The sequence below is a fragment of the Bradyrhizobium sp. USDA 4532 genome, from assembly GCF_024171315.1.
Classification (GTDB): Bacteria; Pseudomonadota; Alphaproteobacteria; order Rhizobiales; family Xanthobacteraceae; genus Bradyrhizobium; species Bradyrhizobium australafricanum.
Map to the genome: position 1 here is coordinate 6,993,398 of NZ_JALJZN010000001.1, position 55,815 is coordinate 7,049,212.

Here is a 55,815-nt window from a genome sequence, read left to right on the forward strand (position 1 = left end):
CGAATTTGAAGATCGCCTCGATCGCATGGGTACCAGCGCGCGTCACCCGTCGGGGCGGGGCGCGATCGGCATCGATGCGGAAGTCATGCGGCGCGCTGTGACGCGCATGCGCCGGCAGCTCCTCGATGATTGCGAAGGCCCGGTTGACGGTCTGGATGTTCCAGCTCAGCGCCAGCACGTCGCGCCAGTAGCTGTCGGGATGGAACAGTGGCTTCAGCAGCACATCGTCCGGGCTCGCCAGCGCATCTTCGAACTGCACAAGCCAATTGTCGGCGGCGACCGAAATATCGTCCGTCTTGTCGAGCATTGAGCGTTTCTCGCCATCGGCCGCCTTGCTGATATTTTCTTGGCGGCGTTCCCTTTCCGCGAAGCCTATACCCATTCGAAGGCGTGCAGAAAGGGCGCGACGAGATAGCGCCTATTCGGCCAGCGACAGGATCAGGCCTTGATCCGGTGGAACGCGGCCTTGCAGGGTATCGAGATAGGCCTCGCGCACCGCGGCCGGGCCCCGCCGCTCGACCACGTCAAGCCAATTCGGCAGATGCGGCACGAGCTCCGCCCATGCGGCGCCAAAACGCTGGTCGATGCCGCCGGGACCCCATTCCTTGGCGCGCTTGCGGATCTGGTCCGGGGCGAAGAACCAGACCGGCTTGGCGCCTGGCAGCGTCGGCTCCTCCGCCTCGCTCGCACGGTGCGTCAGCCCGACCCGGCCGGAATAGACCATCTGCGCGCCGAAGTGCCGGTGCAGACTTTCGCGCAGCGCACTGTTGCCGGCCATGTCGACATAGGCTGTCGGCTCGGCCGCCGGGATCGCGGCGACCTGGTCATAGGTGACGACCTCGTCATAGCAACCGAGCGAGCTGACGAAATCGACATTGCCCTTGGAGGTCAGCCCGATCACGGGGATACCCCGCTTGTGCACGAGATGGGCGAGGCCGAACGCGGTCTTGCTCGAGGCCGACGACAGGATGACGCGGCGTGCGCCGTAGAACGCATTCTCGGCGAGGGCGTCGTCGACCAGGAACGACAGCATGAACAAGGGCAGCAGCAGTGCGCGGAAATCGCCCTGCTGACCGGCATAGGTCGGATCGCCGGAGACGCGGGCATAGGCGTTGTAGACCGGCGAGACCTCCTGCCGGTGTGCCGCGCCATCGCGCAGGCCGCGCTTGTTGACGTCGGCCGCCTCGATCACCAGATGGGCCGCCATCGGGAGATAGCCGAACAGCGTTTCGCCGACGGCGATCATCGGATGTTTCGAGATCAGCACCTCGCCAAAGCCCCACACCGGGATGATGCCGTAGCCCTCGGGCGCCGGGAACAGATGCCAGTATTTCAGCTGCTCGCCGATCACGGCGTAGGTGATGTTGTTGGCGGTGAAGGCGAAGCGGGTCACCTTCACCAGCAGCGCATCGGCCGGCAGCGCCGCGGCATCGGGCAACTGCGTCTCGATCACCTTGCACTGTTGCAGGTCGTTGCGGATGACGATGAAGTCGGTCGAGTTCATGGCGATGATCCCAGCTTCCGATGCGCCGGCATCGTTGCGTCGATTGCCGGCCTTTTGCAACAGCAACTAAGTTTCAAACGCCGTTCGCTTCGCCGTCACATCGTTCAGCGAAGCTGTCCTTCGCGGTAGAGGTCGCGCAGCTTGCGCTTGAAGATCTTGCCGGTGGCTTCCCGCGGCAGCGCGTCCATGAAGCGGATATCCTTGGGCACCTTAAAGTTGGCGAGCTTGCCGCGGAGAAAATCCTGGATCGCGCTGATCGACAGGGTCGCGCCGGCTTCCGGCTCGACGCAGGCGAACAGCCGCTCGCCGTATTCGTCGTCGGGAACGCCGAACACCGCGCAGTCGCGGACGCCTGCCATGCCGATAAGGGCATTCTCGATCTCGGCGGGATAGATGTTGACGCCGCCCGAGATCACCATGTCGCGCTTGCGGTCGCACAGGAACAGATAGCCGTCCGCGTCGAGATAGCCGACATCGCCGACGCTGATCAGTCCGTCGTGATCGGCCTCGGCGCGCGCCTTGGCGTTGCCGTGATAGTCGAAGTCCGAGATCAACGTCTGACGCATGAAGATCTCGCCGGGCTCGCCGACGTCGCATTGCGTCCCGTCGGGCCGGAAGATCTTGACGATGCCGCCTTCGATCGCGCGGCCGACGGTGCCGGGCTTGGCCAGCGCTTCGGCTGACGAATGCCAGACCGGGATGCCGGTCTCGGTCGAGCCGAGATATTCGTTGATGACCGGTCCCCACCACTCGATCATCGCGCGCTTGACGTCGACAGGGCAGGGCGCCGCGCCGTGGACGATGAAGCGCAGCGACGACAGGTCGTGGCGGCGCCGCGTCTCCTCGGGCAGGCGCAGCAGCCGCACGAACATGGTCGGCACCATATGCATGTGGGTGACATGGTGGCGCTCGATCAGTTGCAGCAGATCTTCCGGATCGAAGCGCGGCTCAAGCACGATCTTGCAGCCGTTGCGGAACGCGAGCATTCCGTAGGAGTGCGGCGCCGAATGATACATCGGGCCGTTCATCAGGATCACCTGATCCTCGTTCGGCTTGACGCCGTAGGTGATGGCGCCGACGCGCGCGGCCGCCGCCTGCTGCTCGGGCCGCATCGGCTTGCGCTTGACGCCCTTCGGCAGCCCTGTTGTGCCCGAGGTGTAGAACATCGGCGCCGCGCCGATCGGCGCGTCGGTCAGCGGTTGATGCGTCTCGCGCCAGACGTCCCAGTCGGTCATGCCGTCGGGCACGGGGGTGATCGCCGGCGCCACGCCGTAGGCCGCGGCGATTTCCGGCGGCGTCGTCACCACGAGCAGCTTGATTGCCGGCGGCAGCCCGTCGCGGATCTGCGGCAGCAGATCGGCGTGGCAGACCAGCGTGTCGGCGCCGCTGTCGGACAGGATGTAGGCGACCTCGTCGGCCTTCAGATGCCAGTTGATCGGCACCACCGGGCTGCCGAGCGCGGCCGAAGCCGCGACCACCTCGAACAGCGCGAAATCGTTGCGCAGCATCATGCCGACCGGCTTGCCGCCCTGCACGCCGAGCGCCCGGAAGCCGCTGGCCGCCCGCGCGATGCGGGCGTGAATGTCGCCGTAGCTGATCTGTCTTTCGCCGCTGATGACCATGTCGCGCCTCGTCTTCTAGCGATCGTCCAGGATCTCGCCGAAGCTGATCCAGCTCTTGCCGTTGAACCGGCGCAGCCGCAACTGCTGGAACGGCAGGTAGTCGTCCGGCCCGGTCGATACCGTCATGCCCGGCAACAATAGCGGCAGCGGAACGTCGCGCAATGACGCCGCCTGGCGCATGATGTTTTCGCGGCTGAAATCGTTCTTGCAGGCCTTCAGCACGGCCATCAGCAGTGTCGCATAATGATAGCCCGCCGAGTAGTTCGAGTTGCTGAGGTCCGCATTGGGCAGGTACTGCTTCATGAAGGCAAGATAGTCCTTCACGGCGGGATCATCGGCCCATTGCGCATCCATCGTGTCCTTCTGGTTGCTGGACGAGATCAGGCCGACCGCGTTCTCGAGCCCGGCGGGCTCCAGGAACGAGATCGACGACGCGGAGGTCGGCACGAAGAACAGGTCCGGCTTCCAGCCGATCTCGGCCACGCCCTTGATCATCTGCGGCGTGAACTTGCCGAGCACGACACCGAACAGCACATCGGCACCGGACGCCTTCAGGGTCGCGAGCTGCGAGCTGATGGTGGGCGCTGAGGTCTCGTAGCTCGCTTCCGCGACGATCATGCTCGCGGCCTTGCCGCCGAGCGCACGCTTGAAGCCGGCGACATAGTCGCGGCCGAAATCGTCGTTCTGCGCAAGGATCGCGACCTTTGCGTCGGGCTTGGCCTGCAGCACATATTTGGCATAGACCACGCCCTCAGATTCGTAGGACGCCATGCCTGGCATGGTCCACGGATAGGTCTTCGGGTCGGCCCATTTGGTCGCGCCGCTCAGCACGAACAATTGCGGGATCTTCTTGCTGTTGAGATAGCGGTGCACGGCGTTGTTGGTGGCGGTTCCGAGCGAGCCGAACATCATCAGCACCTCCTCCTGCTCCACCAGCTTGCGGGTCTGCTCGACGGTCTTCGGCGGCGAATAGGCGTCGTCCAGCGTGATGAATTTCACCTGCCGGCCGTTGATGCCGCCCTCCGCGTTGACCCTCGCGAAAAACGCTTCTTGGGCGCGGCCGATGGTGCCGAAGCCGGAGACCGGTCCGCTATAGGGCAGCGTCTGGCCGATCCGGATCGCTTCGTTGCCGTTGTCGGCGGCGGCCGTGCTGGCTATCGCGCAGACCGCAAGCGCGGCTGCCAGCGCGTGTTGCGCTCGTTTCATGGTTCGCTCCCGGACTTTGTGAAACAGCGTCAGGCGCTGGCGCGCAGGAAGTCGCCGCGCGCCGCGGCGAACTCGGACTTGAGCCGCGCCACCAGTTCGGCGACCGGCGGGGCGTCGGTGATCTGGCCGATGCCCTGGCCCGAGCCCCAGATGTCGCGCCAGGCCTTGGCCTTCATGTTGCCGCCGGAGCCGAAGTTCATGCTGGATTTGTCGGCGGCCGGCAGATTGCCCGGATCGAGGCCTGCCGCCGCGATCGACGGTCCGAGATAGTTGCCGTGCACGCCGGTGAACAGGTTCGAATAGATGATGTCGTGCGCGGCGTATTCGGTCAGCGCCTGCTTGTACCTGATATCGGCGTTGGCTTCCTCGGTCGCGATGAAGCGGGTGCCGATATAGGCGAGGTCGGCGCCGAGCGCGAGCGCGGATGCGATGCTCCAGCCGTCGGAGATCGCGCCTGACAGCAGGATCGTGCCGTTGAACCATTGCTTGACCTCGCGCACCAGTGCGAACGGCGACAGCGTGCCGGCATGGCCGCCGGCGCCGGCGCAGACCAGGATCAGGCCGTCGACGCCCTGCTCGGCGGCCTTGCGCGCGTGCTTCACGTTGATGACGTCGTGGAACACCACGCCGCCATAGGAGTGCGCGGCCTCGACGATCTCGGACGGCGGGCGCAGCGAGGTGATGATCACGGGTACCTTGTGCTTCACGCAGGTTTCCATGTCGCGCATCAGCCGGTCGTTGGAGGCGTGGCAGATCTGGTTGACGGCGTAGGGTGCGACCTTCTTTTCCGGATGCAGCGCCTGGTACTCGCCGAGCTCGTTCTCGATCTGGGTCAGCCATTCGTCGAGCTTTTCGGCCGGGCGGGCGTTCAGCGCCGGGAACGAGCCGACGATGCCGGCCTTGCACTGCGCGATCACGAGTTCGGGCCCCGAGACGATGAACAGCGGGGAGCCGACGACCGGCAGTTCAAGCCTGTTGGCGAGCGAAACGGGCAGCGTCATTTTCGGATCCTCCATGCGCGTCGCCCGGCCGGCAGCCGGGGCGGATCGCGATTTATTGTGATGGCTGGAGCGGTGGCGCTCTTGGCGCGGCAATATAAGGCTGGACGGCTCGGTCATGACGTTCAATATTGAACATCGGATCGACCAGAAATGAACGATGTCGCAAGAAGGGGAGCGGCATGGACTGGGAGCTTTGCAAGACATTCGTCGCGGTGGCGGAGACACGCAGCCTTGCCGGGGCGGCACGGCGGCTGCGCATCAGCCATCCCACCGTCGGCCGCAACGTCGCGGCGCTCGAGCAGCAACTCGGCACCCGCCTGTTCGCGCGTTCCAATGACGGCCTGTCGCTGACGTCGCATGGCCGCAAATTCCGCGAGCACGCCGAAGCGATGGCCGCGGCGGCCTTGCGCGCGGAGGCGGCCGCGTCCGCCACCGGTGGGCAGGCGCGCGGTGTCGTGAAGCTGTCGATCGGCGCGACGCTGGCCGCGCACTGGCTGATGCCGCGCCTCGGCCCGTTCCTGCGCGATCACGCCAACATCCAGCTCGAGATCATCACCCATCCGTTCCCGGCCAGCGTGCGCCGCCGCGAGGCCGACGTGGTGCTACGGCCGGTCGATGCGGGCGAGGAGAACCTGATCGGGCGCAAGATCGGGCGGCTCGGCACCGGCTTCTACGCTTCCCGCGACTATGCGGCAGGCCGCAAGCTGCCGGAGCGGCGGGACGAGTGGCGGGGCCACCATGTGATCGGCTTTGCCGACCAAGCCTCGAACGCGCATCTGGCGCGCTGGAGCGATGTCATCACCCGGCAGGGCACGCTGGTGATGCGCTGTTCCTCGCAAGGCGACATGCTGGCAGCGGCGCGGGCTGGGCTCGGGATTTGCGCGCTGTCCTGCCTGGTCGGGGCCGACTACCCCGATCTGGTGCGGGTCGCGCCGCAAAAGCTCTCGAGCCTCTCCGATCTCTGGCTGCTCGCCCATCCCGATCTGGTCGAGCTTCCCGCGGTGCGCGCCGTCATCGGCTTCGTCACCGACTGCGCGCGCGAGGATCGCGTCAGGCTGCGCGGCTAGAGCGTTTTCGAGCGAAGTGGATACCGGTTCGCGTGAAGAAAACGCGTCAAAACAAGAATCTAGAGCGCCGTTCCGATTCCATCGGAACGGGAAACGCTCTAGGTCGCGTTGTCAAGCACGCGCCCGCAACAGCGTCACCGCGAGCAGGACAAAGGCCGCGCAGGTCCACAGCGACTGCCAGTTCTCCGCCCCTTCGTTGAATCCTGTGTAGATCGCCGTTGCAATGAAAATGCCGGCAAAGATCGACTCCGCCAGTGGGCGGATTCCCTTCGTGGGAGGATTGAGCAGCGTCACGGCCGCAAAGGGCACCGCCGCCATGGTGAGAGGCGCGAAAGGGAAATCAATGAAGCGCGGGTCGAACACGAGACCGATTGCGGTCGCCGTGCCGATCACGACGGTGATCATCAAGGCCAGTCCGTGCAGGGTTGCCAGCACCGATTCAGTGTGGTGACCCTTCGGACCCAACACTTCGAAAAAGCTGGGCGGTGCGCGGCCCGACATCAGGGCGTTGGCGCTCAACACCGGCGAAGCCGTGGCCGCCACCAGCAGCGAGCCCCACACAAGCCAGCCTCCCGTTCCGTAGCTTTCATAGACCAATCTTTGCTCGGCGACGCCAAACAGGATTCCAGCCGTGGTCGCCGATAGCGCGACCGCAAGCCATGACGCGAATGCGGGCTTTCTCGGCTTGCGGCGCAAGGTCAGCCATGCCGCGCCGAAGACGAGGATCGCCAGGCCCATTCCGCTGACCATTTGCAGCTTCCAGAGCGGAAAATTGCTGACCGGTTGGCCCGGCGGATATTTCGGCATGCGCTGCTCGGAATCGAACAGGCCCCAGGAGCCGCCGACCGTGCCCTCGATCTCCCGCTTCCAGCCTTCATCATAGGCCTCGAACAGGTTGACGCGGAAATGCTGGCGCCGGGCAAGGTCGAGGACCTCCGAAACCACTCGCGCCTGATTGATGCGGGACGGCAGCGCGGACTCGCGCATGCGCCCCTCGCTGGGCCAGCCGATTTCTCCGATAAAGATTTCCTTGCCTGGAAAAGCCGCGGCGATCTGCCGGCGCATCTCGTCGGCGTGAGCGGCGGCATCTTCCGCCCGGATTGGAACATTTTCCCAATAGGGCAGGATGTGAACCGTGACGAAGTCGACGGCGTCGGAAAGCTCGCGATTGCTCAGCCAGAATTCCCAGACGTCGGCATAGGTGACGGGCACGGAGACCTGCGCCTTGATCGAGCGGATCGTGGCGGCAAGGTCGGAAGCCGACATTTCCTTGCGTAGCAAGACTTCGTTGCCGACCACGAGCGCGATGATGGTTTCCGGATATTCCTGGGCGAGGCGGATCGCGGTGGCGACCTGCGTTGCATTCTTCTTGCGGTCTCGATCGAGGAAGATGCCCTGGATGACCTTCAGCCCCGCCTTGGCCGCGAGTGCGGGAATCTGATCGAGACCAAGATCGGTCGCATAGGTGCGGATGCAGTCGGATATCTTCGCGAGTTGCGCGAGGTCTTCCGCGATCTGTTCCGGCGAGACCTGCGTCGCCGGCGAAAGCGATGTCTGATTGTTACGGAACGGCGCGTACGAGATGCATTGCACCTTGTCGTTCGGATCGATCGGCGCGCGCGGCAGGTCGACCGGGATGCCGAGCCACCACCACGCCGCGGCGATCGCGCCCAGGGATAACGAGAGAAGCGTCAGCGGGATACGGAAAGAAATCAGGTCCGTCTCCTTGCAATAAGGACGTGCTGCGCGTGCAAAATGGGCGAGGCCGGCAAATTGAAAAACTATATGTCTGCTGATTCTATATCACGCGATCACGCAGTTGGTGTGTTTTTCTCCACGACTACTTTGCACCGGCGATCACGCCCTCGCGATTTCTGAGCACGCGATAATATGCCCACCACAGATGCGCTGCGGCGCCGCGCAGCGGACGCCACGGCTCCGCAAGCGGCGCCATCTGCTTCGGCGTCGGCCGATCCTTCAAGCCGAGCCCGACCTTGACCGCTTCCTGCACGGCGAGGTCGCCCGCGGGCCAGGCATCGCCATGGCCGAGGCAGAACAGCAGATAGACATCGGCGGTCCACGGGCCGATCCCGGGCAGCGCCGTCAGCGTGTTGTGCGCCGCATCGGCCTCCTCATTGGCAAGGACGTCGAGGTTCAGCCGCTCCTCGGCGAGCTCGCGCGCGATGTGCTTCAGCGTCTTGATCTTGGCCGCCGACAGCCCGAGCCGGCCGAGCCGGTCGGCCCGCGCCTTGCGGATCGCGTCATGGTGGAACGGGTCGAACGCCGTGCTGACGCGCCCCCAGATCGCCGCCGCACTCGCGGTCGAGAGCTGCTGGCCGCAGATGATCGCGGCAAGCCCGGCAAATCCGGGCTCGCGCTGCCGGATCGCCGGCATGCCGGTCAGCTCCAGGATCGGGCGCAGGCGGCGGTCCTGCTCGACAAGTTTATGGATCGCGTCGTCGAGGTCGGCCTGGGTTTCGAGATGAATCAGCATTTGCGGGGTCTGCATCGGCTTGTCAGGCGCGGGCTTGACCCGCGCATCGATCTCCTATCGTAACAGAGTCTTGTCCGGGCGCATGAACCAGAGTCGCCGGGGCAAGCCCGGCAATGACGCGTGACCGATGACCATGCCACCCGCTTTCCGCTTCGCGCCGAGTCCGAACGGCTACCTGCATCTCGGCCACGCCTATTCGGCGCTGCTCAACCACGACCTCGCGCGGCAGTCGGGCGGACGCTTGCTGCTGCGGATCGAGGACATCGACGCGACGCGCTGCCGGCCGGAATTCGAGCAGGCGATTTATGAGGATCTGGCCTGGCTCGGCATCGCCTGGGAGACCCCGGTGCGGCGGCAGTCCGAGCATTTCGGCGCCTATGGCGCGGCGCTCGACCGCCTGTCGGCCCAGCGGCTGGTCTATCCGAGCTTCGAAAGCCGGGCCGAGATCGCGCGGCTGGTCGCGGAGCGCGAGGCCGGCGGCGCGTGGCCGCGCGATCCGGACGGCGTGCCGCTTTATCCGGGGCTGGCCAAATCGCTGTCGGCCGCGGCGCGCGACCGGCTGATCGGGCAGGGTGTGCCGTTCGCGTTGCGGCTCGACATGGCCTCAGCCCGCGCGCGCGCCGGCGACCTGCGTTGGCTGGAAGCGGGCGAGGGGCCGGCTGGCGAGAGCGGAGACGTCGTGGCCCGGCCTGAGGCCTGGGGCGACGTGATCCTGGCGCGCAAGGAGACCCCAACCAGCTACCATCTCTCGGTCGTGATCGATGACGCCCTGCAGGGCGTTACCGATGTCGTCAGGGGCGTTGACCTGTTCTGGTCGACCAGCGTGCATCGGCTGTTGCAGGAACTGCTCGGCCTGCCCGCGCCAAACTACCGGCACCACCGGCTGATCCGAGACGCGGCCGGCCAAAAGCTGTCGAAATCGACCCAGGCGACCGGACTGCGCGAATTGCGGGCGGCTGGGGCGAGCCCGGCCGATATCCGCCGCCTGGTCGGTTTGCAGTAGATTTTGGCCATTTGATCGCATCATGGCGTTTTGCGCAGGCGCGCCGTAAACGTCGCCGTGACTCCGGCCCGCCTGGCATGCCATGTTGTTGACCGGGGCGGGGATCACGGAGACCATGGCGTCAAAATCGCGCGCACGGCGCAGCAAGCGGCCATCCAAAAGGACGCCGCCGAAGGCGCGCGCCGCCAAACCGCGTGCTGCCAAGACACGAACTGCCAAAACACGAACTGCCAAGACACGAACGGCCAAGGCCCGCGCCGCCAAGGTGGCCGCCAGGCCGCGCCGCAAGCGGCCCGTGCCCAAGCCGGCCCCGAAGGCCGGTCCCGGCATGGTCGATGCCGCGCTTGCCGCCTTTGCCCATGAGGTGCGGACGCCGCTCACCGGAATCCTTGCGATCAGCAATCTGCTCGCGACATCCGATCTCGGCGAGCGCGAGCGGCGCTGGGTCGACACCATCAAGGCCGGCGCCGAACATCTGGCGAGCCTTGCGACCCTGTTCGTCGACGCCGCCCGGAGCGAGGGGCCGGGGCTCGAGATCCGGCAGGATTTCTTCGACTTGCGCACGCTGGCGCGTCACGCAGCGGATTCGTTGGCCGGCCGCGCGGCGGCCAAGGGGCTGCAGGCTTCCGTCGAGGTCTCCGACCAGTTGCCTGCCTTCGCGGTCGGCGATCCCGTCCGCCTGCGCGCGGCGCTGGAAAATCTGATCGACAACGCGGTGAAGTTCACCGAGCAGGGCAGCATTGAGCTGCGTATCGTGCCGGTGGGCGCGGTGAAGGGAAGGTCCGGCGACAAGATCGGCGTCGCGTTCGCGATCTCCGACAGCGGGATCGGCCTGACGCTATCGGAGGTCAAGCGCCTGTTCCGGCCGTTCTCGCAGGCCAACGTCTCGATCGCCGCGCGGTTCGGCGGTGCCGGGCTCGGCCTGTCGTCCGTCAGGCAGCTCGCGCGCGCCATGGGCGGCGACATCGTCGCGGACCGGCGCGCCGGCGGGGGCACCACCTTCACGCTCAAGGTGGAACTGGCGCCCGCCGAAGGGCCAGCCGGCACCGCCTCCGGCGAGAGCGCGGCGGCGCTGCTATCGCAAGGGCTGCGGCTGCTCAGTGTCGAGGACAATCCGTTCGGCCGCGTCGTGCTCAACACGATCCTGACCGAGCTCGGCCACCACGCCGAATTCGTCGGTCAGGGCGAGGCCGCGCCCGACCGGCTCGTGCAGGGCGCCTTCGACGCCGTGCTGATGGACATGGTGCTGCCCGGCATCGGCGGCATCGAGGCGATCAAGCGCATCCGCGCGCTGCCGCCACCGCACGGTCGCATCATGATTGTCGGGATTTCCGGCCGGGCCGAGGACGAAGCCACGGCGCGCGCTGCAGGTGCAGACGGCTTCCTGGTCAAGCCTGTGTCCCCGCGGGCGCTCGCGACTGCGCTGCATGAAGCGACACGCCGTGCGGCAACCGCGACTTGATGATCGCCGCATTCAACTCGCCGCCGAACACGAAAATCGCGGCGATGAAATACAGGAACACCAGTGCGATCACCACCGAGGCCAGCCCCGCATACATCGTGACGTAGTTGTTGGCGAAGCGTGCCAGGTACATGCCGAAGCCGATGCCCGAGAGCAGCGAGGCCACCATGGTGAAGATGATGCCGGGCAGGATTTGCGTGAAGCTGCGACGGCCCGCCGGCAGCCAGGCGTGCAGGATGAAGAGCGCGACGACCAGCGCCAGGATCGTGACGCCGTAGCGGGCGGTGTTGAGCAGGCTCTCGTTTGATTCGACGAAGAACGGGATATAGCGCCGCGCCGCCTCGATGATCAGCGGTCCGAGCACGATCAGGAAAGCCATCGCGAGCGAGGTGAACGCCGCGACCAGCGTGTAGCCGATCGACTCCAGCCGCAGCCAGTACCAGCGCCGCGGCTCGATCACGGCGTAGGCGCGGTTCAGCGCCACCCGCAGCGCCTCGACGCCGTTGGAGGCGAAGTAGACCGCGAGCACCGCGCCGATGGTCAGGATATCGCCGCGGGTGTTGGTCAGCACGTCGTGGATCTGGCCGGACAGCGCCTCGGCGACCTGCTGCGGCCAGACCTGCAGCATCAGCCCGACCGCCTGGTCGGCGAGTTGCTTGGAGCCGAAGAAGCCGGCCACCGAGGTCAGCACGATCAGGAACGGAAACAGCGCCATCAGCGTCGACAGCGCGATGTGGCTCGCGATCGCCCAGCCGTCGTCGGCGAGGAACGTGTAAAAGGCATCCATCACGACGTGGGTGACGTAACGAAGCTGCTTCACATTCCACCCGGCATTGTCGAAAACCGCTCGGCCCGAGAACCGACCCAGCATCTGATATTACGCGCTGAAAAGCCAGTTGGTTGCATGGCCGGGCTGTGTGGAAGTCCGCGTCCTGCGGTGTTATGTACCGCAAATGACATCTCTCCTCAGCACGATCATTCTTCCCATCGCCGTCGGCGCCGTCGCGCTGGTGCTCCTGCTCGGCCTCATCAACATGATGAAGGGGGGCTCGCCGAACACGTCGCAGAAGCTGATGCGGCTGCGCGTGCTGCTGCAGTTCGTCGCCATCGTCATCGCAATGCTCGCGGTCTGGGCGATGGGGCGTTAGGTGAGGTAGATTTGTCGGGCTATTCTCCACCTCTCCCGATCGGAGTGGTGGACTCGAACATCGAACACCGGAGCCTGCCATGGTCGTTCTCAATCGGATCTACACGCGCACCGGCGATGACGGCACCACCGCGCTCGGCTCCGGCGAGCGGCGGCCGAAATACGATCTGCGCATTGCCGCCTATGGCACGGTCGACGAGACCAATGCCGCGATCGGCGTGGTGCGGCTGCATCTTGCCGGCAGCCCCGCGGTCGATGCGATGCTCGGCCGGATCCAGAACGATCTGTTCGATCTCGGCGCCGACCTCGCGGTGCCCGAACGCGAGGGCAAGGCCGAACGTCTGCGGATGCTGGCAAGCCAGGTCGAGCGGCTCGAGCGCGATATCGACAGCCTGAACGACCAGCTCGCGCCGCTGACCTCGTTCGTGCTGCCCGGCGGCACGCCTGCCTCTGCCTATCTGCATCTCGCCCGGACGATATGTCGCCGCGCGGAACGGATGATGGTGGAACTCGCCGCCCAACCCGACGAGCCGGTCAATCGGGCTGGCATCCAGTATATGAACCGGCTGTCGGATTTCCTGTTCGTTGCCAGCCGCTTCCAGAACAGTAAGGGAGCGGGAGACGTGTTGTGGGTGCCGGGCCAGAACCGCTAAACTGGTTCAAAACCGGGGGACGGTTTTTTGGCTTTGGCGCGTTGACCGGGAGAAACGGGACCTTTAGGTTCCGCGCCAGCCAACCGAAACCCATAAAATCAAAGCGAAAGAGGATCGATGAAGGTTCTTGTGCCGGTAAAGCGGGTCGTCGACTACAACGTCAAGGTCCGCGTCAAGAGTGACGGGACGGGCGTGGAGCTCGCCAACGTCAAGATGTCGATGAACCCGTTCGACGAAATCGCCGTCGAGGAAGCGCTGCGGCTGAAGGAAGCCGGCAAGGCGACCGAAGTGGTGGTGGTGTCGATCGGACCCGCGCAGGCCTCCGAGACCATTCGCACCGGACTTGCGATGGGTGCCGACCGCGGCATCCTGGTCAAGGCCGAAGGCAATGTCGAACCGCTCGCTGTTGCCAAGATCCTGAAGGCGGTGGTCGAGGCGGAGCAGCCCGGCCTCGTCATTCTCGGCAAGCAGGCGATCGACGACGACTCGAACCAGACCGGCCAGATGCTGGCCGCGCTGCTCGGCTGGTCGCAGGCGACCTTCGCCTCCAAGCTCGAGGTCGAAGGATCCGACTTCAAGGTCACCCGCGAAGTCGACGGCGGCCTGCAGACCATCAAGCTCAAGGGCCCGGCGATCGTCACCACCGACCTGCGCCTGAACGAGCCGCGCTATGCGTCGCTGCCCAACATCATGAAGGCGAAGAAGAAGCCGATCGACGACAAGAGCGTCGCTGACTACGGCGTCGATGTGACGCCGCGTCTGGAAGTGCTGAAGACCGCGGAACCGGCAGGCCGCAAGGCGGGCGTCAAGGTCAAGGACGTCGCCGAACTCGTGAACAAGCTCAAGACCGAAGCCGGGGTTCTCTGATGACGACGCTGTTGATTGCTGAACACGACCACGAGACGCTGAAGGACGCGACCAACAAGGCGCTGACCGCGGCGAGCCAGCTCGGCGGCGATGTCCATGTGCTGGTTGCCGGTGGCGGCCAGGGCACCAAGGCGGCGGCGGAAGCAGCCGCCAAGCTTGCCGGCGTCACCAAGGTGCTGGTGGCCGAAGGCCCGGCCTATGAACACGACCTTGCCGAGCCGCTGGCCGCGCTGATCGTCGCGCTGGCTCCTGGCTATGACGCGTTCGTCGCGCCCGCGACCTCGCGCTTCAAGAATGTGATGCCGCGCGTCGCGGCCTTGCTCGACGTCATGCAGGTCTCCGAGATCATCAAGGTCGTCGCCCCCGACACCTTCGAGCGGCCGATCTATGCCGGCAACGCGATCCAGACCGTGAAGTCGAAGGACGCCAAGAAGGTGATTACGGTGCGCACCTCGACCTTCGCCGCCGCCGGCGAAGGCGGCAGCGCTGCGATCGATAACGCCGCTGCGGCCGCCGATCCCGGCCTGTCGACGTTCGTCGGCGAGGAAGTCGCCAAGAGCGACCGTCCCGAGCTGACCTCGGCCAAGATCATCGTCTCGGGCGGCCGCGCCATGCAGAGCCGCGAGAACTTCGCCAAGTACATCGAGCCGCTCGCCGACAAGCTCGGCGCCGGCGTCGGCGCCTCGCGCGCCGCGGTCGATGCCGGCTATGCGCCGAACGACTGGCAGGTCGGCCAGACCGGCAAGGTGGTGGCTCCGGAACTTTATGTCGCGGTCGGCATCTCCGGCGCGATCCAGCATCTGGCCGGCATGAAGGACTCCAAGGTGATCGTCGCCATCAACAAGGATGAGGACGCGCCGATCTTCCAGGTCGCCGATTACGGCCTGGTCGCCGACCTCTACCAGGCGGTTCCGGAGCTCACCGAAGCGCTCGGCAAGCTCGGAAAGTAAGCGACAAGACACCGGCCGGGTGGGTAAGCTCCGGCCGGTGTTATTATTTTCGAGGCAATGATCCGGAAACGTTTTTCCGAAAGGATCATGATCGACGGGGGAAAATGGGACCCGGGTATGATGACCTGTCATCACATCATGGTCCCGGGAAACGTTTTCCGGCGGATTGGGCAACCCGGAAGGCTTTACTTCGGGTATCGTTGGAATTGGGCAGGCGCGATGTGCGCGCCGTTCCGGTGGATGACAAGATGACGGTGGCAATCAAAAAGGTCGGCGTGATCGGTTCGGGCCAGATGGGCAATGGCATTGCCCATGTGGCGGCGCTGGCCGGCTTCGACGTGGTGCTCAATGACGTGTCCGGCGACCGGCTGAAGTCGGCGCTGGCGACCATCAACGGCAATCTGACCCGGCAGGTCGCGAAGAAGGCGATCAGCGAGAGCGACCGCAAGCAGGCGCTCGACCGCATCGCCTCCGCCGAGTCGCTCGACGCGCTCGCCGATTGCGATCTCGTGATCGAGACCGCGATCGAGAAGGAAGAGACCAAGCGCAAGATCTTCCACGAGGTCTGTGCGGTACTGAAGCCGGAGGCGATCGTCGCGACCAACTCGTCGTCGATCTCGATCACAAGGCTCGCCGCCTCGACCGACCGCCCGGAGAAGTTCATCGGCATTCATTTCATGAATCCGGTGCCGGCGATGGAACTGGTCGAGTTGATCCGCGGCATCGCCACCGACGACATGACCTTCGACACCGCCAAGGCGTTCGTCGCCAAGCTCGGCAAGCAGGTCGCGGTGTCGGAGGATTTCCCCGCCTTCATCGTCAACCGCATCCTGTTGCCGATGATCAACGAGGCGATCTACACGCTGTATGAAGGCGTCGGTAACGTCGAGGCGATCGATGCCGCGATGAAGCTCGGCGCGCACCATCCGATGGGCCCGCTCGAGCTCGCCGATTTCATCGGCCTCGACACCTGCCTGTCGATCATGCAGGTGCTGCACGAGGGGCTGGCCGACTCCAAGTACCGGCCGTGTCCGCTGCTGGTGAAGTATGTCGAGGCCGGCTGGCTCGGACGCAAGAGCCAGCGCGGCTTCTACGACTATCGCGGCGACAAGCCGATCCCGACGCGGTAATCGTCGCGTCTTCAGGTCAGTGCCCGCAGCAGCGCCAGCGCCGCGGGCACCAGGCCGATAATCATCGTCACACCTGTTCCAAGTCCGAGCAGATGCGCCGCCAGTGCGAGGCGCTGGCTCTGTGCGTGAGACGTCATTGCAGCGCCGCGCAGGCGCGCTTCAGCCGCCTTGCGGCCTCCTCGATGGTCGATGACGGGTTGGCGAAGCTGAGGCGGATATAGGGCGACAGCCCGAGATCCTCGCCGGGAAACACCACCACATCGGCCGCCTCGAGGAGATAGGCCGAGAAATCACGGTCGGTCCGGATCACTCTGCCGTCGGGCGCGCGCTTTCCGATCACGCCGGCGCAGCTGACCAGCAGATAGAACGTGCCCTCAGGCGGCGTGCAGGACAGCCCGGCGCATTCGTTCAGCAGGTCGGCAAAGCGGTCACGCTTGGCGCGCAGGATGGCGGCGCGCGCAAGCAGCACATCCTGCGCGCCGTCGAGCGCGGCAATTGCCGCGGCCTGGCTGATCGACGATGCGCCGGACGTGGTCTGCGACTGGATCGTGATCATCGCGCGGATCAACGCCGATGGTCCGGCGGCATAGCCGATGCGCCATCCCATCATGGCGTAGCTCTTGGCGAGGCCGCTGACGGTCAGCGCCCGCGGCTTCAGGCGCGGCTCGATTTCCGCAAGCGTCGGCGCGGGCGCGCCGTTGAACACGATGTGCTCGTAGAGTCCGTCGGCCAGCACCCAGATGTCGGGATGCCGCAGCAGGACCGCGGCGATCTCGGACAGATCCTCACGCGAATACAGCGCGCCGGATGGGTTGACCGGATTGTTGACGATGATCCAGCGGGTTCGCGCCGAGATCGCCGCCTGCAGATCCTCCGCGCGCAGCTTGAAGCCGTCGTTCTGCGCGCACGGCACCACCACCGGCGCCGCACCGGCGAGCCGTACCTGATCGAGATAGGGCGCCCAATAGGGCGCGGGGATGATGACCTCGTCGTCGGGCGCCAGGGTCGCCAGCAGCGCGTTGAACAGCGCCTGCGTCGAGCCGTTGGTGATGACGATCTCGTCCGGGCCGTAGTCGAGATGATGGTCGCGCAGCAGCGCGGCCTGCACCGCCCGCTTCAGTTCCGGTGTGCCGTCGACATCGGTGTAACGGGTTTCGCCGCGCAATGCGGCTGCATGCGCCGCTGCGATCACATGGTCCGGTGTCGGGAAGTCCAGATTGCCCGACGACAGCTCGATGATGTCGCGCCCGGCAGCTCGCAGTTCGCGGGCGCGGCGGCGCAGCACCGATGCGGGCGATGCCGTGATGCCGCTCATGCGCGGTGAGAGAAGCGGTGCAGCGGTCATCGGACGTATTGCGCCTCACCGTTGCCGAACGACCAGTTCTCGGGGAGCACCTCGACAAGGTTGATGAAGATGTCCTCGGCGCGCAGGCCGGGGCTTTCGGTCAGCCGTTCCGCGATCCGTCGATAGAGCTTCTGCTTCTGCGCCACCGGGCGGGTATTGCTGACAGTAATCTGGATGATGATCAGATCATCGCGGCGCCTGATGCCGAGATAGTCGGCACCATAGAGGAAATCATCGTCATCGTGCTCGGAGATTGTCATGAAGCGATCGCCTTCCGGCACGTCGAAGGTCTCGCGCATGGCGCGATAAAGGCTTTCGAGAACGGCCTTGCGGTAGGCGGCGGGCTTGCCCCGTCGCAATGAAACGCGGGTCAGCGGCATGATGGTGGCTCTCCTGGTGGCGTGACGTGCCGCCGATCCTAGAGGCTCCTTGTTCATTGAAAAACGGTATGATAAAGCATTTCAATGATTTCATATTTAAATGAATGACCATGAAGGCGCTCGACCTCGAGGCGGTCCAGGCGTTCGTCCTGGTGGCCGATCTCAGCAGCTTCACGCGCGCGGCGCAGGCGATGGAGACCACGCAGTCCGCGGTCAGCCTGAAGATCAGGCGTCTGGAAGACGGCCTCGGCCGACGGTTGCTGGAGCGAACGCCGCGGCTGGTTCGGCTGTCAGCTGAAGGTGCCGCCTTCCTCGGCGCCGCGCGCAATCTGGTGGCCGCGCATCAATCGGCGATCAACTCGTTTGCCGTCGAGCATCGGCGGCTGGTCGTCGGCATCAGCCACCACATCGTCGGCTCGGAGCTCGCCTCGCTGCTGAAGCGGATGAACAGCACCGATCCCGGGCTGGTGATCCAGCTGCACGTCGACACGTCGCGTTCGGTGCTTAGCGCATTCGACGACGGCAGGCTCGATGCTGCGATCGTGCTCCGCCACGACGCCAAGCGCCGCGATGGCGACGTGCTGTTCGAAGAGCCGTTCGGCTGGATGGCCGCACCCGATTTTCACCATCGACCGGGCGAGCCGTTGCGCCTCGCGACGCAAGCCGAGCCGTGCAGCGTGCGTGCCATGGCGGTCGAAGCGCTCGACGCCGCCGGCATCGCCTGGACCGAGGCATTCGTCGGCGGCGGGTTGTCGACGATCGGAGCTGCGATCTCCGCAGGCCTTGCGGTCGCGGCGCTGGCGCGCCGGGTGGCGCCGGCGGACACCGTCGATCTCGGGCCGCGGCTTGGCCTGCCGCCATTGCCGTCCCGCGACGTCATGCTTCACTCAAAACTGTCCGATGCGCGGACACGGCAGGCGCTGCGCACCCTCGGCGCCGCCTTCGCGGCGAACGCGGCCTGAGACGCGGATCATCGCGCTAGCGGGAATTTCGAGGCCGATGCGTCAGCCTGACGCGGCCATCGATTACCCAAGCATTAACTTTCGCGCGTTACCTCAAACCCCAGTTTTGGGAGTGCCGCGTATGGACATGATGAGCATGGTCACCAGCATCCTGTCGATGCAGCAGGGTAGTCTGCAGGGTGAGATCGCAACCCGCGTGACCAAGCAGAACCTCGACGCCGAGAAGTTCGCGGTTCAGACCCTGCTCGGCACGCCTTCCACCGCGAATTTGTCGCCCGGCATCGGCGACAACCTCGACACCGTCGCCTGATCAGAACCCGGCTGCGGCTGGCTGCAGCGCGGCCTTCACCAGCTTGATCGCGTCGTCGCTCGCCCATTCGGCGGGACCGGCGATATTGGCGATTTCGCAGCCCTTGCCGTCGACCAGCACCGAGGTCGGCATGCCCAGCGCCTTGCCTATGTTCTTAAGATCCTGAAAAACCTTGGCTTTCTGATCCGAAAAATAGCCGAGACTGGTCAGATTGGCCTCTTTCAGGAAGTTTTTCGGCTTGTCCGGGTCGCGGGTGTCGATGTTGATCGCGACCACCTCGAAATCCTTGCCGCCGAGCTTGGTCTGCAGGCTGTCGAGCGCCGGCATTTCCTTGCGGCAGGGCACGCACCAGGTCGCCCACAAATTGACCAGCACGGTCTTGCCGCGCCAGTCCGAGAGCTTCTTCGGCTGGCCGTTGGCGTCCTCGAAGGTGAGGTCGGGCAGCATCAAGGGGGTGGTCGCCATGGTCAGCGCCGCGACCTCGCCGTGGGCAAGCGGGGCGATCTTCTTCGCAAGAGCCACCGCGCTGTTGCAGGCGATATCGCCGCCCGCGGGATGCTTGAGGCTGGAGACCCCCGCATAGCCGATCACAGCCCCGGCCAGCACGGCGCCGATCACCAGCGGGATGCGCCACTTGGCGGTCGGCCTGGCGGTCGGGTTGGGTTGGGTCGTCTCGGGCATATCGTTTGTCATCCTGGGTCGATGTGGCTAAGCAGTGCCGGGAATACGACCGGAACTGCGGTGCTGTTTCGCCGCCTCCGGCCATGAAACCGCAGGGCTGAAATACGAATTCGTGAGCGAGATGTCATGAGCAACAAGATGTGGGGCGGCCGCTTCTCGGAACGTCCCGACGCGATCATGGAGGAAATCAACGTCTCCATCGACGTCGATCGTCACCTTTATGCCCAGGACATTGCCGCGTCCAAGGCCCACGCCGCGATGCTCGCTGCGCAGGGCATCATCACGTCCGCTGATGCGAAAAATATCGGCAAAGGTCTAGACACGATTTTGTCAGAGATCGGCAAGGGCGATTTCGATTTCAAGCGCGCGCTCGAGGACATTCATATGAATGTCGAGTCGCGGTTGTCCGAATTGATCGGGCCCGCGGCGGGCCGGCTGCACACCGCGCGCTCCCGCAACGACCAGGTCGCGACCGATTTCCGGCTTTATGTCCGCGACACCATCGATGAGACCAATGCGGCGCTGGCCGCGTTCCAGCAGGCGCTGGTCGCCCGCGCGCTGGAGCATGCCGGCACGGTGATGCCGGGCTTCACCCATCTGCAGACCGCGCAGCCCGTGACCTTCGGTCATCATCTCCTAGCCTATGTCGAGATGGCCAGCCGCGACCGCGGCCGCTTCGCCGACGCGCGCAAGCGGTTGAACGAATCGCCGCTGGGCGCGGCCGCGCTCGCCGGGACCTCGTTTCCGATCGACCGCGCCACGACCGCAAAGGCGCTCGGCTTCGACCGTCCGATGGCCAATTCGCTCGACGCGGTATCCGACCGCGATTTCGTGCTGGAGACGCTGTCGGCGGCCGCGATCTGCGCAGTGCATATGTCGCGCTTCGCCGAGGAGATCGTGATCTGGACCTCCCCCTTGGTCGGCCTCCTCAAGCTCAGCGACAAGTTCACCACCGGCTCGTCGATCATGCCGCAGAAGCGCAATCCGGACGCGGCCGAGCTGGTCCGTGCCAAGACCGGCCGCGTGATCGGCGCGCTCACCGCGCTGCTGATCGTGATGAAGGGCCTGCCGCTCGCCTATCAAAAGGACATGCAGGAGGACAAGCAGGGCGCGATGGAGGCTTTCGAGGCGCTGTCACTGGCAATTCGCGCCATGACAGGCATGGTCGAGGACCTGGTGCCGGACGAAGCCAGGATGAAGGCCGCCGCCGGCGAGGGCTACGCCACCGCCACCGATCTTGCCGACTGGCTGGTGCGCACCCTGAAAATGCCGTTCCGTGACGCCCACCACGTTACCGGGCGCATCGTCGGCCTGGCATCGAAGCAGGGTGTGGCGCTGCACGAGCTGCCGCTCAAGGCCATGCAGGAGGTTGAGCCGAAGATCACGGCCGACGCGCTGAGGGTGCTCAGCGTCGAATCCTCTGTGCAGAGCCGGACCTCGTTTGGCGGCACGGCGCCGAAGAATGTGATGGCGCAGGCCAAGGCCTGGGCCAAGCGGCTGGAAAAAGAGCGAAAATTGGGCTGAACCGGAAAATTTGGCCGTGATTTCATGGCGCTCCGCCTCTCGCCAGAGCACGCCAATGTTTGTATGGTGCCGCCCGAATTGGGGAATTCGTCGTGATTAGCAAGAACCGCCTGACCCCCTCGGGATGGGCCATCATTGTGCTGGGCGTATCCGCGCTGGCGCTCGGCGGCTGCGGCCGCAAGGGACCGCTCGACCTGCCGCCGACCGCGAACGTCGCGCCGGGCGCGGCACCGAGCGACACCGAGAGCGAGCGGGCGGCGCAGCCCAGCGTGTTCAATCCGACCTATGGCTCGGAGGCCGCGCCGGCCGCGCCGCGAGGCAATAAACGGCCCTTCCTCCTCGACCCGCTGCTCGGCAATTAGTATCTGGAGCATGATCCGGAAAAGTGGAAACCGGTTTTCCGAAAAGATCATGCTCAAACAATCTAGCGTGTCATGAACCATTTCGACTATCGCAACGGCGTGCTGCATGCCGAGGCGGTCAATCTCATTGAGCTGGCGGAGGCCGTCGGCACGCCGTTCTATTGCTATTCGACCGCGACGCTGGAGCGTCACTACCGCGTCTTCACCGAAGCCTTCGCCGGCGAGAAGGCGCTGGTCTGCTACGCCATGAAGGCGAACTCCAATCAGTCGGTGCTGCGCACGCTGGCCAAGCTCGGCGCTGGCGCCGACGTGGTATCCGGCGGCGAGTTGAAGCGGGCTCTGGCGGCCGGCATTCCGCCCTCGAAGATCGTGTTCTCCGGGGTCGGCAAGACCGAAGGCGAGCTGCGCGCCGCGCTCGCAACTGACATCCTCTGCATCAATATCGAGTCCGAGCCGGAGCTCGAGATGCTGTCGCGTCTCGCGGTCGAGATGAAGAAGACGGCCCGCATCTCGGTGCGGGTCAATCCCGATGTCGATGCCGGCACCCATGCCAAGATCTCGACCGGCAAGTCCGAGAACAAGTTCGGCATTCCGATCGCCCGCGCCCGCGAGGTCTATGCCCGCGCGGCAAAGCTGCCGGGCATCAAGGTCACCGGTACCGATGTGCATATCGGCAGCCAGATCACCGATCTCGGCCCGCTGGAGGTCGCTTTCCGGCTGCTCGCCGAATTCGTGCAGACGCTGCGCGCCGACGGCCACGACATCTCGCATATCGATTTCGGCGGCGGCCTCGGCATCCCCTACTACATGGATCGCGCCGCGCCGCCGGCGCCGGACGCCTATGCGGCGATGGTCAAGCGCGTCACGCACAATCTCGGCTGCACGCTGATGTTCGAGCCGGGACGCATGATCGTCGGCAATGCCGGCATCCTCGTCACCCGCGTGATCCATGTGAAGCCGGGCGATGCCAAGAACTTCGTCATCATCGACGCGGCGATGAACGACCTGATCCGGCCGACGCTGTACGAAGCGCATCACGACATTCTGCCGGTGCGCCAGCCCGCGCCCGGCACCCCGACCATGGTCGCGGATGTAGTCGGCCCGGTCTGCGAGACCGGCGATTACCTCGCGCTCGATCGCGCGCTGCCGCAGCCGAAGGCCGGCGATCTGCTGGCGATCATGACCGCCGGCGCCTACGGCGCGGTGCAGTCCGGCACCTACAACACGCGGCCTCTGGTGCCCGAAGTGCTGGTCAAAGACGACCAGTGCGCCGTGGTCCGCCCGCGCATCGACGTCGACGCCCTGATCGCGATGGACAAGCCGGCGCCGTGGCTGTGATGGCCGGTGTCGCGCTTCACTAACGATGTCGTCCCTGCCTAGTGCGCAATTGCGCACGGGAGCAGGGACCCATAACCACCGCTCCTGATTGTTGTCCTGAGCTGGGGCCGCAGCTCAGCTAAACCACGAAGTCCTGTGGTGATGGGTCCCGGGTCGCGCGGAGCCTGTCATCGGGCGGCGCTTCGCGCCGACCCGTTGGCTTGCCCGGGACGACAGCGTTTATTTCGGCGAGAGCGTTACTTCGCGGCGTGCGCGCCGCCTTTACCGCCGCCGACGATCACGCCCGCGGCTTTCTCGATCGGCTTGATCGCCGCGGTGAAGTCCGACTCCGGTCCCTCGTCGCGGATGATGACTTCCCAGAGCCGGCCGACCGCCTCGGCGACTTCCATCGACAGCCCGAGCGCGCGCATTTCTTCGACCGCAAGCCGCACGTCCTTCACCATCAAGCCGGTGGCGAAGCCGAAGTCGAAGCTGCGCGGCAAGACCGAGCGCGGAAACTTGTCGCGGCTCGCGGTGTTCAGCCCGGAGCCGGCATTGATGACGTCGATCATCACGGCCGGATCGAGCCCGGACTTGACGCCCATCACAACAGCCTCCGAGGTCGCCACCATCGCGGTCGCCGACAGGAAGTTGTTGGCGAGCTTCATGGTCTGGCCGGAGCCCGGCTTGGTGCCGATGAAGAACACCTTGCCGATGACGTCGAGCGCGCCCTTCACCAGTTCGAAATCGGCGCGCGGGCCCGACACCATCACTGCCAGCGTGCCCTTCTCGGCGCCGGCGACGCCGCCGGAGACCGGGCTGTCGATCTGCACGATGTTCTTCTTGGCCAACAGCTCGTGGATCTTCACCGCCATCCGCGAGCCGACGGTGGAGAGGTCGATGAAGCGTTTGACGCGCGTGCCCTCGATCACGCCGCCCGCGCCGGTCGCCACCTCGAGTGAGGCCTGCAGCGAGGGCAGGCTCGCCATCACGGTCTCGACGCGGTCGGCGATGTCCTTGGGCGAGGTTGCGGCCACCGCGCCGAGTGCGACCAGCCTGTCGAGCGCGTCCTTGCCGGTGTCGAACACGGTGAGCTTGTGGCCGGCCTCGATCAGCCGGCGCGCCATCGGGAAGCCCATCTTCCCGAGGCCGATGAATCCGATTTCCATGAGTCGTTTCCTCTATGTCGTTATGTGCGATATGCGCGCCTCCCACACGATGTCGTCTCTGCGAAAGCAGGGACCCATAACCCCAGGACTAAGTTGTTTGGTGCAGTCGGGGCGACAGCCGTCGTAACCACGACGAGCTGTGGTTATGGGTCCCGGCTCGGCTTCGCTTGGCCGGGACGACAACGAGTGGAGCTCGCTCACGCCTTGTTGTCGAGTTCGGCGAACACTTCGCGCGCGATGCGGAAGCTGTCGACGCCGGCGGGGATGCCGGCATAGATCGAGACCTGCATGAAGATCTCGCGGATTTCGTCGCGGGATACGCCGTTGGTCAGCGCGCCCTTGATGTGGGCCTTCAATTCGTGCGGCCGGTTCAGGATCGAGATCATGGCGAGGTTGAGCATGCTGCGGGTCTGGCGCGGCAGTTCCTCGCGGCCCCAGACTGCGCCCCAACAATATTCGGTGACGAGTTCCTGGAATGGCTTGTTGAAGCTGTCCGAATTCTTCAGCGCATTGTTGACATAGGCTTCGCCCAGCACCGCCTTGCGGATTTCGAGCCCCTTGTCGTGCGTTTTTTGGTCCATATCGCGTTCCTCATGCGTTAATGCGATGGTTCGGCCGGGACGTTACGGGGTCGAACCGCCGCAGTCACGCCTTCGTGTTATGCGTATTTCCCGGTGTGGGTTACTGCCTGGAACGGGTGCCTCAAAGCCGCCGCCGTGCTAGGCTGACCTGCCGGCTACCCCGGAGATTTTATTGAGCGGAGCCAACATCGACCCCTCTGACCCGTCACGCGCCGTCCGCGACAGCGATGCGATCGCGCGGCTGAAACTGACAGAGGCTCTGCAGCGGGCAAGGTTCGCGATTGGGTGGGAACGGGCCTGGCCGCATCTGGCCCGGTTCCTGACGGTCGCAGGATTGTTCCTGGTCGCGTCCTGGGCCGGGTTGTGGCTGGTGCTGCCGTTTGTCGCACGCGTGGCCGGTGCCGGCCTGTTCGCGATTGCCGCGCTCGCGGCGCTGTCGCCGCTGGTGCGCTTCCGCTGGCCGAGCCGCGAGGAGGGCCTGAGCCGGCTCGACCGCGGCGCCGGCATTCGCCATCGTCCGGCGACCACGCTCTCCGACACGCTCACCAACAAGGACCCGTTTGCGCTGGCGCTGTGGCAGGCGCAGCGCGAGCGCACGCTGGCCTCGATCAAGCGCATCCGCGCCGGGCTGCCGCGGCCGCGCGTGTCGCTGCACGACCCCTGGGCGCTGCGCGCGCTGGTCATCGTGATGCTGGTCGCGAGCTATGTCGCCGCCGGCGACGAGCGCGGCCTGCGGGTCGCCTCCGCATTCGACTGGAACGGCATCATGGCGCCGGCCAATGTCCGGGTCGATGCCTGGGTGACGCCGCCCAACTACACCGGCAAGCCGCCGATCATTCTGTCCAACGCCAACAAGGACGCCAACGCGGCGGACACCACCCCGCTCGCGGTTCCGGCCGGCAGCACGCTCCTGGTGCGCTCCAGCGGCGGCAGCATCGACGTCGTCGTCGGTGGCGGTGTTACCGAGGTCGCGCCGGACGGGCAGGCGCCCAAGGGCACCAACGAGCGGCATTTCAAGATCACCGGCGACGGCACCGCGCATGTCCGTGCGCCGGCCGGCCAGCCGCAGTGGAAATTCACCGCGACGCCGGACCGCCCGCCGTCGATTGCGCTCGCCAAGGATCCGGAGCGGCAGGCGCGCGGCGCGCTGCAGATGTCCTACCGGCTCGAGGACGATTACGGCGTCAGCGAAGCGCGCGCGCAATTCGCGGTGCGGCCGACCGATGCGCCGAAGGAGGCTGACGGCAAGAAGGATGCCGACGGCAAGGCGGCGCAACCACGGCCGTTGTTCGAGCCGCCGCAATTCGCGCTGGTGCTGCCGAATGCGCGCACCCGCAACGGCGTCGGCCAGACCGTGAAGGACCTCAGTGAGGATCCCTATGCCGGCGCCGACGTGACCTTGACGCTGACGGCCAAGGACGAGGCCGGCAATGAGGGCAAGAGCGAGCCGTTCAACATGCGGCTGCCGGAGCGCCTGTTCACCAAGCCGCTGGCGCGCGCGCTGATCGAGCAGCGCCGTATCCTGGCGCTCGACGCCAACCAGAACGGCCAGGTGTTCGCCGCGCTCGAGGCGCTGATGATCGCGCCCGAAATGTTCATGCCGGAGACCGGCTATTACCTTGGCCTGCACACCGTGAGCCGGCAGCTCGAGGCGGCGCGCACCGACGACCAATTGCGCGAGGTGGTCGCCAGCCTGTGGTCGCTCGCCGTCACCATCGAGGACGGCAATATCTCGGACGTCGACAAGGCGCTGCGCGCGGCGCAGGACGCGCTCAAGCAGGCGCTCGAGCGCGGCGCGACCGACGAGGAGATCAAGAAGCTCACCGACAATCTGCGCGCCGCGCTGGACAATTTCCTCCGCCAGATGGTCGAGCAGTTCCGCAACAATCCGCAGCAGCTCGCCCGGCCGCTCGATCCCAATGCCAAGGTGCTGAGCCAGCAGGATCTCAAGAACATGCTCGATCGCATGGAGCGGCTGTCACGCTCCGGCGACAAGGATGCGGCGCGGCAGCTGCTCGAGCAGATGCAGCAGATGCTGGAAAACCTGCAAATGGCGCAGCCCAATCAGGGCGACGACGACATGCAGCAGTCGCTCAACGAGCTCGGCGACATGATCCGCAAGCAGCAGCAATTGCGCGACAAGACCTTCAAGCAGGGCCAGGATTCCCGCCGCGACCGCATGCGCGGCAAGCAGGGCGAGCAGTCGATGGGCGACCTGCAGCAGGACCAGCAGGCGCTGCGCGACCGCTTGAAGAAGCTGCAGGAAGAACTCGCCAAGCGCGGCATGGGACCGGACCAGCGCGGCCAGAAGGGCCAGAAAGGCCAGGGTCAGAAGGGCGACCAGGCGCAGCCGGGCGATCAAGGCGGCGACCAGGGCGATGACGGCGATGACGGGCTCGACCAGGCCGATTCCGCGATGGGCGATGCCTCCGGGCGGCTCGGCGAGGGCAATGCCGACGGCGCGGTGGATTCGCAGGGCCGTGCGCTGGATGCGCTGCGCAAGGGCGCCCAGAGCCTCGCCGACGCGATGCAGCAGGGCGATGGCGACCAGCCGGGCGACAGCCCCGGCAACCGCGCCGGCCGCCAGCAGAGCGGCGGCAACCAGACCGATCCGCTCGGCCGCCCGTTGCATGGCCGGGAATTCGGCGACGACTACACGGTGAAGATCCCCGGCGAGATCGACGTGCAGCGCGTCCGCCGCATCCTCGAAGAGCTGCGCCGCCGCCTCGCCGATCCGTCGCGGCCGCAGATCGAGCTCGACTACATCGAGCGGCTGCTGAAGGATTATTGAGCGCCTCGTCCTTCGACTGTCGTCATCCGTGAAAGCTCGTGCCTACTCACGAGACATCGGCGCTTTGAATCGAACGGCCACGGCGACCTGTATGCCGCGCTTCCACTGGAATGACGCGGAATCTGCACGACGGTCGTAAGCCTGCGGACGTCAGCTTCTGCGGGCTACGCGCCCCGTATTCCAATCGGTGCGATCGGGACCGGGTGTCGTCCGCCCGTTGCGCACAATTTTCCTAAAATTGTCGGGTTCCCATTGGTGCGCATTTAAGTCGCTTGCGTCACCTTACTTCGGAAAATTGGCAAGCGTCTCAGGAGAGCACATGAGGCACAGCCGTTTATTCATTGCATCGTCATACCGGCCATTGGGTATTACTCGCCGGCACCAACATCAGACCAGCTTGGTTCGACAATTCGTTCGAGACCAGTCGGGCAGCTATGTGATCATTTCAGCGCTGCTCATGCCGGTCCTGGTCGGCACGGCAGGGCTGGGTACCGAAGTGGGATGGTGGTACTACAAACATAAGAACATGCAGAGTGCCGCCGACTCCGGCGCGGTGAGCGCCGCAACGGCGGCAAGTGCAGGCGCCGACCTTTTGTCCGAAGCCAATGCGGTCACGGCAAACTACGGTTACGCGAACGGGGCGAACAACGTCACGGTCAGGGTGAATCAACCGCCGAAGACCGGCAGTCAGACGTCGAACCTGCAGGCGGTCGAAGTCATCGTGAGCCAACCGCAACAGCGGTTGCTGTCAGCCTTGTTCGGCTCGGCCCCGGTGCCGGTCACCGCGCGCGCGGTCGCGCTGCCGAATTCCGGGACGGGCTGCGTGCTTGCGCTCAACGCCAGCGCCAGTCCCGCGGTCAACGTGAGCGGCGGCAACCAGCTCAACCTGATCAAGTGCAACCTTTACAGCAACTCGGGTGCAAGCCCATCGCTCAACGTGGCCGGCAGCGCGACGGTCGCCGCCAATCAGGTCGGCGTCGTCGGCGACGTCTCCGGCACCAGCAACATCACGGCCACCAACGGCGTCAAGACGCATGTGAAGCCAATGGCTGACCCGTATGCGAACGTCTCTCCGCCGTCGAAGCCGAGCTGCACGAACGCCAAGATTACGGTCAATTCCAACGGAAAGACGAACTCCCTCAGCCCCGGCTGCTACTCGGGCAGTATTACGGTGAACGCCGGCGCAACGCTGAACCTCGATCCAGGCATCTATTACCTGGACGGCTCGAACTTGAGCGTCGCGGGCAACGCCACCATCACGGGCAGCGGCGTGACCCTGGTCTTTACGGGCTCGGGAAGCAAGTGGGGCACGGCTTCGATCGGCAGCAACGCGATCGTCGATCTGACGGCGCCGACCTCCGGCTCCACGAAGGGCATCGTCATGTATGGCGACCGCAACATGCCGGCCGGGACTACCTTTAATCTCACGGGTGGTGCCACCCAGAACTTCGGCGGCGCCATCTACCTGCCGAAGGCCGACCTCAGCTTCGGCGGTGGCAACGGCACAAGCACATCATGCACCAAGATCATCGCGGACACGCTGACGTTCAGCGGCACGTCGAACCTTCAGGTCAATTGTTCGGCGCTCGGCACCGCGACGATAGGCACGCAAACCGCGCAACTCATCGAGTGAGGTTGGCCCCGATGCAAATCCAGAGATCCTCATCCAACAGCCGTGGTCGATTGGTTTTCTCTCTGACGCGGCTTGTGCGCACCGCCGTTCACGACAGGGGCGGCGTCGCGGCCATCGAATTCGGGATCATGATCCCGTTGCTGTCCCTGATGGTCGTCTCGGTAACCGACATCGGACTCGCGCTCTATCGCAAGATGCAGGTCGAGAATGCCGCGCAGGCGGGAGCGCAATACGCCATCGTGCGCGGCTTTGACGAGACTGGCGTCACCAGCGCCGTAACAGCCGCCACGAATTCCACAGCCATCAATGCTTCGCCCAAGCCGTACCAGTTTTGCGGGTGCCCGACCAGTTCGGGGGTCAGCACCGTCAGTTGCGGTGCGGTCTGCCCCAGCGGCGCGCAGGCCGGAACATATGCCATGGTTTCGGCGCAAGGGACCTACTACACGCTGATCAATTATCAGATTGTGGCGGCCACCTACACCTATAGCGCCCAGTCCACTGCGAGGCTGCAGTGAAACTCACACCGCTATGGCGGGACAATCGAGGGGCCTCCGCGCTGGAATTCGCCCTGACCGCTCCCGTGTTCTTCCTGTTCATATTTGGCATCATCGAATTCGGACTGCTGTTCTGGACTCAGCTCGGGCTGCAGCACGGCTCCGAAATGGCGGCGCGTTGCGCGACCGTCAACAGCACGCTCTGTCCAAGCGGCAGCGCCATCACGAATTACGCCGCGCAGCAGGCGTTCGGCCTCACGCTCCCGGCGCAGACATTCACCTATTCCACGTCAGCCTGCGGCAACGTGGTCAGCGCGAGTTATGCATTTCAATTTGCGCAATTTCTCAATCTGTCCCCGGTGACGCTGACCGCCCGGGCATGCTTTCCGAGTTGAGCTCGTAACCCTAGTGTCCCGAATCCGAAGTTCGCATCATTTGCCGCACCTTCGGAGCGAACTTCGGATTCGATAAAGACACTAGCAAATTTATGATTCTAGTGTGCTTTATGAATGCGAAGTTCGTGAAAGTGGCTGCCGCGAAATCGCACGAACTTCGCATTCAGCACACTAGCCGGCCTTCCGCGCCGCCAGCGCGTCCGCGACTGCGGTGCGGATATCGGCCACCGAGAACGGTTTCGTCACCACGTCATGCACGATCGCCTCGAGGCCGGAGGCGCGTTCGCGCTGATGGGCGAAGCCGGTCATCAGCAGGATCTTCAGCGCAGGGAAGTCGCGCGCCGCGGTCAGCGCCAGCGCGATGCCATCCATCACGGGCATCTGGATGTCGGTGAGCAGAAGGTCGAACGCGCCTTCGTCGCGCGTCAGCACCTCCAGCGCCTCGGCGCCGTCCTGCGCGGTCACGGTTTCGTGGCCGTCCATGGCGATGGCGCGCGCCACCAGCGAGCGCATTGAGTCTTCGTCGTCGGCGATCAGAACACGCGTCATGGTGATTGGTCGGTTCCCGATGGAGTTGGCCGGCGGCTCACGCGCGGCCGCCGGTGAGATCACGCTTGTTGAAGAAGCGTACGTCGATATTGCGGCCTTCGGGCGGCGGCGAGGCGAGGCGCGACTTGAAGAAGGCCCGCTCGCCGGGATTGAGCACCGGCTGCTCCAGCACGGCGTTCCAGGCATAGATTTCGGCGCCCTGGGCGTCGCGGACCGAGAAGCGCAGCCGCGGCAATTCGACCGGCTTCCTGGTCTGGCCGACGATCATGCCCTCGATCACCAGCACCGGCTTGCCGTCCACGGTCTCGTTGGTGATCTTGAGATCCTTGAAGGCGAGCCCGCGCAGATTCACGTCGAGCCCGGCCATCTTGTAGAACAGCGCGGTCTGCGGCAGCAGCCGCACCACGTCGTTGCGCCAGACGAACAGCGCGATGATCAGCGCGGCCATGGCGCCGCAGGTGGTCGGCAGGGCGCCGATCACCGGCATGAACGGAATTCGGGGCAGGGCGGGCAGCCGGAACAGGCGGGGAAGCCGGGGCAGGCGGAAGCGGCCCCTGGTTCCCGCGTCCCCGGCATGGGCCACTGCATCCGCCTCGGCCAGCGCCGGCCATTCCGTGTCGGCGTCGCTGCCCTCGGTGGGCAAATCGGCCGAAATCGAGGGGCTCTCGACCATCGGGGTCGCGTCAGCCTCCTCCCGGCCCACGGCCTCCCATTCGGCGGCGAGGTCGGATCCGGCGGACTGATAGGCCAGAGTGGGCGCGGTCGCCCCGATGGCGTCCTCCGGCCGGGCCAGCCAGACCTCCCGGCAGCGGGAACAACGGACGGTACGTCCGGCCTCGCCAAGGGTGGCCGGATTGATGGCGTAGGATGTTGTACAATGCGGGCAGACAATATGCATGGAGGCCGAATCTCCACCGTGTGGATGCCCGGATGCTACTTAGCGACCGTTAACGAATCGGAAACCATAACCGAAGCACAAGCTTTCTGTGCGGTTCGCGGGCGCTCGGCCGGGGTTCGGGCCGTCTTCGCCGTCGGTGTAGGGTATTGGGCCATCGGCCCTCTCGAACGGAGCTAGCGCATTGGTTCGGTTCGAAAATGTCGGTCTGCGCTACGGGCTCGGCCCGGAGATTTTGCGCGACCTCTCGTTCATGATCCCGGCGCACTCGTTCCAGTTCCTGACCGGGCCGTCGGGCGCGGGCAAGACCTCGCTGCTGCGGCTGTTGTTCCTGTCGTTGCGGCCGACCCGCGGGCTGGTCAATCTGTTCGGCAAGGACGTCTCGCTGCTGAGCAAGGATCAGGTCGCCGACCTGCGCAAGCGGATCGGCATCGTGCTGCAGGATTTTCGCCTGCTCGATCACATGACCACCTATGAGAACGTCGCGCTGCCGTTCCGCGTGATGGGCCGCGAGGAATCGAGCTATCGCCGCGAGGTGATCGATCTCTTGAAATGGGTTGGCCTCGGCGAGCGCATGGACGCGCTGCCGCCGATCCTGTCGGGCGGCGAGAAGCAGCGCGCCGCGATCGCGCGCGCGGTGATCTCGCGGCCGCAACTGCTGTTGGCGGACGAGCCGACCGGCAGCGTCGATCCGACGCTCGGGCGCCGCCTGCTGCGGCTGTTCATCGAGCTCAACAAATCCGGCACCGCGGTCATCATCGCGACCCACGACATCACGCTGATGGATCAATACGAAGCGAGGCGGCTGGTGCTGCATCAGGGACGGCTGCACATCTATGAATAGGAGCGGCGACGAGAAAGTGTCGTTGGTCGATCTCGGGCGCGAACGCCCGCAGGTCCCGGCCACTGCGCGCAACATGTCGCCGATCGTGCCGCGGGCGTCGATTTCGGGCCGTGCACTGGTCGCGGTCGTCGCGATCATGACCTTCCTCGCCTCGCTGACGACAGGCACCGTGCTGCTGGTCAGCGCGTCAGCCGCCGAATGGCAGTCGGAAGTATCGAGCGAGATCACCATCCAGGTGCGCCCCTCGCCGGGCCGTGACCTCGATCGCGACGCGCAGGCCGCGGTGGACGCTATGCGGGCGCAGCCCGGCATTCTCGAGGTCCGTCCGTTCAGCAGGGAGGAATCCGCCAAGCTGCTGGAGCCGTGGCTCGGCAGCGGGCTCTCGATCGACGAACTGCCGGTGCCGCGCGTCATCGTGGCGCGGGTGCAGCCCGGCACCACGCTCGATCTCGCCGGCTTACGCGCGCGGGTGACGCAGGCGGCGCCGACCGCAAGCGTCGACGATCACCGCGCCTGGATCGAGCGCATGCGCTCGATGACCGGCGCCACGACGTTCGCCGGCGTCGGCATCCTCATCCTCGTGATCATCGCAACCATCATCTCGGTGTCGTTCGCGACCCGCGGCGCGATGGCCGCCAACCGCCCGATCGTCGAGGTGCTGCATTTTGTCGGCGCCGGCGACAGCTTCATCGCCAACCGCTTCCTGCGGCATTTCCTTCGGCTCGGCCTCGAAGGCGGGCTGATCGGTGGCGGTGCGGCGATGCTGGCGTTCGGCTTCTCCGAGTCGATCGCCAACTGGTTCTCCGGCACGCCGGTCGGCGACCAGTTCGCGGCCCTGCTCGGCACGTTCTCGCTGCGTCCGTCGGGCTATCTGGTGCTGGCGATGCAGGCGGTGCTGATCGCGGCGATCACCGCGTGGGCATCGCGGCGCACCCTGTTTGCCACGCTCGACGACATCGACTGACGGCGCTGCGAAACTCGAAATCATGGCGCCGCCTCGTGATCGCATTTCGTCGCCCAGGTGTGATTTCGCGCGCGTGCACGCGGCACTGGTCCCGGGGAAAACCGGTTTCCACTTTTCCGGATCATGCTTTAAAATCGCCCGGGGGGAAGGATAACCGCATCACATGAGTTTGCAGTCCGACGATACGTCGCCGAATGGCTTTGCCGCGCGCCCGCGCGGCTGGCTGCGCGCCGTTATCGTCGCGCCGCTGGCGCTTGCCTTCGTCGCCGCGGCGGTCGGCTTTGTCGGCTTCCTCTCGCAATTGCGCGGCGTCGAGACCGACCCGCCGCAAAATGCCGACGGCATCGTGGTGCTGACCGGCGGCTCGTCGCGGGTGTCCGACGCCATGGAACTGTTGGCCGCCGGCTACGGCAAGCGTTTGCTGATCTCGGGCGTACATCCGACCAACGACGCCAGCGACATTTCTCGCTCGGTGCCGGACAGCAAGGGGCTGATGAGCTGCTGCGTCGATCTCGACCGCTCGGCGCTGAACACCCGCAGCAACGCGGCGGAGACGCGGCGCTGGGCGCGCGAGCGCGGCTTCAAGTCGCTGATCGTGGTGACCTCGAACTACCACATGCCGCGGGCGATCGTGGAACTGTCACATGCGATGCCCGACGTCACGCTGATCCCGTTCGCGGTGGTCGGCGACAAATGGCGCGACGAGCCGTGGTGGACGAGCGGCGCGACGTTCCGTCTCTTGCTATCGGAATACGCCAAATATGTCGCCGCCGAGATGCGGGTGCGGCTGGCCGGTCTCGGCCTCGACCTGACCTCCGATCTCGCCGAGCCGGCTGCCGCGCCGCGCCGCCCGGCGACGGCGCAGGCGAATTGATGTATCAGGCACCGTCATTCCGGGGCGATGCGCGGCATCGAACCCCAATTCGTAATTGCGAATTGTGGAATCTCGAGATTCCGGGTCTGGTGCTGACGCACCATCCCGGAATGACGGTGTAAAGGATAGTGTTGAGAGAATGACTTCAATCTTCCTGCGCTCGCTGATCTTCAACGTGCTGTTCTATCTCGTGCTGGTGGTGCTCTGCATCATCGCGCTGCCGGCGCTGCTGTTGCCGCGGGGGGCGTTGATGGCGCTCGAAGTCGCGTGGGCCAACACCAGCCTGTTCCTGATGCGCGTGATCTGCAACATCAGGATCGAGTTTCGCGGGATCGAGAAGATACCGAGCGGGCCGCTGGTCGTCGCCTCGAAGCACCAGTCGTTCTGGGAGACGTTCGCGCTGGTGCGCTTCTTCGAGCATCCGCTGTTCATCCTGAAGCGCGAGCTGATGATGATCCCGGTGTTCGGCTGGTACCTCAAGAAGGTCGGCATGATCTCGGTCGAGCGCGGCGGCGGCCCGCGCTCGCTGATCAAGACGCTGAAGCGCGCGGCGGCCGAGGTGAAGCTCGGCCGGCAGCTTGTGATCTTTCCCGAGGGCACCCGTACCGCACCAGGGGCGCCGCCGAACTACAAGGCCGGCGTCGCGCAGATCTATGCCGAGAGCGGCGTGCCGTGCCTGCCGATCGCGCTCAATTCCGGGCTGTTCTGGCCGCGCCGCACCTTCATGCGCTATCCGGGGACGCTGGTGGTCGAATTCCTCGATCCGCTGCCGCCGGGATTGCCGCGCGATGAGTTCATGGCTCGCTTGCGCGACCAGATCGAAACCGCCACCACCCGCATCGTCGAGGCCGGCCGCGCCGAGCAGGCGAAATTGTTCGGCGGTGTGCCGAACGCGGCGAAAGGGTAGGGCGCAGCACAAGCCCTGGTGCGGTTGCTGCCGGGAATTTCGTGCCCGCGGTTTCGTCGGTCCCTTCAGAAATCGTCATGCCCGGGCTTGTCCCGGGCATCCACGTTTTTGGTTCGGCCTGAAGCAAGACGGTGGATGGCCGGGCACAGGCAAGCCGAAGCGATGCCGTCCTTCGGGCGGCTGCCCGGCCCATGACGATGCGGAGAGTTACCGTATCGCGAAAGGCGTCGCCATCACTGACCGGCCGCCGCGTCGGTGTTGAAGGTCTCGCCTTGCGGCACCCAACTCTTGCCGTCGAACGTCGCGATCTGCATCTGCGTGAACGGCGCATAGCGGTCCGGCCGCGTCGAGATAGCGATGCCGGGCAGCAGCAACGGCGCAACCACCTTGTTGAGGTTGGTTGCCTGCTTCAGCAAATTCTCGCGCGTCAGATCATCGCCGCACATCTCGATGACCTTCACCGTCATATAGGCCGAGATGTAGCCGGTGACGTTGCTGCCGTCGGCGATGTCGCCTTGCGGATACCACTTCGCCAGGAATTCCTTGAACTCCTTCACGTCGGCGGCGTTCTCCCAGGTGGGATCGGTCGGCGTCTTGAACGCCAGCGCGGTCAATAATCCCTTCGAAGCTTCGATGCCGGCCGGCTCCATGACGCCCTTGATCGATGAGGAGACGCTGACCACGTAGTTCAGCGGTTTCCATCCGAGCTCGTAGACCTTGCGTATCGCCTGCGCGCCGAACTTGGGCGTCGCCATCGTGAACAGCGTGTCGGCGCCGGAGGCTTTCAGGGAGACGATCTGCGAATCGACCGTCGGATCGGAAACCTCGTAGGTCACTTCCTTCACGATCATCGTCTTCGCCTTGTCGCCGAGGCCATCCTTCAGCCCCTTGACGTAATCCTTTCCGGCATCATCGTTCTGGGAGAACACGCCGAGCTTCGCGTCGGGCTTGTTCTTCAACAGATATTTGGCGAAGATCATGCCCTCCATCTGGTAGGGCGGATAAAGCTGGGTGGTCCACGGGAAGTTCTTCGGGTCGTCCCATTTTGCCGCGCCCGTCGAAATGAAGATCTGCGGGACCTTCTTCTGGTTCAGATACTTCTGGATCGCTGAATTGGTCGGCGTGCCGATGGTGCCTATGATCGCCAGCACCTCGTCCTGTTCGACGAGGCGTCGCGTCTGCTCCACGGTCTTCGGCGGCGAATAGGCGTCGTCCAGTGAAATCAGCTTGATCTTTCGGCCGTTCACGCCGCCCTTCGCGTTGATCATCGCGTAGTAGGCCTCTTCGAGACGCCCCTGGGTGCCGTAGGCGGACGCCGGGCCGCTATAGGGCATGGTCTGGCCGATCTTCACCTCGGTATCGGTGACACCGGGGCCGTATTTCTTGTCGGCGAGGGCAGGTTGGGCGGTGGCGAGCATCAGCGCGCAGAACACTGCGCGTGAGTAACGAAACGTCATGGCGAATCTCCCCAAGTATCGGCCACGCTCTTCGGCGTGTGCCGTGGGGCTGATGATCGCTGCTCCACCCTGCACGTCAAGTGCGACAGCTCGGCGCGCGGGTGCCGTCGTACCGCTGTGCGTCCGGGAGCGGTGAAGCAAGCGATGTCAGTGCGGAAAACTCACCGCATCACGAACGGATTGGCCGGCACGTCCGTCGCGGTCGAGATCCAGACGCTCTTGGTCTCCTGATATTCGCGGACCGCGTCGATGCCGCTTTCGCGGCCGACGCCGGAGTGCTTCGTGCCGCCGAACGGCATCATGTAGCTGATGGCCCGGTAGGTGTTCACCCACACGGTGCCCGCGCGCAGTTGCTTCGGCACGCGGATGGCGCGCGCGAGATCCTTGGTCCAGATGCCGGCGGCGAGGCCGTAGATCGTGTCGTTGGCGATCCGGATGGCGTCCTCCTCGGTGTCGAAAGAGATGATCGACAGCACCGGTCCGAACACCTCCTCGCGCGCGATCCGCATGGTGTTGTCGACGTCGGTGAAGATGGTCGGTTCGACGAACTGGCCGCCCTTGATGCCGTCGCCGGTGGCCGGCTTGCCGCCGAGCAGGCAGCGCGCGCCCTCGGCCTTGGCGATGTCGATATAGTCGAGCACCTTCTTGTACTGCGCCGGCGTCGTGATCGGGCCGACATTGGTGTCGGACTGCATGGGATCGCCGATCTTGGCGGACTTTGCCAGCTCCAGCACCCGCGCGACGAATTTTTCCTTGATCGAGCTCTGCACCAGAAGGCGCGATCCCGCGATGCAGGTCTGCCCCGTGGCAGCGAAGATGCCGGAGATCGCGCCGGCCGCGGCGGCGGTGAGGTCGGCGTCCTCGAACACGATGTTGGGCGACTTGCCGCCGAGCTCGAGCGAGACGCGCTTCAGGCTCTTGGCTGCGGTCTCGTAGACCTTTGCGCCGGTCGTATCGGATCCCGTGAAGGTGATCTTGGCGACGCCGGGATGGGCGATCAGCGCGGAGCCCGCCTCGGGACCGAAGCCGGTCACCACGTTGAAGATGCCGTCGGGAATTCCGGCTTCCTTGGTCAGCGCGGCGAATTCCAGCGTGCTGGCCGAGGTGAATTCCGACGGTTTGACGACCACGGCGCAACCAGCGGCGAGCGCGGCGGCGCACTTCCAGGCGACGAACAGCAGCGGCGAATTCCAGGCGGTCAGCGCCGCGACCACCCCGACCGGCTCATGGGTCGTGTAGGCAAAGGTCTCCGCCTTGTCGATCGGCACCAGGCCGCCCTCGAGCTTGTCGACGAGCCCGCCGAAATACCACCACCACTCCGGATGGTAGCGCAACTGGCCGAGCATCTCGGCCATCAGCTTGCCGTTGTCGCGCACCTCGATCTCGGCAAGGCGCTCGGCATTGGCCGCGACGAGGTCGCCGAGCTTGCGCATCACCTTGCCGCGTGCGGAGGCCGTCATCTTCGCCCAGGGGCCGCGCCACATCGCCTCATTGGCTGATTTCACCGCCTTGTCGGCGTCGGCGGCCGTGCCGCGCGGAATCTTCGCCCAGGCCTCGCCGCGATAGGGATCGATGCTGTCGAACCATTCGCCATTGGCGGGGTCGACATACTGGCCGTTGATGTAGAGCTGATAGGTTTTCATGACATCCTCCCGCAAGGCGATGGTTCTGGTTGGCGGAACGCTATCACGCATTGCGCGACGCCGTCATAACGCAGTCGCGTGAGCCGGGTTGCAGCCGAGGCGGGCCGCTATCGGCCATGCGGCGCGGCAAGCTCGGCCGCGATGATCGCGCCGAGCGCCATGTCGCTCTGTTGTCCGAAGCCATGATGCACGACGTTGCCGTCGCGGCCGATGAGGATGCTGGTCGGCGTTCCCTGCATGCCGTAGCGCTGCATGGTGACCGGGATCGGCGTGCCTTCGCCGGCCTCGTCGACGCCGATCGGGAAGGTCAGCCGGTACTCGTGGATGAAGGCTTCCAGCGACACCTCCGTCATCGCCGCGTGGTGCTCGAATACGGTGTGCAGCCCGATCACCTGCAGGTCCGAATGCTTGAACAGCTCGAACGCGCGCTGGGTCTGCGGCGTGCCGTGCGCGACGCAGCCGGGGCACAGCATCTGGAACGCGTGCAGCAGCACCGGCCGGCCGCGCAGCCCAGCCAGGGTCAGCGGCTCGCTGGTGTTGAACCAGCGCGACGCGGCGATATCAGGTGCGAGAGTCACAGATCGGTTCCTTGCGTCCGCTCACGGCGCAAGGTTGGCAACATCGATACCGGTCTGTCAACGACCGGCGGCGCTTGATGCCGCGGCCCGGCGTGCGCGGCGCGCGGCGCGGCGGCGCTGGGTCCAGAGCCTGGCACGGTCGAGATAGAGATAGACCACCGGCGTCGTGTAGAGCGTCAGGATCTGGCTCAGGATCAGGCCGCCGAAGATCGCGATGCCGAGCGGCTGACGCAGTTCGCTGCCTTCGCCGAGGCCGATCATCAGCGGCACCGCGCCGAACAAGGCAGCCAGCGTCGTCATCATGATCGGCCGGAAGCGCATCAGGCAGGCCTCGTAGATCGCATCGCGCGACGACAGCCCGCGCTGGCGCTCGGCATCGAGAGCGAAGTCGATCATCATGATGGCGTTCTTCTTCACGATGCCGACCAAGAGGATCACCCCGATCATGCCGATGATGTCGAAATCGGTGTGCGACAGCATCAAGGCCGCCACCGCGCCGACGCCTGCCGAGGGCAAAGTGGAGAGGATGGTCAGCGGGTGGATGTAGCTCTCGTAGAGCATGCCGAGCGAGATGTAGATCGTCGCCAGCGCGGCGAGGATCAGGAACAGCTCGTTCGCCAGCGCCTGCTGGAAGATTTTCGCGGAGCCCGCAAACCCGCCGGAAATGCCCGCGGGCATGCCGAGCGCGTGCATCGCGTTCTCGATCGTGGTGGTCGCTGTGCTCAGCGAGACGCCCGGCGGCAGGTTGAACGAGATGGTACTCGAGACCAGGAGATCCTGGTGGTTGACGGAAAGCGGCGTCTCGCCGTGCTCGAAGCTTGCGACGCTCGACAGCGGGATCATGGTCTCCGCGCTGGTGGAGACCGCGGTACCGGTCGATGCGACGCCCTTTCCGGTGGCGCCGATCGAATTGGTGGCCTGGTTGCGCACCACATTGGCGGCGACCGCGCTGACCGAGCTTTTTTGCGAGGACGAGGCCACCGTGCCGGCCACGGCATTGGTGCTCTGCGTGCCGCTCGCCGAGCCGCCCGAGGTCGAGATATAGACCTCCTTGAGGGTCTGCGGGTCCTGCGAGAAACGCGGCGCGACCTCCATGATGACATGATACTGGTTGCGCGCGACGAAAATGGTCGAGACTTGGCGCTGCCCGAACGCGTCATAGAGCGTGTTGTCGAGCTGGCTGACGGTGATCCCGAGCCGGGAGGCGGCGTCGCGATCGATGATCAGATTGGCTTGCAGCGCCTTGTTCTGCTGGTCGCTGTTGACGTCGGCGAGCGTCGGCTCCTTCTGCAATGCCGCGACGAGCTTCGGCGTCCACTCGTTCAGCTCCTCGAAGGTCGAGCCCTTCAGCGTGTACTGATACGCCGCATTGCCCGAGCGTCCGCCGGCGCCGAGGTCGCCGATCGATTGCAGGAACAGCGTGGCGCCCGCGACGCTTGCCAACGGCTCGCGCAGCCGCTCGATCACCTTGTCGGCGCGCAGCCGGCGCTCGTCCATCGGCTTCAGCGAGGCGAACACGGTGCCGGTGTTGGTGCCGCCGGGACCCACGCCGCCGCCGCCGGTGAAGCCGACCGCGGTGTCGACCGCCGGATCCGACTTCACGATGTCGATGAACTGGGTCAGCTTCTGCTGCATCAGCTGGAACGAGGTGCTCTGGTCGGCCTGGATCGAGCCGACCAGCAATCCGGTGTCCTGCTGCGGCACGAAGCCCTTGGGCACCACCTTGTAGAGATGGAAGTTCAAATAGAGCGTCGAGCAGAGGATCAGCATCACCAGGAGCGGATGGCGCAGCGCGAGGCCGAGCGTCGCGCGGTAGCCGTTCAGCATCAGCTCGAAGATGCGTTCGCTGATCCGGTAGATCCGGCCGTGCGGCCGGCCCTCCTCCTTGCGCAGCAGTACCGCGCACATCATCGGCGTCGTGGTCAGCGAGACCACCAGCGAGATCACGATCGCGATCGTGATGGTCATGGCGAATTCGCGGAACAGGCGGCCAACTAGGCCGCCCATCAGCAGGATCGGCACGAACACCGCGATCAGCGACACGCTCATCGACAGCACCGTGAAGCCGACCTCGCGGGTGCCGACCAGCGTGGCCTCGAGCCGCGACAGCCCGGCGTCCATGTGCCGGGTGATGTTCTCCAGCACCACGATGGCGTCGTCGACCACGAAGCCGGTCGCCACCGTCAGCGCCATCAGCGAGAAGATGTCGAGCGTGTAGCCGAGTAGATACATCACGGCGAACGTCGCGATCAATGACACGCCGACCGCCACCACCGGGACCAGCGTCGCCCGCGCATTGCGCAGGAAGGCGAACACCACCAGGATCACCAGGGCCACCGCGATCAACAGCGTGATCTCGACGTCGTGCAGCGAGGCCCGGATTGTCTTCGAGCGGTCCATCGCGAGGGTGATGTCAACCGCAGGCGAGACCGAGGCCTTCAGCTGCGGCATCAGCCCTTTCACGGTGTCGACCATCTTGATGATGTTGGCGCCCGGCTGCCGGTACACGATCATCACGACGGCCGGCTTGCCGTTGGAAAGGCCGAGCGTGCGCACATTCTCGACGGAATCGATCACGTCGCCGACATCGGTCAGGCGCACCGCCGCGCCGTTGCGGTAGGCGACGACCAGCGGCCTGTAGTCGGCCGCCTTGCGGGCCTGGTCGTTGGCGTAGATCTGGTAGCGCTGGTTGCCGACGTCGATGCCGCCCTTCGGGCTGTGCGCATTGGCGCTCGAGAGCGCGGCGCGGACGTCCTCGAGCCCGATGCCGTATTTGTACAGCGCCGGCGGGATCAGCTCGACGCGCACCGCCGGCAGCGAGCCGCCGCCGACCGAGACTTCGCCGACGCCCTCGACCTGCGACAGCTTCTGCGCCAGCACGGTCGAGGCGGCGTCATAGAGCTCGGCCGGCGTCAGCGTGTCCGAGGTCAAGGTGTAGATCAGGATCGGCGCCGAGGCCGGGTTGAACTTGCGGTAGGTCGGATTGGCGCGCAGGTTGGTCGGCAGGTCGGCGCGCGCCGCGTTGATCGCCGCCTGCACGTCGCGTGCGGCGCCGTTGATGTCGCGGTCGATGTCGAACTGCAGCGTGATGCGGGCGGAGCCGAGCGAGGACACCGACGTCATTTCGGTGACGCTGGCGATCTGGCCGAGATGGCGCTCGAGCGGGCTTGCCACCGTGGAGGCGACGTCGGCAGGGCTCGCGCCGGGCAGGGTCGCCTGCACCATGATGGTCGGGATGTCGACGTCGGGCAGCGGCGACACCGGCAGCTTGAAGAACGCAATGATGCCCGCCACCACCAGTCCAAGCGACAGCAGCGTGGTGCCGACCGGCCGTCGGACAAAGGGGGCGGAGAGGTTCATCGAATTTGCGAGCGCTGTTTGCGGATCAGCTTCTATCCGTCCGCGCCGGGATGCAAAAGCCTAAATGTCACAGGGCGGCGCCATACCGCCGCCGCGATTTGCCGGATGCACCGCGGCGCACGCCGAAAAACGAGGATCTGGCAAAACCCGTTTACAAAGGCTGATCGATGATGGTGGCGAAGCGCAGTCGCAAGCACTGCGCAAAGGCCAAATGAAGAAGCTCAAGGCATTCCGCAAGTCGCCGGATAGTCCGCTCGGCGAGGTCGTTAAACGACGGTTGGCCAAGCGAACTAAGTAGAGCCTCGCGACGCAGCCTTACGCATCCCGGGCATCCTGCAGCGGGTGACGCGCCGCGTGGGCATCATGCAGCATCGTCGCTAGCTGGTGCAGCTGCGTGTCGCGAAAGCCCTGCTTCTCGATCGAGGCCACTGTCGAGAGCACATAGTCGCGGTTGTTGCCGGAGCGGCCATGGCCCTGCAGCACCAGGCGCTGCTGCTCGGCGAGCGACAGCCGCCCGGCATATTGCACATGACCGCGATCGACCACATAGGCCAGCGCGCTGACGCGCTCGCGCGCCGCATTCTCCAGCCACACCGAGCGCATCACCTCGCGATAGACGTTGGTGGTCTGCTCGCGTCCGCGCAAATAGGCGATGGTGTCGTGGCGCAGGCGGGCGGCGACGCGGAATGCGATGCCGCGGCAGGCGCCACCGCGGTCGAGCCCGAGCACCAGGCCCGGCTTCTCCGGCGTGCCGCGGTGGTCGAACGAATAGACGCAGAGCGCGCGATGCTCGCCGATCAGCCGCGCCGGCACCTGTTCCAGGAACTCGAAGCCCGGCTTCCACATCAGTGAGCCATAGCCGAACACCCAGAGGTCGCCGTCGGTTTCGGAATGGGGAGGATTTGCTGACATGGCGCTGATGGGCTAGCAGAACGGGCCGTCGAAGCGAAGCGGATTCCGTGAAGTTTCCAAGGCTTGCTGAAGGCTCGCTCAAGGGTTGCTCGGGGCTTGTTCAAGGCCCGCGGCCGCTTAGATTTTGACAAATTCGCCCGCCAAAGGACCTGCATGTCGGATCAGACCTCCGCCCGCCGCCGCCGCTCGCGCTTCGGCCTTTATGCCGTCCCGGTCGCGGTCCTGATCGCCGCGGTGCTGTGGAGTGCCTTCTGGTTCTTCGCCGCCTCGCAGGTCGGCGTGCAGGCCGATGCCTGGCGCGCGCAGGAGGCGAAGGCCGGCCGGGTCTATGATTGCGGGGGCCGTTCGGTGGCGGGCTACCCGTTCCGGTTCGAGGTCCGCTGCACCGATCCGAGCGTGATGCTGGTCTCGCAGACCGCCGCGCCGCAGATGGCGTTCGTGGCGCGGCTCGCCGAGATCCTGGTCGTGGCGCAGGTCTACGATCCCAAGCTCGTGATCGCCGAATTCAAGGGACCGGCCACGATCGCCGAGCGCGGCGCGCAGCCGACGCTGTCGGTGAGCTGGAGCAAGGCACGCAGCAGCGTGGTCGGCCTGCCGGCGCCGCCGCAGCGCGCCTCGCTGGTGTTCGACGATCTCGCCATCGACCGCACCGGCGGCGCGGCGCCGGTGCCGCTGGCGCGGGTCAATCACATCGAGCTGCACGGCAGGCAGGTCGACGGCTCGGCGCCGGACAGTCCGGCGATCGAGGCCGTGCTGCAGATTGCCGGCGGCACCTTGCAGGAGGTGCATCCGCTGCTCGCCCAGCCGTTCAACGCCGACATCCATGCGCGGCTCAATGGCCTGAAGGATTTCTCGCCGAAACCCTGGCCCGATCGCTTCCGCGAGATCCAGGCCGCCGGCGGCAGCGTCGAGATCCAGCAGTCGCGGATCGAGCAGGGCGATGTGCTGTCGGTCGCGGCCGGCATGCTGCGCCTCAACGCGCAAGGGCGCATCGAGGGCGAATTGCAGATGACGGTCGCCGGCCTCGAGCGCGTCATCCCCGCGCTCGGCATCGACAAGATGCTGGAGGAGGGCGTGCCGCAGGCAACGCTTGATCGCGTCGCGCCCGGCGTGAAGAGCCAGGACCTCAGCAATCTCTTCGGCGCGCTGGATCGCGCCATCCCCGGCCTCGGCAAGGTGATCAAGCAGAACGCCAATGCCGGCATTTCCGCCGGCGTCAATTCGCTCGGCACCGAGGCTATCCTCGAAGGCAAGAAGGCGCGCAGCTTCCCGCTGCGCTTCGCCGACGGCGCGGTGTTCTTGGGGCCGCTGAAAGTCGCGCAGATTCCGCCGCTGTTCTGAGCGGATGGACGCTGCGGAAACATCCGTCATTGCGAGGAGCGATAGCGACGAAGCAATCCATGGCTCCGCATATGCCGCGCGATGGATTGCTTCGCTTCGCTCGCAATGAGCATACCGGTAAGGCCACTCACTATCTCCTCGCGCGCTATCGTCGATTACCGCGATCTATTCCCGCCGCCGCGATGAGAAAAACGTGACCGGAATAATGCGCCCCGGCGCGAATATCACTCCCCGAGTACCGCTCTCTTTCGCCTGAGGAAGCAACCTCGTGTGGAGGAGAAGCGATGCGAATTCTCGGGGGAATTCTGCTCGGCAGCATGCTGCTGTCGGCAGGCTCGGCGTTGGCGGAGGACGATGCGTCCGAGCTGCGTGCGCTGAAGGCACGGCTCAAGCAGCTCGAGCAGAAAATGGAGACGCAGGCGCGCAAGGAGGAGGCGCTGGCCGCAAGACAGAACGCAATTCAGAACGCGCAGATGACGGCGAAGGCGCCGGTGCCGTTCGATCCCTGCGCATCGGGCAAGCTCTGCTACAAGGGCGTCACCTTCACCTTCGGCGGCTGGGTCGATCTCACCGGCATCTATCGCAGCCGCAACCTCGCCTCCGATTCGGGCTCGGTCTACAACTTCATCCCGTTCCCGCAGAGCAAGAACTACAACACCGGCGAGTCGCGCTTCACCGCGCGCCAGACCCGCTTCTCGGTGCTCGCCGAAGCCAACGCCACGGAGAACATCCACGTCGCCGGCTATGGCGAGCTCGATTTCGAGGGCGCGGCGCAGACCGCCAATTCGGTCGCGACCAATTCGTTCAATCCGCGGCTGCGGCAGGCCAGCATCGAGATCGACCGCAGCGATCTCGGCCTGCATGTCCTCGCCGGCCAATCATGGTCGCTGAACACGCCGAGCAAGGCCGGCATCGATCCGCGAGGCGCCGATACGCCGGGCGTGATCGATTTCGAGCTGGTGCCGGGCTTTCTCGGCGCGCGCCAACCCGGCGTCCGGGTCTGGCAGGATATCGGGCCGGAGTTCAAGCTCGCGGTCTCGGCGGAGAATCCGCAGACATCCTTTTTCGGCGGCAACAACCCGCTGGTCGGCACGCCGGCGGTTGGCCCGCAGGGCGTGCTCAATCCGAATCTGCTGGTCAATCTCACCGGTCCGGGCGGCAGCTTCTTCAACAGCCTGAACAATGTCAGCCTCAACCACGTTCCGGATTTCACCGTGAAGGGCGCGTGGGATCCGCGGCTCGGGCCCTACAAGCTGCATGTCGAGGCGTGGGCGCTCTACCGCGACTTCTATGATCGCTTCAACTTCGCCAATCACGACGTCAACACGGTCAGCTTCGGCGGCCACCTCTCGGCCGAGATCGTGCCGAAGCTGCTCGAGGTGCAGGCCTCCGCCTCCTACGGTGCGCTGGGCCGCTTCACCGCAACGCCATTCCCGGATGCAACCGTGCGCCAGGACGGCTCGATCCAGCCGCTGCCGATCACGGCTTTCCTGGTCGGCTCGGTCTGGCACACGACGCCGTCGCTCGATCTCTACGCCTATGCCGGGCTCGAAAAGACCAAGGCGGCCTTCTCCAATGTCGGCACGGTGCCGTTCGGCTACGGCAATCCGCTCTACAACAAACTCGGCTGCAACATCGAGAACTCGCCGGCCGCGACCTGCAACGGCAACACTTCGGAGGTGAGGCAGTACACCGCGGGCTTCTACGACACGATCTTCAAGGGCTCCTACGGCACCATCAAGGCCGGCGCGCAATATTCCTACACCCAGCGCTTCGCCTTCCAGGGTGTCGGCGGCGCGCCGAAGACCGACGACCACATCGTCATGACCCAGATCCGCTACTACCCGTTCTAGGGCGTGACGATGTCATTTCGAGCCGAGCTACGAACTCTGGTTACCTCGCCCCGCGCGCGGGGAGATGTCGGCGCGCATCGTTAGATGCGCCCCGGGTGAGGGGGAGCCTCCGCAAACGTTGCTATCACCATCCATGCGGAGACGGCCCCTCACCCCAACCCTCCAAGAGCACGCTTCGCTTGTCTCGACCCCGTAAGAACGGGGAGAGGGAGTGCACCACCGGCAAAGGAACACCGCACATGAGGATCGTGACCAGACCGAAGCAGAGGGCCGTGATCGCGCGCGAACTGATGATGGTCAGCCGCGCCGCGCATGTGCTGCAGCGAACTGGCCTCGCGATGGCCGGTGCCATGGCCGGCACCTTCGTCGCCGCCCAACTCGCCAAGGGCCATGTCGCTGTCTTCGGCACGCTCGGCTTCATCGCGACGACGATCGTGATCGGTGCAGTCGGCTTCTATCTCGGCATCGATGTTCCCAAGCCGGTGATGCGCGGCACGGGTCGCATCGATGCCGTCGAGCTGATGAGCGCGGGCGGCGTCTTCCTTGCCGCGCTGGCTGCGCTGGTGTCGGTCTACGGCATCATCTTCGACGAGATTCCGCCGCGCGCCTGGGAGTTCGTGATCGGCTCCTGGTGGTTCGGCGGCGGCGTCATGCTGGCGACCGCCGGCCTCGTCGGCCGTCAGCGGCCGGCGCAGAAGGCCGCCGCGCTGTCGACGGGGCCGATCCGGGATCAACGGCTGCGGCGGTGAGTACGGTCGCAGACCTGCGGCCCCGCTGCGCCAATCTGTCCCGTAGCTGCGATCGGCCGATGCGATACCCTCATCAAAAAATCGGGGAGGGACTTCATGCCAGCGAAATTCAGCCGCCGTCACGTCATCGCTGCCGGAACCGCGGCTGCCGCGATGCCCTTCCTGTCACGCGGCGCCTCGGCGCAAGCCGCCTGGCCCTCGCGGCAAAGCCGCATGATCTGCAGCTACCCCGCCGGCGGGCAGACCGATCTCCTGGCACGCGCCTTCGGCGAATTCATCGCAAGGCAAGTCGGGCAAACCGTCGTCATCGAGAACAAGGCGGGCGCCTCGGGCTCGATCGGCGCCGCCGAGGTGGCGCGCGCCGCGCCTGACGGTCACACCATCCTGTGCTCGATCTCGACCACTTACGTGATGAACCGCGCGATGATGAAGAACCCCGGCTACGACATGGACAAGGATCTGACGCTGGTCAGCGTGATCCCGGGCGCCGGGCTGCTGCTGGTCGCGAGCCCGAAATTGGGCGTCAAGACACTGGCGGAATTCGTCGCCTATGCGCGCAGCAGCGGCAAGGTGAATTTCGGCACCTATAGCGCGGGCTCCGCGCCGCACATGACGATCAACGAGCTCAACAAGCAGTATGGCTCACCATCGAGCCGATCCACTATCGCGGCGAAGCACCGATGTGGACCGGGCTCGCGGAAGGTACGCTCGATGTCGCGATGGGCAGCTACACCGCCGCGCAAACCGTCCTGCAAAGCGGTCGCGGCGTCGTTTTTGGGGTGCATTCGAAGAAGGTCGACGCGATCCCCGAGATCAGGACGCTGCTCGAGCAGGGCGCGACGTCGAAGTTCTTCACCGTGAGCGGCTTCTCGGGCTGGGCACTGCCGAAGGCGACGCCGCAGCCGATCGTCGATCGGCTGTCGGAGATTTGCGTCGCCGCCAATAACGATCCGAAGGTGAAGGAGGTGCTCGCGACCTTCGTGCTGGAGCCCGCGATCGGCTTCAAGGACAGCAATGCGCTGTATCAGCGCGAATTGCCGGTCTGGATGGAGGCCGCGCAGTCACTCGGCCTGCCGCCGGCTTGAAGCGATCCGGAACTGAAGGATGGCTGCATCGACGGTCACCATTCGTCGTAGAACCACTCCCTCGGGATACGAGGCCGCGCTCTTGCGTATGGCGGGATAGACGTCCGCTCGGGCTTGCGCGCGGCCGGCGCCGGCTGCGTCGGAGCCGGTGACGCCTTCGGCTCGGAAACCTTCGCGAGCGCTCGTTTCATTTCTTCCTGGCTCGCCTTGAGTTCCTCAATGGCTTTGGAGCTCTCGCGGGCCATCTGTTGCTGGTTCGCCTTTAGTTGCTCGATATTTCGCTGAACATTTGCGAGGTCGCGTGCGATCGTTTGCAGCAGCTGCGTCTGATCGGGAAGGGCTGTGTTGGCCGTCGGCGCGGCGTCCTGCGGTGGTGCGGTCTGAGGCAACGGCGTCGCTTGGGGCGGAGCGGCGTCTGCCGCGGCGACCTGAACGGCAGGTGGAGCGGGCTGCGCCGGAGGCTGCGGATCATCCGGCGGCAATGCTGGAGTTGAAACGAGCTGCGGCGCCCAACGGGCGACAAGCAGCTTGGCTTCCCCGCCATATGACGACTGCAAAGCCAGGGCAGCGACCACGATACATGCTGCCACCGACAAGGCGGTGAGGGCGCGGAATACCGGTCTTCCGGGCCGCGATTGCGAGGCAAGTCCGGAAGAAGCAGGGCTGGGCCCGGAAGAAACGGGGTTGGGTCCGACCGAGGGCGGGTTTGGCTTTGCCGACGGGTGGGACGCGGCATCGCGCTCCATTCTTGCGAGCTGTTCACTCAAGCGCGTGAGTTCTTCATCGGCGCGCGCAATCTGCTTTTGGGCTTCCGCGAGTCGTTCGTCGGCGCGCGCGCTCGGGCTATCGTTCGATCCAACTGGGTTCGGAGTGGGCGTGGAGTTCATTGACGTTTCCCTTTCCGTCCAATGTCACCCAAGAGTGCCGACTCGGCTATCCGTCAGGGGCGATCAGCCTCCAGCACTCCCTTCAGTCTTGTCTAAAGAATGGCCGGATGATAGCGCGCCCGAGGTCTCGTGATAATGGGGCGGGATATTGGCCCGGGCTAGCCGAAGATCGGGTCCGCTCGGGTCAAAAGCCGACATCATTCCGCGCCGCTTGGGGCAATGCAAACGGCCCTGGCCAGCGTAGTCTCAGGCGTCCCGCTGGACCAACTCGAAGGTGATGCCCTCTGGGCCCTCGAACAGCCGGAGCTTCCGGCTGATGTAGTCCATCTCCTCGCTCAGCATGGTGACACCGTTGGCCACTAGGTGCGCGGTGGCCGCCTCGATGTCGTCGACGCGGAAGGCGAGGTGATTGAAGCCCAGCTTTCGCAGATTGGTCGGGTGCACCCCCGGATCGGTCCCCGGGAGCGGGTCGAACTGAAGCAGCTGGATTTCGAAATCCGCTCCTTCGAGTGCGAGGGTGATGTGCTGCGCTCTCATGGCCGGCATGCCCATGTACCGGGCGGGAACGCCGCCGTCGATGGTCGCGACGTGAGTCTTCTTGAAGCCGAGCAGTGCGAAGAATTCGATCGCCGGGCCGGCATCTGCCACTGCGATAGTCACATGATCCGGACTGAGTATCATCTGATCGCTCCCTGTCATCAGCGACGCGCCGGCTTTCCTGCTGGAGGCTATCAGCTCGCTCCGTCCGCCGGTAGGTGGGTCGGCCCTGCGGCGACACAATCCGACGGGCAACTCCAATTGTAGGATGGGTAGAGCGAAGCGAAACCCATCGATTTAAGCCCGCGGCGCCAATGATGGGTTTCGCTGCATCGTTGCGCGAAGCTGAAACGACGAGTCCCGTCAACCACACCCGCCGCGGAGTATGGGTCCCCTGAGTTCACAAACGAAGTGCAACACTTCCTTGAGGAGGTGTTGCCATGGGGCGGACTTACAAGCAGCTCTCTCTGGACGACCGATGCGAGATTGCCTGCCGATCGGCCAATGGCAGCTCGGTCCGGCAAATCGCGGCAGCTCTGGATCGCTCGCCATCAACGATCTCTCGGGAACTGAGGCGCAATCGGGGGAGCCAGGTCGGCTACAAGCCGAGCTATGCCCAGCACCAGATGCGAGCGCGGCGCTGGACGGGCGGACGCCTCGAACGGGAGCCCGGCCTGCGCCGCGCGGTGTTGCAACGCCTTCGCCGCGGCTGGTCGCCCGAGCAGGTCGCTGGCCGGCTGGCCCGCGAGCACGGGCGCAAGGTGATCTCCCACGAGACCATCTACCGCTTCATCTATCGCCAACTCAGGCGCACCACGGACTTCAACTGGCGGCGCTATCTGCCGCGCGCCAAGAGCAAGCGCGGCTGCCGCGGCAAGCGGGGCGGCAGCCCCGCAAGCTTCATCGAAGGCCGTGTATCCCTGGCAAATCGGCCGCTCGAAGCGGCCGACCGCAGCGTGCCCGGACACTGGGAGGCCGACCTGATGATGTTCTCGAAATACGGTCAGGCCGTGCTGACCGTGCATGAGCGCACCTCGCGGCTGCTGCTCGGCATCCGCCTTGCCAGCAAGGTCGCGCGCGGTGTCGCCCGCCATCTCGTGGGCTTCTTCGCGCCCCTTCCACAAGAGCTGCGCCAGAGCGTTACCTTCGACAACGGCACCGAGTTCGCCGATCACCTGGCGCTGCACCGCCTCTCGATCGCGACCTTCTTCTGCGATCCCCATGCCCCCTGGCAGAAGGGTGGCATCGAGAACGCCATCGGCAGGATGCGCCGCTTTATTCCCCGCAAGACGGATCTCGTAACCCTCTCGACCGCCAGATTCCGCCAGTTCATCGCCGCCTACAACAACACCCCGCGCAAATGCCTTGACTACCGCACGCCTGCCGAGTCCTTTGCTCAAGTGTTGCACTTCGAATGTGAATCCACCTCCCGGCCTGCGCCGGGACGACGAATGGAAAGAGTTGTCCCGGCTACTTCTCCAAATTCGCATGCGGCCGGCCGAAGTCGGGTGCGGCGGAGTCCTGGCCGGTCTCGACGATGCCGCGGCGGATGGCGCGGGTGCGGGTGAAGTGGTCGAACAGCGCTTCGCCGTCGCCGCGCCGGATCGCGCGGGTCAGCTTCGACAGATCCTCGTTGAAGGTGCCGAGCATCTCGAGCACGGCGTCCTTGTTGGCGAGGAATACGTCGCGCCACATCGTCGGGTCCGAGGCCGCGATGCGGGTGAAGTCGCGGAAGCCGCCGGCGGAGAATTTGATGACCTCGGATTCCGTCACCTGCGCCAGCTCGTCGGCGGTGCCGACGATGGTGTAGGCGATCAGATGCGGCAAATGGCTGGTGATCGCGAGCACGAGGTCATGATGGTCGGGCGTCATGATCTCGACCTTGGCGCCGAGCGCGGCCCAGAACGTTCGCAATCGGTCGGTCGCCGCGGGATCGGTGCCTTCGGGCGGGGTGAGGATGCACCAGCGGTTGATGAACAGCTCGGCGAAGCCGGAATCCGGCCCCGAATGCTCGGTGCCGGCCACCGGATGCGCCGGGACGAAGTGGACGCCGTCAGGCAGATGCGGCGCCATGTCCTTGACGACGGCGCCCTTCACCGAGCCGACGTCGGAGATGATCGCGCCGGGCTTCAGATGCGGCGCGATCTCAGCGGCGACCGGGCCGCAGGCGCCGACCGGGATGCAGAGGATGACGAGGTCGGCATCCTTCACCGCCTCGATGTTGGTCTCGACGACGCGATCGACGATGCCGAGTTCGGCGACGCGCGCACGCGTCTTCTCCGAGCGCGCGGTGGTCACGATCTCGCCGACCAGCCCTTGCGCGCGCGCGCCGCGCGCGATCGAGCCGCCGATCAGGCCGAAGCCGATCAGCGCGATGCGTTGGAAGAGCGGGGCGGTGGTCACGATGTCACTTTCCGGCCAGGAAGTCGCGCAGCCCCTCGACCACGAGGCGGTTGGCCTCCTCGGTGCCAATGGTCATGCGCAGCGCATGCGGCAGCTTGTAATTGTTGAGTGCGCGCAGCACGAGGCCGCGCCGCGTGAGATAGGCGTCGGCTTCCGCCGCGGTCTTGCCCGTGTCGGTCGGGAAATGGATCAGCACGAAATTGGCGACGCTCGGCGTCACCTTCAGCCCGAGCTTGCCGATCTGCTCGGTCAGCCAGTTGCGCCATTGTTCGGTGTGGGTTCGCGACATCTGCACATGCGCCGAGTCCTCGATCGCCGCCACCGCCGCCAGCATCGCCGGCGTCGTGACGTTGAACGGACCGCGGATACGGTTGCAGGCATCGACGATATGCGCCGGCCCGAACATCCAGCCGATCCGCAGCGCCGCAAGGCCGTGGATCTTCGAGAAGGTGTGCGTCACCACCGTGTTGTCCGTGGTCGCGACCAGCTCGATGCCGAGCTCGTAGTCGTTGCGCGAGACGTAGTCGGCATAGGCGGCGTCGAGCACCAGCAGCACATGCGACGGCAGCGCGGCGCGCAGCCGTTTGACCTCGTCGAACGGGATGTAGGTGCCGGTCGGATTGTTCGGGTTGGCGAGCCAGACCAGTTTCGTGCGCGGCGTCACCACCTTGAGTATGGCGTCGACGTCGGCCGTGAAATTGGTCTCGGCCGCGATCACGTTCCTGGCGCCGTTCGCCATGGTGGCGATCGGGTAAACCAGGAAGCCGTGGGTGGTCGAGATCGCCTCGTCGCCGGGCGCGAGATAGGTGTGCGCCAGCAGGTTGAGGATTTCGTCGGAGCCGGCGCCGCAGATGATGCGGTCGGGATCGAGCCCGTAGGCGCGGCCGATCGCCTCGCGCAGCACGCGTGAGGTCCCCTCCGGATAGTCCTCGAGATGGTCAGCCGCCGCCTTGTAGGCCGCGATCGCCTTCGGAGACGGCCCGAACGGCGTCTCGTTGGCGGACAGCTTGAACACTTTGCGGCCCGGTTCCGGCACCGGGCTCTTGCCGGGCGTGTAGGGCGCAATATCGAGGATGCCGGGGTTCGGCACGGGGCGGGACATCATCAACTCCGAACAGAGCGTTTTCGAGCGAAGTGGATACCGGTTCGCGTGAAGAAAACGCGTCAAAACAAAAGCCTGGACGGGCGGCTGGCTCTTACTTCAGGTCCTGGCCGATCCGTTAGAGGGCACCGTATAGCGCGTTGCGTGGCTGCCGACGAGGGCCGACGAGCGGACCGAGGCGCCGGCCTTGATCAGGGCGAGCTTGATGGCCTCGAAACCCTTGTTCTTAAGGTCTTGTCCGGTGACCGAGACCAGGAGCGCCGCGCCGTCGAAAGCGGTGTCGGGGACCGCGACGATCTCGGCGAGCGGCGCAAGCGCCCGGGCGACATCGGCGTTCCAGCCGGAGACGCGCACGCTCCAGGTCTGCACTTCGGTGACCATGGCGTCGTCGGCGACCCGCGAGATCACGAACACCGGCAGCGCGGCGGGATGGTCGGCGCGTTCGAGGAACGGCAGCCGCGCGATGATCTTCGGCGCGCCACTGGCCTCGAGCGCATTCCACCACGGCGTACGGCTTGCGATCGCGGAGACCAGCGCGAGGTCGCCCTTCGACTTCGCCACCGCCTCGACCGCGGCCTGTGCGCTGAAATGCGACACGTAAGGCACCACGAAGCCGAAGTGAAACCGCGCCGAGTCGCGCATGGCCGACTCGCCGACCGAAACATCGGCATGCACCGCGAACGGCGCCTGCACATAGGTGAAGGTCGAGATGATGACGCGCCAGATGCTCTCGATGGTGTCGAGCGGCAGGATGCCGCGATGACGCCGCACCAGCTCGCGCATCATGCTGGCCTCGCGTGCCGGGCGGAATGCCGAGCCGACCTCCTGGGTCTTCTTGACCTGGATCAGGCGGTCGATGATGTCGCCGCGCGCCATCAACAGGCGGTGTACCTGCTCGTCGATCGCATCGATCTCCTTGCGCAGATCCTGCAGCGAGGGCGGCGACGGGGGTGGGTTGGACATGCTCTCAAACCTTGTCGTCGGGGCGGCCCGGTGCCGCGTCGGACAGGGTCCCTGATTAGGAAAGACGGGCAGCGAAAGCAAAGAGAAACGTCGCAGGCGTGCCTTGCGCATTCGGTTAACCAATTGGCCGTGGGCAGGGCTGTCTTGACGGCGGGGGGCGTGGGGACTACGTTCCCTGCGTCCCGTGGTCATTTGAGCCGGCCGGCTTGCAGCCACGTTAAACAACTCGCTAAACAGGCCGGGGACCTTATCAGCTCCCGGCCGAACCTTTGTTCAGGCCGGGTTTTTTATTGGCCTGAGGTCCGTCGAGCCCTCCCGCGCGGAGGCAGGGTCGCCTAGATGAGCAACGTGCGTCCGATACCGAGCCCACAAACCCCGAGCGATGATCGCGCCCATGAGGCCGACCATCCGTCGTCATTGGTGGCGAAGTTCGGGATGGACCAGCCGCTCAAGCTCGATTGCGGCGTCGATCTCGCACCATTCCAGATCGCCTACCAGACCTATGGCGAGCTCAATGCCGACCGCTCCAACGCGATCTTGGTCTGCCACGCGCTGACCGGCGATCAGCATGTCAACAACATCCATCCCGTCACTGGCAAGCCCGGCTGGTGGGAGACCATGGTCGGCATCGGCCGGCCGATCGATCCCGACAAGTACTTCATCATCTGCTCCAATGTGATCGGCGGCTGCATGGGCTCGACCGGCCCTGCGTCGTTGAACCCCGCGACCGGCAAGGTGTGGGGACTCGATTTCCCGATCATCACCATCCCCGACATGGTGCGTGCGCAGGCGATGCTGATCGATCGTCTCGGCATCACGACGCTGTTCTGCGTGGTCGGCGGCTCGATGGGCGGCATGCAGGTCCTGCAATGGACCGCGGCCTATCCGGAGCGCGTGTTCTCGACGCTCGCGATCGCCTGCTCGACGCGCCACTCGGCGCAGAACATCGCGTTCCACGAGCTCGGCCGCCAGGCCGTGATGGCCGATCCGGACTGGCGCGGCGGCCGCTATGTCGACGAGGACACCCATCCGCACCGCGGATTGGCGGTGGCGCGGATGGCCGCGCACATCACCTATCTCTCGGACGCCGCGCTGCACCGCAAGTTCGGACGGCGGATGCAGGACCGCGAGCTGCCGACCTTCTCGTTCGATGCGGATTTCCAGGTCGAGAGCTATCTGCGCTACCAGGGCTCGTCCTTTGTCGAGCGCTTCGATGCCAACTCCTATCTCTATCTGACCCGCGCGATGGACTATTTCGACATCGCCGCCGACCACAACGGCGTGCTGGCGAAGGCGTTCACCGGCATCCAGACCCGGTTCTGCGTGGTGTCGTTCACCAGCGACTGGCTGTTTCCGACCTCGGAATCGCGCGCGCTGGTGCATGCGCTGAACGCGTCGAGCGCGCGGGTGTCGTTCGCCGAGATCGAGACCGACAAGGGGCACGACGCCTTCCTGCTCGACGTGCCCGAATTCCTCGAGATCTCCCGTGCCTTCCTGCTGGCCGCAGCCAAGGCGCGCGGACTGAAGGACGGCGGCCGGTCATGAGCATGCAGCAGACATTGCCCTTGCCGGGTATCGCGCCGGAGCGGACCGGCGGCTATCGCACCGATCATCTGTTGGTCGCCGACATGGTGCGGCCGGGCTCGCGCGTGCTCGATGTCGGCTGCGGCGACGGCGAATTGCTGCAACTGCTGGAAAGCCGCGGCATCGACGGCCGCGGCATCGAGCTGTCGCGCGAGGGTGTCAATGGCTGCGTCGCCAAGGGGCTCGCGGTGGTGCAGGGCGATGCCGACACCGACCTCGTCAATTATCCGGATGATGCGTTCGACTACGTGATCCTGTCGCAGACCTTGCAGGCGACG

Annotated in this window: 54 protein-coding genes, 1 pseudogene and 1 riboswitch (2 of these 56 only partly in view); of the genes and pseudogenes, 29 read left to right on the forward strand and 26 right to left on the reverse strand. The window is 65.4% G+C overall.

The window, feature by feature from the left end; genetic code table 11:
- From J2R76_RS32110 to J2R76_RS32130, 5 genes are all read right to left on the reverse strand, one after another.
- Nucleotides 1–307, reverse strand: the 5' portion of a protein-coding gene (locus J2R76_RS32110) for an NAD(P)/FAD-dependent oxidoreductase (RefSeq protein WP_229190370.1). It extends 1,481 nt beyond the left edge of the window; only the first 307 of its 1,788 coding nucleotides appear in the window; it begins with the start codon at nt 305–307; its stop codon lies beyond the left edge, outside the window.
- A gap of 111 nt (nt 308–418) precedes the next feature.
- Entirely contained in the window at nt 419–1,504 is a 1,086-nt protein-coding gene (locus J2R76_RS32115; protein WP_057017777.1) for a DUF2855 family protein, read from the reverse strand.
- A 104-nt stretch (nt 1,505–1,608) separates the two neighbouring features.
- Nucleotides 1,609–3,126, reverse strand: coding sequence for an acyl-CoA synthetase (locus J2R76_RS32120; RefSeq protein WP_253625351.1), 1,518 nt, complete (start codon nt 3,124–3,126; stop codon nt 1,609–1,611).
- 15 nt (nt 3,127–3,141) lie between these two features.
- A complete protein-coding gene (locus J2R76_RS32125; protein ID WP_253625352.1) occupies nt 3,142–4,332 on the reverse strand; it encodes an ABC transporter substrate-binding protein in 1,191 nt (396 codons plus the stop codon).
- A 29-nt stretch (nt 4,333–4,361) separates the two neighbouring features.
- Nucleotides 4,362–5,333 (reverse strand): nitronate monooxygenase family protein, encoded by a 972-nt coding sequence (locus J2R76_RS32130; protein WP_253625353.1) that lies wholly within the window; start codon nt 5,331–5,333, stop codon nt 4,362–4,364.
- A 179-nt stretch (nt 5,334–5,512) separates the two neighbouring features.
- On the opposite strand from J2R76_RS32130, the gene J2R76_RS32135 reads away from it, so the two are divergent.
- On the forward strand, nt 5,513–6,400 hold the full coding sequence (locus J2R76_RS32135) for a LysR family transcriptional regulator (RefSeq protein WP_057017747.1): 888 nt from the start codon (nt 5,513–5,515) through the stop codon (nt 6,398–6,400).
- A 111-nt stretch (nt 6,401–6,511) separates the two neighbouring features.
- On the opposite strand, the gene J2R76_RS32140 is transcribed toward J2R76_RS32135, so the two are convergent.
- Together J2R76_RS32140 and J2R76_RS32145 are read right to left on the reverse strand one after the other, a co-directional pair.
- The gene (locus tag J2R76_RS32140) at nt 6,512–8,074 is read right to left on the reverse strand and encodes a glycosyl hydrolase family 17 protein (protein ID WP_229193515.1); all 1,563 of its coding nucleotides are present in this window, start codon (nt 8,072–8,074) and stop codon (nt 6,512–6,514) included.
- A gap of 166 nt (nt 8,075–8,240) precedes the next feature.
- Nucleotides 8,241–8,894, reverse strand: a complete 654-nt coding sequence (locus J2R76_RS32145) for a DNA-3-methyladenine glycosylase (protein ID WP_253625354.1) — start codon at nt 8,892–8,894, stop codon at nt 8,241–8,243.
- Between the two features lie 133 nt (nt 8,895–9,027).
- Here J2R76_RS32145 and gluQRS point away from each other — a divergent pair, with 133 nt between their 5' ends.
- Together gluQRS and J2R76_RS32155 are read left to right on the forward strand one after the other, a co-directional pair.
- Nucleotides 9,028–9,897 (forward strand): tRNA glutamyl-Q(34) synthetase GluQRS, encoded by an 870-nt coding sequence (gluQRS, locus tag J2R76_RS32150; RefSeq protein ID WP_168857844.1) that lies wholly within the window; start codon nt 9,028–9,030, stop codon nt 9,895–9,897.
- 115 nt (nt 9,898–10,012) lie between these two features.
- A complete protein-coding gene (locus J2R76_RS32155; RefSeq protein ID WP_253625355.1) occupies nt 10,013–11,359 on the forward strand; it encodes an ATP-binding protein in 1,347 nt (448 codons plus the stop codon).
- On the opposite strand, the gene J2R76_RS32160 is transcribed toward J2R76_RS32155, so the two are convergent.
- Nucleotides 11,286–12,146, reverse strand: coding sequence for a YihY/virulence factor BrkB family protein (locus J2R76_RS32160; protein WP_370143883.1), 861 nt, complete (start codon nt 12,144–12,146; stop codon nt 11,286–11,288). The genes J2R76_RS32155 and J2R76_RS32160 overlap by 74 nt on opposite strands.
- A gap of 166 nt (nt 12,147–12,312) precedes the next feature.
- On the opposite strand from J2R76_RS32160, the gene J2R76_RS32165 reads away from it, so the two are divergent.
- The 5 genes from J2R76_RS32165 (at nt 12,313) to J2R76_RS32185 (ending at nt 16,106) form a co-directional block, all read left to right on the forward strand.
- A complete protein-coding gene (locus J2R76_RS32165; RefSeq protein WP_028340366.1) occupies nt 12,313–12,507 on the forward strand; it encodes a twin transmembrane helix small protein in 195 nt (64 codons plus the stop codon).
- Between the two features lie 79 nt (nt 12,508–12,586).
- Nucleotides 12,587–13,159, forward strand: coding sequence for a cob(I)yrinic acid a,c-diamide adenosyltransferase (locus J2R76_RS32170; protein ID WP_253625356.1), 573 nt, complete (start codon nt 12,587–12,589; stop codon nt 13,157–13,159).
- 117 nt (nt 13,160–13,276) lie between these two features.
- Complete coding sequence (locus J2R76_RS32175; protein ID WP_016845285.1) at nt 13,277–14,026, forward strand: electron transfer flavoprotein subunit beta/FixA family protein; 750 nt, start codon at nt 13,277–13,279, stop codon at nt 14,024–14,026.
- Nucleotides 14,026–14,976, forward strand: a complete 951-nt coding sequence (locus tag J2R76_RS32180; RefSeq protein ID WP_057017750.1) for an electron transfer flavoprotein subunit alpha/FixB family protein — start codon at nt 14,026–14,028, stop codon at nt 14,974–14,976. Before J2R76_RS32175 ends, J2R76_RS32180 begins: the two co-directional genes overlap by 1 nt.
- A gap of 248 nt (nt 14,977–15,224) precedes the next feature.
- The gene (locus tag J2R76_RS32185) at nt 15,225–16,106 is read left to right on the forward strand and encodes a 3-hydroxybutyryl-CoA dehydrogenase (protein WP_076827506.1); all 882 of its coding nucleotides are present in this window, start codon (nt 15,225–15,227) and stop codon (nt 16,104–16,106) included.
- Nucleotides 16,107–16,117: 11 nt separating this feature from the next.
- On the opposite strand, the gene J2R76_RS40710 is transcribed toward J2R76_RS32185, so the two are convergent.
- Genes J2R76_RS40710 through J2R76_RS32195 form a run of 3 tightly spaced genes read right to left on the reverse strand, consistent with a single transcriptional unit; the run spans nt 16,118 to nt 17,831 of the window.
- Nucleotides 16,118–16,243 carry a hypothetical protein gene (locus tag J2R76_RS40710; RefSeq protein WP_256521270.1) on the reverse strand — a complete coding sequence of 42 codons (126 nt, stop codon included), beginning with the start codon at nt 16,241–16,243 and terminating at the stop codon, nt 16,118–16,120.
- Nucleotides 16,240–17,451 carry a pyridoxal phosphate-dependent aminotransferase gene (locus J2R76_RS32190; protein ID WP_253625357.1) on the reverse strand — a complete coding sequence of 404 codons (1,212 nt, stop codon included), beginning with the start codon at nt 17,449–17,451 and terminating at the stop codon, nt 16,240–16,242. The genes J2R76_RS40710 and J2R76_RS32190 overlap by 4 nt, the downstream gene beginning before the upstream one ends.
- The gene (locus tag J2R76_RS32195; RefSeq protein ID WP_229191848.1) at nt 17,448–17,831 is read right to left on the reverse strand and encodes a tautomerase family protein; all 384 of its coding nucleotides are present in this window, start codon (nt 17,829–17,831) and stop codon (nt 17,448–17,450) included. The genes J2R76_RS32190 and J2R76_RS32195 overlap by 4 nt, the downstream gene beginning before the upstream one ends.
- A 110-nt stretch (nt 17,832–17,941) precedes the next feature.
- Here J2R76_RS32195 and J2R76_RS32200 point away from each other — a divergent pair, with 110 nt between their 5' ends.
- Both J2R76_RS32200 and J2R76_RS32205 read left to right on the forward strand, forming a co-directional pair.
- The gene (locus tag J2R76_RS32200) at nt 17,942–18,793 is read left to right on the forward strand and encodes a LysR substrate-binding domain-containing protein (protein ID WP_375166546.1); all 852 of its coding nucleotides are present in this window, start codon (nt 17,942–17,944) and stop codon (nt 18,791–18,793) included.
- 121 nt (nt 18,794–18,914) lie between these two features.
- Nucleotides 18,915–19,103 (forward strand): putative motility protein, encoded by a 189-nt coding sequence (locus tag J2R76_RS32205; protein ID WP_253625359.1) that lies wholly within the window; start codon nt 18,915–18,917, stop codon nt 19,101–19,103.
- On the opposite strand, the gene J2R76_RS32210 is transcribed toward J2R76_RS32205, so the two are convergent.
- Nucleotides 19,104–19,784, reverse strand: coding sequence for a TlpA disulfide reductase family protein (locus tag J2R76_RS32210; protein WP_168857833.1), 681 nt, complete (start codon nt 19,782–19,784; stop codon nt 19,104–19,106).
- Between the two features lie 126 nt (nt 19,785–19,910).
- Here J2R76_RS32210 and argH point away from each other — a divergent pair, with 126 nt between their 5' ends.
- The 3 genes from argH (at nt 19,911) to lysA (ending at nt 23,008) form a co-directional block, all read left to right on the forward strand.
- On the forward strand, nt 19,911–21,308 hold the full coding sequence (gene argH, locus J2R76_RS32215; RefSeq protein WP_253625360.1) for an argininosuccinate lyase: 1,398 nt from the start codon (nt 19,911–19,913) through the stop codon (nt 21,306–21,308).
- Nucleotides 21,309–21,400: 92 nt separating this feature from the next.
- Nucleotides 21,401–21,670 carry a lipoprotein gene (locus tag J2R76_RS32220; RefSeq protein WP_057017758.1) on the forward strand — a complete coding sequence of 90 codons (270 nt, stop codon included), beginning with the start codon at nt 21,401–21,403 and terminating at the stop codon, nt 21,668–21,670.
- A 72-nt stretch (nt 21,671–21,742) separates the two neighbouring features.
- The gene (gene lysA / locus J2R76_RS32225; protein ID WP_253625361.1) at nt 21,743–23,008 is read left to right on the forward strand and encodes a diaminopimelate decarboxylase; all 1,266 of its coding nucleotides are present in this window, start codon (nt 21,743–21,745) and stop codon (nt 23,006–23,008) included.
- A 236-nt stretch (nt 23,009–23,244) separates the two neighbouring features.
- Here the strand turns inward: lysA and J2R76_RS32230 are convergent, their stop codons facing one another.
- Both J2R76_RS32230 and J2R76_RS32235 read right to left on the reverse strand, forming a co-directional pair.
- On the reverse strand, nt 23,245–24,156 hold the full coding sequence (locus J2R76_RS32230; RefSeq protein WP_229191844.1) for an NAD(P)-dependent oxidoreductase: 912 nt from the start codon (nt 24,154–24,156) through the stop codon (nt 23,245–23,247).
- A 197-nt stretch (nt 24,157–24,353) separates the two neighbouring features.
- Complete coding sequence (locus J2R76_RS32235; RefSeq protein WP_253625362.1) at nt 24,354–24,737, reverse strand: carboxymuconolactone decarboxylase family protein; 384 nt, start codon at nt 24,735–24,737, stop codon at nt 24,354–24,356.
- A gap of 172 nt (nt 24,738–24,909) precedes the next feature.
- Here J2R76_RS32235 and J2R76_RS32240 point away from each other — a divergent pair, with 172 nt between their 5' ends.
- From J2R76_RS32240 to J2R76_RS32255, 4 genes are all read left to right on the forward strand, one after another.
- Nucleotides 24,910–27,528, forward strand: coding sequence for a TIGR02302 family protein (locus tag J2R76_RS32240; RefSeq protein WP_168857835.1), 2,619 nt, complete (start codon nt 24,910–24,912; stop codon nt 27,526–27,528).
- A 397-nt stretch (nt 27,529–27,925) separates the two neighbouring features.
- Nucleotides 27,926–29,161: a pilus assembly protein TadG-related protein gene (locus J2R76_RS32245; protein WP_229191842.1), complete on the forward strand. Its 1,236-nt coding sequence runs from the start codon at nt 27,926–27,928 to the stop codon at nt 29,159–29,161.
- Nucleotides 29,162–29,235: 74 nt separating this feature from the next.
- Nucleotides 29,236–29,676, forward strand: a complete 441-nt coding sequence (locus J2R76_RS32250; RefSeq protein ID WP_141340959.1) for a TadE/TadG family type IV pilus assembly protein — start codon at nt 29,236–29,238, stop codon at nt 29,674–29,676.
- The gene (locus tag J2R76_RS32255) at nt 29,673–30,050 is read left to right on the forward strand and encodes a TadE/TadG family type IV pilus assembly protein (RefSeq protein ID WP_244558795.1); all 378 of its coding nucleotides are present in this window, start codon (nt 29,673–29,675) and stop codon (nt 30,048–30,050) included. Before J2R76_RS32250 ends, J2R76_RS32255 begins: the two co-directional genes overlap by 4 nt.
- A 171-nt stretch (nt 30,051–30,221) precedes the next feature.
- Here J2R76_RS32255 and J2R76_RS32260 read toward each other — a convergent pair whose 3' ends face one another.
- Nucleotides 30,222–30,599, reverse strand: coding sequence for a response regulator (locus tag J2R76_RS32260; RefSeq protein ID WP_016845302.1), 378 nt, complete (start codon nt 30,597–30,599; stop codon nt 30,222–30,224).
- 37 nt (nt 30,600–30,636) lie between these two features.
- A complete protein-coding gene (locus J2R76_RS32265) occupies nt 30,637–31,497 on the reverse strand; it encodes an MJ0042-type zinc finger domain-containing protein (protein ID WP_076827438.1) in 861 nt (286 codons plus the stop codon).
- 181 nt (nt 31,498–31,678) lie between these two features.
- Here J2R76_RS32265 and ftsE point away from each other — a divergent pair, with 181 nt between their 5' ends.
- From ftsE to J2R76_RS32285, 4 genes are all read left to right on the forward strand, one after another.
- On the forward strand, nt 31,679–32,338 hold the full coding sequence (ftsE, locus tag J2R76_RS32270) for a cell division ATP-binding protein FtsE (RefSeq protein ID WP_016845305.1): 660 nt from the start codon (nt 31,679–31,681) through the stop codon (nt 32,336–32,338).
- Nucleotides 32,331–33,302, forward strand: coding sequence for an ABC transporter permease (locus J2R76_RS32275; RefSeq protein WP_057017877.1), 972 nt, complete (start codon nt 32,331–32,333; stop codon nt 33,300–33,302). Before ftsE ends, J2R76_RS32275 begins: the two co-directional genes overlap by 8 nt.
- A 163-nt stretch (nt 33,303–33,465) precedes the next feature.
- Nucleotides 33,466–34,176: a YdcF family protein gene (locus J2R76_RS32280; RefSeq protein ID WP_076827440.1), complete on the forward strand. Its 711-nt coding sequence runs from the start codon at nt 33,466–33,468 to the stop codon at nt 34,174–34,176.
- A 139-nt stretch (nt 34,177–34,315) separates the two neighbouring features.
- Entirely contained in the window at nt 34,316–35,083 is a 768-nt protein-coding gene (locus J2R76_RS32285) for a 1-acyl-sn-glycerol-3-phosphate acyltransferase (RefSeq protein WP_057017876.1), read from the forward strand.
- 233 nt (nt 35,084–35,316) lie between these two features.
- Here the strand turns inward: J2R76_RS32285 and J2R76_RS32290 are convergent, their stop codons facing one another.
- The 4 genes from J2R76_RS32290 to J2R76_RS32305 form a co-directional block, all read right to left on the reverse strand.
- Nucleotides 35,317–36,540: an ABC transporter substrate-binding protein gene (locus tag J2R76_RS32290; protein ID WP_057017875.1), complete on the reverse strand. Its 1,224-nt coding sequence runs from the start codon at nt 36,538–36,540 to the stop codon at nt 35,317–35,319.
- Between the two features lie 161 nt (nt 36,541–36,701).
- Complete coding sequence (locus J2R76_RS32295) at nt 36,702–38,183, reverse strand: aldehyde dehydrogenase (protein ID WP_253625363.1); 1,482 nt, start codon at nt 38,181–38,183, stop codon at nt 36,702–36,704.
- Nucleotides 38,184–38,290: 107 nt separating this feature from the next.
- Nucleotides 38,291–38,761, reverse strand: coding sequence for a peroxiredoxin (locus J2R76_RS32300; RefSeq protein ID WP_076827442.1), 471 nt, complete (start codon nt 38,759–38,761; stop codon nt 38,291–38,293).
- Between the two features lie 57 nt (nt 38,762–38,818).
- Nucleotides 38,819–42,121 carry an efflux RND transporter permease subunit gene (locus tag J2R76_RS32305; RefSeq protein ID WP_076827444.1) on the reverse strand — a complete coding sequence of 1,101 codons (3,303 nt, stop codon included), beginning with the start codon at nt 42,119–42,121 and terminating at the stop codon, nt 38,819–38,821.
- 64 nt (nt 42,122–42,185) lie between these two features.
- Here J2R76_RS32305 and J2R76_RS32310 point away from each other — a divergent pair, with 64 nt between their 5' ends.
- Nucleotides 42,186–42,419 (forward strand): hypothetical protein, encoded by a 234-nt coding sequence (locus J2R76_RS32310; RefSeq protein ID WP_141340958.1) that lies wholly within the window; start codon nt 42,186–42,188, stop codon nt 42,417–42,419.
- 17 nt (nt 42,420–42,436) lie between these two features.
- Here J2R76_RS32310 and J2R76_RS32315 read toward each other — a convergent pair whose 3' ends face one another.
- On the reverse strand, nt 42,437–43,033 hold the full coding sequence (locus tag J2R76_RS32315; protein ID WP_057017872.1) for a gamma-glutamylcyclotransferase: 597 nt from the start codon (nt 43,031–43,033) through the stop codon (nt 42,437–42,439).
- Nucleotides 43,034–43,186: 153 nt separating this feature from the next.
- Here J2R76_RS32315 and J2R76_RS32320 point away from each other — a divergent pair, with 153 nt between their 5' ends.
- The 4 genes and pseudogenes from J2R76_RS32320 (at nt 43,187) to J2R76_RS32335 (ending at nt 48,061) form a co-directional block, all read left to right on the forward strand.
- Entirely contained in the window at nt 43,187–44,374 is a 1,188-nt protein-coding gene (locus tag J2R76_RS32320) for a DUF2125 domain-containing protein (RefSeq protein ID WP_253625364.1), read from the forward strand.
- Between the two features lie 284 nt (nt 44,375–44,658).
- Entirely contained in the window at nt 44,659–46,227 is a 1,569-nt protein-coding gene (locus J2R76_RS32325) for a hypothetical protein (protein WP_253625365.1), read from the forward strand.
- A gap of 239 nt (nt 46,228–46,466) precedes the next feature.
- Entirely contained in the window at nt 46,467–46,976 is a 510-nt protein-coding gene (locus J2R76_RS32330; protein ID WP_253625366.1) for a hypothetical protein, read from the forward strand.
- Nucleotides 46,977–47,072: 96 nt separating this feature from the next.
- A pseudogene (locus tag J2R76_RS32335) lies at nt 47,073–48,061 on the forward strand (Bug family tripartite tricarboxylate transporter substrate binding protein).
- A 35-nt stretch (nt 48,062–48,096) separates the two neighbouring features.
- Here J2R76_RS32335 and J2R76_RS32340 read toward each other — a convergent pair.
- A complete protein-coding gene (locus tag J2R76_RS32340; protein ID WP_253625367.1) occupies nt 48,097–48,948 on the reverse strand; it encodes a hypothetical protein in 852 nt (283 codons plus the stop codon).
- Between the two features lie 246 nt (nt 48,949–49,194).
- Nucleotides 49,195–49,647, reverse strand: a complete 453-nt coding sequence (locus J2R76_RS32345) for a VOC family protein (RefSeq protein ID WP_309143558.1) — start codon at nt 49,645–49,647, stop codon at nt 49,195–49,197.
- A 278-nt stretch (nt 49,648–49,925) separates the two neighbouring features.
- Here J2R76_RS32345 and J2R76_RS32350 point away from each other — a divergent pair, with 278 nt between their 5' ends.
- A complete protein-coding gene (locus J2R76_RS32350) occupies nt 49,926–51,053 on the forward strand; it encodes an IS30 family transposase (protein WP_253625368.1) in 1,128 nt (375 codons plus the stop codon).
- Here the strand turns inward: J2R76_RS32350 and J2R76_RS32355 are convergent.
- From J2R76_RS32355 to J2R76_RS32365, 3 genes are all read right to left on the reverse strand, one after another.
- Nucleotides 50,956–51,888 (reverse strand): prephenate/arogenate dehydrogenase family protein, encoded by a 933-nt coding sequence (locus J2R76_RS32355; RefSeq protein ID WP_057017866.1) that lies wholly within the window; start codon nt 51,886–51,888, stop codon nt 50,956–50,958. The two genes, J2R76_RS32350 and J2R76_RS32355, sit on opposite strands and share 98 nt — an antisense overlap.
- 4 nt (nt 51,889–51,892) lie before the next feature.
- The gene (hisC, locus tag J2R76_RS32360; RefSeq protein ID WP_253626104.1) at nt 51,893–52,990 is read right to left on the reverse strand and encodes a histidinol-phosphate transaminase; all 1,098 of its coding nucleotides are present in this window, start codon (nt 52,988–52,990) and stop codon (nt 51,893–51,895) included.
- A 99-nt stretch (nt 52,991–53,089) separates the two neighbouring features.
- Nucleotides 53,090–53,953 carry a chorismate mutase gene (locus J2R76_RS32365; protein WP_253606686.1) on the reverse strand — a complete coding sequence of 288 codons (864 nt, stop codon included), beginning with the start codon at nt 53,951–53,953 and terminating at the stop codon, nt 53,090–53,092.
- Between the two features lie 174 nt (nt 53,954–54,127).
- A riboswitch (SAM riboswitch) is annotated at nt 54,128–54,207 on the forward strand.
- Nucleotides 54,208–54,292: 85 nt separating this feature from the next.
- Here J2R76_RS32365 and J2R76_RS32370 point away from each other — a divergent pair.
- Both J2R76_RS32370 and metW read left to right on the forward strand, forming a co-directional pair.
- Nucleotides 54,293–55,498 (forward strand): homoserine O-acetyltransferase, encoded by a 1,206-nt coding sequence (locus tag J2R76_RS32370; RefSeq protein WP_253625369.1) that lies wholly within the window; start codon nt 54,293–54,295, stop codon nt 55,496–55,498.
- A protein-coding gene (gene metW / locus J2R76_RS32375) for a methionine biosynthesis protein MetW (RefSeq protein WP_057017864.1) crosses the window boundary here: on the forward strand, nt 55,495–55,815 show its beginning. The gene runs 345 nt beyond the window's last position; only the first 321 of its 666 coding nucleotides appear in the window; the start codon lies at nt 55,495–55,497; the stop codon falls past the right edge of the window. The genes J2R76_RS32370 and metW overlap by 4 nt, the downstream gene beginning before the upstream one ends.

Coding starts and splice junctions, on each gene's coding strand:
- J2R76_RS32115 (WP_057017777.1), bottom strand. CDS start 1,504: ATGAACTCGACCGACTTCATCGTCATCCGCAACGACCTGCAACAGTGC.
- J2R76_RS32130 (WP_253625353.1), bottom strand. CDS start 5,333: ATGACGCTGCCCGTTTCGCTCGCCAACAGGCTTGAACTGCCGGTCGTC.
- J2R76_RS32345 (WP_309143558.1), bottom strand. CDS start 49,647: ATGACAGGGAGCGATCAGATGATACTCAGTCCGGATCATGTGACTATC.
- J2R76_RS32310 (WP_141340958.1), top strand. CDS start 42,186: ATGTCACAGGGCGGCGCCATACCGCCGCCGCGATTTGCCGGATGCACC.
- J2R76_RS32165 (WP_028340366.1), top strand. CDS start 12,313: ATGACATCTCTCCTCAGCACGATCATTCTTCCCATCGCCGTCGGCGCC.
- J2R76_RS32295 (WP_253625363.1), bottom strand. CDS start 38,183: ATGAAAACCTATCAGCTCTACATCAACGGCCAGTATGTCGACCCCGCC.
- J2R76_RS32330 (WP_253625366.1), top strand. CDS start 46,467: ATGAGGATCGTGACCAGACCGAAGCAGAGGGCCGTGATCGCGCGCGAA.
- J2R76_RS32275 (WP_057017877.1), top strand. CDS start 32,331: ATGAATAGGAGCGGCGACGAGAAAGTGTCGTTGGTCGATCTCGGGCGC.
- J2R76_RS32135 (WP_057017747.1), top strand. CDS start 5,513: ATGGACTGGGAGCTTTGCAAGACATTCGTCGCGGTGGCGGAGACACGC.
- gluQRS (WP_168857844.1), top strand. CDS start 9,028: ATGCCACCCGCTTTCCGCTTCGCGCCGAGTCCGAACGGCTACCTGCAT.
- J2R76_RS32195 (WP_229191848.1), bottom strand. CDS start 17,831: ATGCCGCTGACCCGCGTTTCATTGCGACGGGGCAAGCCCGCCGCCTAC.
- J2R76_RS32175 (WP_016845285.1), top strand. CDS start 13,277: ATGAAGGTTCTTGTGCCGGTAAAGCGGGTCGTCGACTACAACGTCAAG.
- J2R76_RS32370 (WP_253625369.1), top strand. CDS start 54,293: ATGAGCAACGTGCGTCCGATACCGAGCCCACAAACCCCGAGCGATGAT.
- J2R76_RS32340 (WP_253625367.1), bottom strand. CDS start 48,948: ATGAACTCCACGCCCACTCCGAACCCAGTTGGATCGAACGATAGCCCG.
- J2R76_RS32145 (WP_253625354.1), bottom strand. CDS start 8,894: ATGCTGATTCATCTCGAAACCCAGGCCGACCTCGACGACGCGATCCAT.
- J2R76_RS32235 (WP_253625362.1), bottom strand. CDS start 24,737: ATGGACCAAAAAACGCACGACAAGGGGCTCGAAATCCGCAAGGCGGTG.
- lysA (WP_253625361.1), top strand. CDS start 21,743: ATGAACCATTTCGACTATCGCAACGGCGTGCTGCATGCCGAGGCGGTC.
- J2R76_RS32180 (WP_057017750.1), top strand. CDS start 14,026: ATGACGACGCTGTTGATTGCTGAACACGACCACGAGACGCTGAAGGAC.
- J2R76_RS32285 (WP_057017876.1), top strand. CDS start 34,316: ATGACTTCAATCTTCCTGCGCTCGCTGATCTTCAACGTGCTGTTCTAT.
- J2R76_RS32280 (WP_076827440.1), top strand. CDS start 33,466: ATGAGTTTGCAGTCCGACGATACGTCGCCGAATGGCTTTGCCGCGCGC.
- J2R76_RS32325 (WP_253625365.1), top strand. CDS start 44,659: ATGCGAATTCTCGGGGGAATTCTGCTCGGCAGCATGCTGCTGTCGGCA.
- J2R76_RS32365 (WP_253606686.1), bottom strand. CDS start 53,953: ATGTCCAACCCACCCCCGTCGCCGCCCTCGCTGCAGGATCTGCGCAAG.
- J2R76_RS32205 (WP_253625359.1), top strand. CDS start 18,915: ATGGACATGATGAGCATGGTCACCAGCATCCTGTCGATGCAGCAGGGT.
- J2R76_RS32190 (WP_253625357.1), bottom strand. CDS start 17,451: ATGACCGCTGCACCGCTTCTCTCACCGCGCATGAGCGGCATCACGGCA.
- argH (WP_253625360.1), top strand. CDS start 19,911: ATGAGCAACAAGATGTGGGGCGGCCGCTTCTCGGAACGTCCCGACGCG.
- J2R76_RS32120 (WP_253625351.1), bottom strand. CDS start 3,126: ATGGTCATCAGCGGCGAAAGACAGATCAGCTACGGCGACATTCACGCC.
- J2R76_RS32265 (WP_076827438.1), bottom strand. CDS start 31,497: ATGCATATTGTCTGCCCGCATTGTACAACATCCTACGCCATCAATCCG.
- J2R76_RS32290 (WP_057017875.1), bottom strand. CDS start 36,540: ATGACGTTTCGTTACTCACGCGCAGTGTTCTGCGCGCTGATGCTCGCC.
- J2R76_RS32230 (WP_229191844.1), bottom strand. CDS start 24,156: ATGGAAATCGGATTCATCGGCCTCGGGAAGATGGGCTTCCCGATGGCG.
- J2R76_RS32210 (WP_168857833.1), bottom strand. CDS start 19,784: ATGCCCGAGACGACCCAACCCAACCCGACCGCCAGGCCGACCGCCAAG.
- J2R76_RS32320 (WP_253625364.1), top strand. CDS start 43,187: ATGTCGGATCAGACCTCCGCCCGCCGCCGCCGCTCGCGCTTCGGCCTT.
- J2R76_RS32155 (WP_253625355.1), top strand. CDS start 10,013: ATGGCGTCAAAATCGCGCGCACGGCGCAGCAAGCGGCCATCCAAAAGG.
- J2R76_RS32160 (WP_370143883.1), bottom strand. CDS start 12,146: ATGGATGCCTTTTACACGTTCCTCGCCGACGACGGCTGGGCGATCGCG.
- J2R76_RS40710 (WP_256521270.1), bottom strand. CDS start 16,243: ATGACGTCTCACGCACAGAGCCAGCGCCTCGCACTGGCGGCGCATCTG.
- J2R76_RS32200 (WP_375166546.1), top strand. CDS start 17,942: ATGAAGGCGCTCGACCTCGAGGCGGTCCAGGCGTTCGTCCTGGTGGCC.
- J2R76_RS32315 (WP_057017872.1), bottom strand. CDS start 43,033: ATGTCAGCAAATCCTCCCCATTCCGAAACCGACGGCGACCTCTGGGTG.
- J2R76_RS32350 (WP_253625368.1), top strand. CDS start 49,926: ATGGGGCGGACTTACAAGCAGCTCTCTCTGGACGACCGATGCGAGATT.
- hisC (WP_253626104.1), bottom strand. CDS start 52,990: ATGTCCCGCCCCGTGCCGAACCCCGGCATCCTCGATATTGCGCCCTAC.
- J2R76_RS32305 (WP_076827444.1), bottom strand. CDS start 42,121: ATGAACCTCTCCGCCCCCTTTGTCCGACGGCCGGTCGGCACCACGCTG.
- J2R76_RS32260 (WP_016845302.1), bottom strand. CDS start 30,599: ATGACGCGTGTTCTGATCGCCGACGACGAAGACTCAATGCGCTCGCTG.
- J2R76_RS32125 (WP_253625352.1), bottom strand. CDS start 4,332: ATGAAACGAGCGCAACACGCGCTGGCAGCCGCGCTTGCGGTCTGCGCG.
- J2R76_RS32170 (WP_253625356.1), top strand. CDS start 12,587: ATGGTCGTTCTCAATCGGATCTACACGCGCACCGGCGATGACGGCACC.
- J2R76_RS32185 (WP_076827506.1), top strand. CDS start 15,225: ATGACGGTGGCAATCAAAAAGGTCGGCGTGATCGGTTCGGGCCAGATG.